At 72.7% G+C, this 57,671-nt stretch carries 49 protein-coding genes (1 of these 49 cut by a window edge); 25 read left to right on the top strand and 24 right to left on the bottom strand.

Going from position 1 to position 57,671, the window contains the following annotated elements; genetic code table 11:
• The 3 genes from IE118_RS02875 to IE118_RS02885 all read left to right on the top strand — a co-directional run.
• Positions 1-170, top strand: the end of a protein-coding gene (locus IE118_RS02875; RefSeq protein ID WP_189555618.1) for an HSP90 family protein. The gene continues 1,666 nt to the left of window position 1, outside the view; the window shows 170 of its 1,836 coding nt (coding positions 1,667-1,836); its start codon lies off the left edge, out of view; its stop codon occupies positions 168-170.
• Positions 171-172: 2 nt separating this feature from the next.
• Positions 173-3,148 (top strand): hypothetical protein, encoded by a 2,976-nt coding sequence (locus IE118_RS02880; RefSeq protein ID WP_189555619.1) that lies wholly within the window; start codon positions 173-175, stop codon positions 3,146-3,148.
• 432 nt (positions 3,149-3,580) lie between these two features.
• Entirely contained in the window at positions 3,581-5,155 is a 1,575-nt protein-coding gene (locus IE118_RS02885; RefSeq protein WP_189555620.1) for a S8 family peptidase, read from the top strand.
• A gap of 75 nt (positions 5,156-5,230) precedes the next feature.
• Here IE118_RS02885 and IE118_RS02890 read toward each other — a convergent pair whose 3' ends face one another.
• Positions 5,231-5,890 carry a pirin family protein gene (locus IE118_RS02890; protein WP_189556060.1) on the bottom strand — a complete coding sequence of 220 codons (660 nt, stop codon included), beginning with the start codon at positions 5,888-5,890 and terminating at the stop codon, positions 5,231-5,233.
• Positions 5,891-6,138: 248 nt separating this feature from the next.
• On the opposite strand from IE118_RS02890, the gene fasR reads away from it, so the two are divergent.
• From fasR to fabF, 5 genes are all read left to right on the top strand, one after another.
• A complete protein-coding gene (gene fasR / locus IE118_RS02895) occupies positions 6,139-7,344 on the top strand; it encodes a fatty acid biosynthesis transcriptional regulator FasR (RefSeq protein ID WP_189555621.1) in 1,206 nt (401 codons plus the stop codon).
• Positions 7,345-7,433: 89 nt separating this feature from the next.
• Positions 7,434-8,348 carry an ACP S-malonyltransferase gene (locus tag IE118_RS02900; protein ID WP_189555622.1) on the top strand — a complete coding sequence of 305 codons (915 nt, stop codon included), beginning with the start codon at positions 7,434-7,436 and terminating at the stop codon, positions 8,346-8,348.
• 22 nt (positions 8,349-8,370) lie between these two features.
• Positions 8,371-9,402, top strand: coding sequence for a ketoacyl-ACP synthase III (locus IE118_RS02905; protein ID WP_189555623.1), 1,032 nt, complete (start codon positions 8,371-8,373; stop codon positions 9,400-9,402).
• Between the two features lie 79 nt (positions 9,403-9,481).
• Complete coding sequence (locus IE118_RS02910; RefSeq protein WP_004931691.1) at positions 9,482-9,730, top strand: acyl carrier protein; 249 nt, start codon at positions 9,482-9,484, stop codon at positions 9,728-9,730.
• A 113-nt stretch (positions 9,731-9,843) separates the two neighbouring features.
• Positions 9,844-11,115: a beta-ketoacyl-ACP synthase II gene (gene fabF, locus IE118_RS02915; RefSeq protein ID WP_189555624.1), complete on the top strand. Its 1,272-nt coding sequence runs from the start codon at positions 9,844-9,846 to the stop codon at positions 11,113-11,115.
• Between the two features lie 180 nt (positions 11,116-11,295).
• Here fabF and IE118_RS02920 read toward each other — a convergent pair whose 3' ends face one another.
• Positions 11,296-11,790 carry a DUF3145 domain-containing protein gene (locus IE118_RS02920; protein ID WP_189555625.1) on the bottom strand — a complete coding sequence of 165 codons (495 nt, stop codon included), beginning with the start codon at positions 11,788-11,790 and terminating at the stop codon, positions 11,296-11,298.
• A 269-nt stretch (positions 11,791-12,059) separates the two neighbouring features.
• Between IE118_RS02920 and IE118_RS02925 the strand changes: the two genes are divergently transcribed.
• The 3 genes from IE118_RS02925 (at position 12,060) to IE118_RS02935 (ending at position 15,525) form a co-directional block, all read left to right on the top strand.
• Positions 12,060-12,968, top strand: a complete 909-nt coding sequence (locus IE118_RS02925) for an SGNH/GDSL hydrolase family protein (RefSeq protein ID WP_189555626.1) — start codon at positions 12,060-12,062, stop codon at positions 12,966-12,968.
• 15 nt (positions 12,969-12,983) lie between these two features.
• Positions 12,984-13,955 carry an aldose epimerase family protein gene (locus IE118_RS02930; protein WP_189555627.1) on the top strand — a complete coding sequence of 324 codons (972 nt, stop codon included), beginning with the start codon at positions 12,984-12,986 and terminating at the stop codon, positions 13,953-13,955.
• A gap of 319 nt (positions 13,956-14,274) precedes the next feature.
• A complete protein-coding gene (locus IE118_RS02935; protein WP_189555628.1) occupies positions 14,275-15,525 on the top strand; it encodes a pyroglutamyl-peptidase I in 1,251 nt (416 codons plus the stop codon).
• On the opposite strand, the gene IE118_RS02940 is transcribed toward IE118_RS02935, so the two are convergent.
• The 3 genes from IE118_RS02940 to IE118_RS02950 are packed head-to-tail and all read right to left on the bottom strand — an operon-like array spanning position 15,497 to position 17,976.
• Complete coding sequence (locus IE118_RS02940; RefSeq protein ID WP_189555629.1) at positions 15,497-16,111, bottom strand: LysE family translocator; 615 nt, start codon at positions 16,109-16,111, stop codon at positions 15,497-15,499. The genes IE118_RS02935 and IE118_RS02940 overlap by 29 nt on opposite strands.
• Positions 16,108-16,905: an EI24 domain-containing protein gene (locus IE118_RS02945; protein WP_189555630.1), complete on the bottom strand. Its 798-nt coding sequence runs from the start codon at positions 16,903-16,905 to the stop codon at positions 16,108-16,110. Before IE118_RS02945 ends, IE118_RS02940 begins: the two co-directional genes overlap by 4 nt.
• A gap of 48 nt (positions 16,906-16,953) precedes the next feature.
• Positions 16,954-17,976, bottom strand: a complete 1,023-nt coding sequence (locus tag IE118_RS02950; RefSeq protein WP_189555631.1) for an NADP-dependent oxidoreductase — start codon at positions 17,974-17,976, stop codon at positions 16,954-16,956.
• A 92-nt stretch (positions 17,977-18,068) separates the two neighbouring features.
• Here IE118_RS02950 and IE118_RS02955 point away from each other — a divergent pair, with 92 nt between their 5' ends.
• Positions 18,069-18,512 carry a MarR family winged helix-turn-helix transcriptional regulator gene (locus IE118_RS02955; protein WP_189555632.1) on the top strand — a complete coding sequence of 148 codons (444 nt, stop codon included), beginning with the start codon at positions 18,069-18,071 and terminating at the stop codon, positions 18,510-18,512.
• Positions 18,513-18,633: 121 nt separating this feature from the next.
• Here the strand turns inward: IE118_RS02955 and IE118_RS02960 are convergent, their stop codons facing one another.
• Positions 18,634-19,488: an SCO2400 family protein gene (locus IE118_RS02960; RefSeq protein ID WP_189555633.1), complete on the bottom strand. Its 855-nt coding sequence runs from the start codon at positions 19,486-19,488 to the stop codon at positions 18,634-18,636.
• A 240-nt stretch (positions 19,489-19,728) separates the two neighbouring features.
• On the opposite strand from IE118_RS02960, the gene IE118_RS02965 reads away from it, so the two are divergent.
• The 8 genes from IE118_RS02965 to IE118_RS03000 all read left to right on the top strand — a co-directional run bounded on the left by IE118_RS02965 (position 19,729) and on the right by IE118_RS03000 (position 30,186).
• The gene (locus IE118_RS02965) at positions 19,729-20,892 is read left to right on the top strand and encodes a mandelate racemase/muconate lactonizing enzyme family protein (RefSeq protein WP_189555634.1); all 1,164 of its coding nucleotides are present in this window, start codon (positions 19,729-19,731) and stop codon (positions 20,890-20,892) included.
• Entirely contained in the window at positions 20,889-21,893 is a 1,005-nt protein-coding gene (locus IE118_RS02970; protein ID WP_189555635.1) for a zinc-dependent alcohol dehydrogenase, read from the top strand. Before IE118_RS02965 ends, IE118_RS02970 begins: the two co-directional genes overlap by 4 nt.
• Before the next feature lie 140 nt (positions 21,894-22,033).
• Positions 22,034-23,002, top strand: a complete 969-nt coding sequence (locus IE118_RS02975; RefSeq protein WP_189555636.1) for a hypothetical protein — start codon at positions 22,034-22,036, stop codon at positions 23,000-23,002.
• A 135-nt stretch (positions 23,003-23,137) separates the two neighbouring features.
• Positions 23,138-24,250 (top strand): multiple monosaccharide ABC transporter substrate-binding protein, encoded by a 1,113-nt coding sequence (gene chvE, locus IE118_RS02980; protein WP_189555637.1) that lies wholly within the window; start codon positions 23,138-23,140, stop codon positions 24,248-24,250.
• 32 nt (positions 24,251-24,282) lie between these two features.
• Positions 24,283-25,833: a multiple monosaccharide ABC transporter ATP-binding protein gene (gene mmsA / locus IE118_RS02985; RefSeq protein ID WP_189555638.1), complete on the top strand. Its 1,551-nt coding sequence runs from the start codon at positions 24,283-24,285 to the stop codon at positions 25,831-25,833.
• On the top strand, positions 25,830-27,065 hold the full coding sequence (gene mmsB / locus IE118_RS02990; protein WP_189555639.1) for a multiple monosaccharide ABC transporter permease: 1,236 nt from the start codon (positions 25,830-25,832) through the stop codon (positions 27,063-27,065). The genes mmsA and mmsB overlap by 4 nt, the downstream gene beginning before the upstream one ends.
• Positions 27,066-27,119: 54 nt before the next feature.
• Entirely contained in the window at positions 27,120-28,280 is a 1,161-nt protein-coding gene (locus IE118_RS02995) for an aldose epimerase family protein (RefSeq protein ID WP_189555640.1), read from the top strand.
• 157 nt (positions 28,281-28,437) lie between these two features.
• Positions 28,438-30,186 carry a pyridoxal phosphate-dependent aminotransferase gene (locus IE118_RS03000; protein ID WP_189555641.1) on the top strand — a complete coding sequence of 583 codons (1,749 nt, stop codon included), beginning with the start codon at positions 28,438-28,440 and terminating at the stop codon, positions 30,184-30,186.
• A gap of 24 nt (positions 30,187-30,210) precedes the next feature.
• Here the strand turns inward: IE118_RS03000 and IE118_RS03005 are convergent, their stop codons facing one another.
• From IE118_RS03005 to IE118_RS03080, 16 genes are all read right to left on the bottom strand, one after another.
• Positions 30,211-31,644, bottom strand: coding sequence for a family 43 glycosylhydrolase (locus IE118_RS03005; protein WP_189555642.1), 1,434 nt, complete (start codon positions 31,642-31,644; stop codon positions 30,211-30,213).
• A complete protein-coding gene (locus IE118_RS03010) occupies positions 31,626-32,603 on the bottom strand; it encodes an arabinan endo-1,5-alpha-L-arabinosidase (RefSeq protein ID WP_189555643.1) in 978 nt (325 codons plus the stop codon). Before IE118_RS03010 ends, IE118_RS03005 begins: the two co-directional genes overlap by 19 nt.
• A gap of 173 nt (positions 32,604-32,776) precedes the next feature.
• Positions 32,777-34,042: a lytic transglycosylase domain-containing protein gene (locus IE118_RS03015; protein WP_189555644.1), complete on the bottom strand. Its 1,266-nt coding sequence runs from the start codon at positions 34,040-34,042 to the stop codon at positions 32,777-32,779.
• A gap of 112 nt (positions 34,043-34,154) precedes the next feature.
• Positions 34,155-34,919, bottom strand: coding sequence for a hypothetical protein (locus IE118_RS03020; protein WP_189555645.1), 765 nt, complete (start codon positions 34,917-34,919; stop codon positions 34,155-34,157).
• A gap of 44 nt (positions 34,920-34,963) precedes the next feature.
• A complete protein-coding gene (locus tag IE118_RS03025; RefSeq protein ID WP_189555646.1) occupies positions 34,964-35,512 on the bottom strand; it encodes an Rv1363c family protein in 549 nt (182 codons plus the stop codon).
• A gap of 25 nt (positions 35,513-35,537) precedes the next feature.
• Positions 35,538-36,215 (bottom strand): nuclear transport factor 2 family protein, encoded by a 678-nt coding sequence (locus IE118_RS03030; protein ID WP_229846670.1) that lies wholly within the window; start codon positions 36,213-36,215, stop codon positions 35,538-35,540.
• Between the two features lie 386 nt (positions 36,216-36,601).
• On the bottom strand, positions 36,602-37,117 hold the full coding sequence (locus IE118_RS03035; RefSeq protein WP_189555647.1) for a hypothetical protein: 516 nt from the start codon (positions 37,115-37,117) through the stop codon (positions 36,602-36,604).
• Positions 37,114-38,391: an MCE family protein gene (locus IE118_RS03040; RefSeq protein WP_189555648.1), complete on the bottom strand. Its 1,278-nt coding sequence runs from the start codon at positions 38,389-38,391 to the stop codon at positions 37,114-37,116. The genes IE118_RS03035 and IE118_RS03040 overlap by 4 nt, the downstream gene beginning before the upstream one ends.
• A complete protein-coding gene (locus IE118_RS03045) occupies positions 38,388-39,716 on the bottom strand; it encodes an MCE family protein (protein WP_189555649.1) in 1,329 nt (442 codons plus the stop codon). Before IE118_RS03045 ends, IE118_RS03040 begins: the two co-directional genes overlap by 4 nt.
• Positions 39,713-40,750, bottom strand: coding sequence for an MCE family protein (locus tag IE118_RS03050; RefSeq protein WP_189555650.1), 1,038 nt, complete (start codon positions 40,748-40,750; stop codon positions 39,713-39,715). The genes IE118_RS03045 and IE118_RS03050 overlap by 4 nt, the downstream gene beginning before the upstream one ends.
• Positions 40,747-41,799 (bottom strand): MCE family protein, encoded by a 1,053-nt coding sequence (locus IE118_RS03055; protein ID WP_189555651.1) that lies wholly within the window; start codon positions 41,797-41,799, stop codon positions 40,747-40,749. Before IE118_RS03055 ends, IE118_RS03050 begins: the two co-directional genes overlap by 4 nt.
• Positions 41,796-42,854, bottom strand: a complete 1,059-nt coding sequence (locus IE118_RS03060) for an MCE family protein (protein ID WP_189555652.1) — start codon at positions 42,852-42,854, stop codon at positions 41,796-41,798. Before IE118_RS03060 ends, IE118_RS03055 begins: the two co-directional genes overlap by 4 nt.
• Positions 42,851-44,104 carry an MCE family protein gene (locus tag IE118_RS03065; RefSeq protein WP_189555653.1) on the bottom strand — a complete coding sequence of 418 codons (1,254 nt, stop codon included), beginning with the start codon at positions 44,102-44,104 and terminating at the stop codon, positions 42,851-42,853. Before IE118_RS03065 ends, IE118_RS03060 begins: the two co-directional genes overlap by 4 nt.
• A gap of 1 nt (position 44,105) precedes the next feature.
• Positions 44,106-44,912: an MlaE family ABC transporter permease gene (locus IE118_RS03070; protein ID WP_189555654.1), complete on the bottom strand. Its 807-nt coding sequence runs from the start codon at positions 44,910-44,912 to the stop codon at positions 44,106-44,108.
• Between the two features lie 5 nt (positions 44,913-44,917).
• Positions 44,918-45,682 (bottom strand): MlaE family ABC transporter permease, encoded by a 765-nt coding sequence (locus IE118_RS03075; protein ID WP_189555655.1) that lies wholly within the window; start codon positions 45,680-45,682, stop codon positions 44,918-44,920.
• A complete protein-coding gene (locus IE118_RS03080) occupies positions 45,679-46,686 on the bottom strand; it encodes an ABC transporter ATP-binding protein (protein WP_189555656.1) in 1,008 nt (335 codons plus the stop codon). The genes IE118_RS03075 and IE118_RS03080 overlap by 4 nt, the downstream gene beginning before the upstream one ends.
• Positions 46,687-47,401: 715 nt before the next feature.
• On the opposite strand from IE118_RS03080, the gene IE118_RS03085 reads away from it, so the two are divergent.
• The 4 genes from IE118_RS03085 (at position 47,402) to IE118_RS03100 (ending at position 52,118) form a co-directional block, all read left to right on the top strand.
• Complete coding sequence (locus tag IE118_RS03085; RefSeq protein ID WP_189555657.1) at positions 47,402-48,037, top strand: hypothetical protein; 636 nt, start codon at positions 47,402-47,404, stop codon at positions 48,035-48,037.
• A gap of 105 nt (positions 48,038-48,142) precedes the next feature.
• Positions 48,143-49,717: a DUF6801 domain-containing protein gene (locus tag IE118_RS03090; protein WP_189555658.1), complete on the top strand. Its 1,575-nt coding sequence runs from the start codon at positions 48,143-48,145 to the stop codon at positions 49,715-49,717.
• Between the two features lie 38 nt (positions 49,718-49,755).
• Positions 49,756-50,697 carry a hypothetical protein gene (locus IE118_RS03095; protein ID WP_189555659.1) on the top strand — a complete coding sequence of 314 codons (942 nt, stop codon included), beginning with the start codon at positions 49,756-49,758 and terminating at the stop codon, positions 50,695-50,697.
• 209 nt (positions 50,698-50,906) lie between these two features.
• A complete protein-coding gene (locus IE118_RS03100) occupies positions 50,907-52,118 on the top strand; it encodes a PucR family transcriptional regulator (protein WP_189555660.1) in 1,212 nt (403 codons plus the stop codon).
• Positions 52,119-52,176: 58 nt separating this feature from the next.
• Here the strand turns inward: IE118_RS03100 and IE118_RS03105 are convergent, their stop codons facing one another.
• Entirely contained in the window at positions 52,177-52,827 is a 651-nt protein-coding gene (locus tag IE118_RS03105; RefSeq protein WP_189555661.1) for a DUF4360 domain-containing protein, read from the bottom strand.
• Positions 52,828-53,131: 304 nt separating this feature from the next.
• Here IE118_RS03105 and IE118_RS03110 point away from each other — a divergent pair, with 304 nt between their 5' ends.
• Positions 53,132-55,906 carry a beta-galactosidase gene (locus tag IE118_RS03110; RefSeq protein WP_189555662.1) on the top strand — a complete coding sequence of 925 codons (2,775 nt, stop codon included), beginning with the start codon at positions 53,132-53,134 and terminating at the stop codon, positions 55,904-55,906.
• 30 nt (positions 55,907-55,936) lie between these two features.
• On the opposite strand, the gene arfA is transcribed toward IE118_RS03110, so the two are convergent.
• Complete coding sequence (gene arfA / locus IE118_RS03115; RefSeq protein ID WP_189555663.1) at positions 55,937-57,442, bottom strand: arabinosylfuranosidase ArfA; 1,506 nt, start codon at positions 57,440-57,442, stop codon at positions 55,937-55,939.
• Between the last annotated feature and the right edge of the window lie 229 nt (positions 57,443-57,671).

Genomic DNA, 57,671 nt, shown 5'->3' on the forward strand with positions numbered 1-57,671 from the left:
TGCGCACCGCCGTCGCCATCGACGAGCCCGAGCTGGCCCGCACCAGCGCCGAGGCGCTCTACGGGCAGGCCGCGCTGCTGTCCCGGCGTCCGCTCCGGCCCGCCGAGTCGAGCCTGATCAACCGCTCCTTCCTCGACCTTCTCGCCCACGCCCTCCGCAAGGACAGCTGACGATGCCGACGACCGCACCCCAGACGACCGACGAGCTGTACCAGGCACTCCAGGCGAACGACGAGCGCCCCTACGGCCGCACCCGCACCGTCACCGCCGAGGAACTCGTCGAAGCGGCTGAGCAGTTCGGCGAGCCGGTGCCGCTCATCCACGCCCTCCTCGAACTCCAGGAGGCCTACACCTACGGCTCGGAACCGCGGAAGTCGCCGGTCGTCTTCGCCCGGCTGCTCACCCTGTTCGACGAGCAGCCCGACGCCTTCGACGCACGGCTGCGGCACATGCTGTTCTGGCGGTTCAAGTGGGTCGCCAACGCCCTGCGCGCGCTGCCCGAGATACCGCTGGCCGGCCTGCACCAGTGGCTGACGGAGATGCGCGACCGGTACGAGAAGGCGGGCCTGGAACTCCAGCCCTACTACGGGCAGGCCTACCAGCTCGCCGCCCACGTGGGCGAGGACACCGCCCTGGCCTACGAGTTGTGGGCGGGCCGCACGCGCACCCGGCTCAGCGACTGCGAGGCCTGCGAGATCTGCGAGCGTGCCCTGTACCACCTGGCGGCGGGCGACGACGAACGCGCGCTGCGCGCCTGGGAGCCGGTGCTGGCGGGGAAGGAGTCCTGCCAGGAGGAGCCGGCCCGCTCGATCTCGTACGCGCTGCTGCCGGTACTGCGGGCGGGGCGGACCGACGAGGCGCGGGCGCTGCACCTCGCCGGGTACCGCGCGTGCCGCCGCAACCCCTCGATGGCCGGGGAGGTCGGACGGCACCTGGAGTTCTGCGCGCTGACCGGCAACGAGGCGCGCGGTCTGGAACTGCTCGCCGAGAACCGGACCCTGTTCGACGAGGTCGAGTCGCCGCGCGAACTGCTGGACTTCCTCACCGGTACCGAGGTCCTGCTGGGGCGGGTGGAGGGGCTCGGTCACGGTGAGCTGCCCGCCGCCGGCTTCTCGGGCCGCGCCTGGACGGTGGCCGCGCTGCGCGCCGAGGTGCGGGAGCGCGCCGACGACCTCGCCGCCCGCTTCGACGCCCGCAACGGCACCACCGCGCACGCCCGCCGCCGGCGAGCCCGCCTGGACCGTGCCCCGCTGCTGGACGCCCTGGAGCTGACCCTGCGCGCCCGCGGCCTGGACGACGTGGTCCCGGCCGCGGCGGGCTCCGTGCCCGCGCCGGCGGCCACCGCCGTCCTGCCCGAGTCGCTGCCCGAACTCGTCGCGCGCGCACGGGAGCTGGACGAGCAGGGCCACCCGGGTGCGCGGGCCTGCTGGGCGCGGCTGCGCACGCTCGTCGCCGCCCGCGGCTACGTCCACCCCGACGACCCGGCCGTGGGCCCGGTCGTACGGCTGCGCGCGGACCTGCTGGAGGAGGAGGCGAGCCGGGCGGGCGAGCGGGAGGAGTACGCCGACGCCGTGTCCCTGCACGAGGAGGCCGCGGGCCTGTACGACGACGCCGGTCTCCCGGGCCACGCGGCCCTGGCCCGCGCCGGTGCCCTGCTGGCCGCCGCCGGGCTGCCCGGGGAGGCGCCCGGGGACGGGGCGCAGGACGGCCCCGTGGCGGATGCCGGCCGGGACGGCGGGGCGAGGGTGGCGGCGCTGACCGCCGCTCACGCCGCCCTGGTCCGGTTGCAGGAGGAGACGTCCGGGCTCGCCCCGTACCAGGAGGCGCGCCTGCTGCGGGCGCGGGCGACCGCGCTCGGGCTGCGTCTGCAGGAGTCGCGCAGCGAGGAACACGTCGCCGCCGTCTTCGCCGAGGTGGACCTGCTGGACGCCTTCGCCACCCGGCACGGCGTCGCCGGGCAGGCGGCCGGAGCCCGGCTGCTGCGGGCCACCACCCACGCCCTGGCCGGCGACCTGCCCGCCGCGCTCGCCGGTACCGGCGAGCTCCTGGAGCGGCTGAAGACGCACGGACCGGCCTGGCACCTGCCCCGCGTCCTCGCCCTGCGCGGGCGGATCCAGCTCGGTCTCGGGGACGCCCAGGCGGCGTACGCGGAGCTGAGCGAGGGCCTGCGGGTGGCCGCCGAGTGGCCGGACGACCCCTTCGACGCCGACCGCCTGCACTCCGACCTGGCGGAGGCGTGCATGCACCTGGGCCGCCCCGAGGAGGCGCTGCGGCACCTGACGCGCGCGGCGGAGCTGCAACTGCGCGACGGCGACCGGATCGACGCGTACTGCACCTACGACAGCGCCGCCCGGCTCAGCCTCGACCTGGGCCGCGTCGAGGACTGCATCGCCCTGCTGGACTCCCTGCTCGCCGAGCCGGACGTCACCGCAGGGGAGGTGGACGACCGGCTCGTCGCCCAGCTCCGCCTGACCCGCGCCCGCGCGCTGCGTGCCGGGGAGGACGTGAAGGCCGCCACGGCGGAGCTCATCGCCCTCGCGGCCGAGTCGGCCGGCTGGGACGACGACCCGGGCAGCCATGCCATGATCGCCGCCGAGACGGCCGTGCTGCTCGGTGAGTCCGGTGAGTTCGACCGGGCCCGCGCGGCCGTGGACCAGGCCCTCGCCGCGCACGCCCGCGATCCGCGCTTCGAGCACCTGAGCAACGCGCTGCGCGAACTGGCCCGTCTCCAGGCCCAGCAGCAGGGGCCCGAGGGCCTGTCCGCGGCCCGCGCCTTCCTCGACGACGCCGGCCGGATCGCCGACGAGGCCCGCACCGCCGGGTACGAGGCGCACGGCCGCCCGCTGGACGCCGCCCTGGCCTACGAGCACGGCAGGGTCAATGCGTACGGCGGGGCGTACGAGGAGGCGCTGGCCGCGCTGGAGAAGGCCCTCGGTCTGCTCGGCGACCCGGGCGCGGACCCGGACCTGGCCGGGGAGTGGGCCGAGTCCGTACGGCTCGCGGGCGTGGTGGAGGGCATCTACCTGGAACGCACCGCCCCCGCGCTCACCCGCCTCGACGCGGCGGTGACCCGTCTGACCGGGCTCGGCCGCACCGAGGAGGCGGAGTCGCTGACCGCCCTGGCGGACCGGCTCCGCGAGGAGGACTGAAGCGGTGTCCGGTGCCGGGGTGAGGACCCCGGCACCGGACACTCCGCGTGACGGGACGGTCGCCGGTGCCGCAGATGGGGCCACGCGCCACGGACCGGTGCGAAGGGGACGTGACGTGCGCCGACGCGGTTCGCCGCGACGACTGTGACGGTGATCTCGTTTACCCAGCGTATCTGTACCGGTTGATGACCTTGTGTCATTTCGCCCGTGTGGCACGGACGTTACGGCCCCTCCGAACCCCTTGTGCAATCCGCGTAGACCGTTCAATCTTTCGGCTGGCGACAGGGAAACGCGATCACGGCCACAGCGTCCGTGTTTGGCATGTACCTGACTAACGCCTGTGCCGGTGACCCGGTACGGGCGTTCGCTCCGTGCGCCTCCCCAAGGGCGCGCATCCCCCACACTCCCCACCTGTCGAGGAGGAACCCTCAGATGGCAGTGAAGCGAAACGCCAAGCGCAGATCGATCGTCGGCGTCGGCTCCGTCGCCGCGGCCGCTCTCACCGGCGGTCTGCTCAGCGCCCTGCCCGCGCACGCCGCCGAGCCCGCGGTCGGGGCGATCGCCCACGCGGACGCGCCGAACGCGGTCCAGGACAGCTACATCGTCACCCTGAAGTCCGGCACCGACGCCGCCTCCACCCAGGGCAAGGGCGTCGCCAGGAAGCACGGCGCCGAGGTCGAGCACACCTTCCGCGAGGCCCTCAACGGCTACACCGTCGAGGCCAGCGAGGCCGAGGCCGCCCGGCTGGCCGCCGACCCGTCGGTCGCCCTGGTCGAGCAGAACCGCACCTTCACCACGCAGGCGACGCAGACCAACCCGCCGTCCTGGGGCCTGGACCGCATCGACCAGACCGCGCTGCCGCTCAGCGGCTCGTACACGTACGACGACACGGCCGGTCAGGGCGTCACCGCGTACATCATCGACACCGGTGTGCGCATCTCCCACAGCGACTTCGGCGGCCGCGCCCGCAACGGCTACGACGCCGTAGACGGCGACAACGTCTCCCAGGACGGCAACGGCCACGGCACCCACGTCGCCGGCACGGTGGCGGGCAGCGCCCACGGCGTCGCCAAGAAGGCGTCCATCGTCGGCGTCCGCGTCCTCGACAACAACGGCTCAGGCACCACCGCCGGCGTCATCGAGGGCGTCGACTGGGTCGCCGACAACGCGGTCCTCCCCGCCGTAGCCAACATGTCGCTCGGCGGCGGCGCCAGCACCAGCCTGGACACCGCGGTGCGCAACGCCATCGCCGCCGGCGTCACCTTCGCCGTCGCCGCGGGCAACGAGTCCACCACGGCCACCGGTTCGCCGGCCCGCGTGTCCGAGGCGATCACCGTCGGTGCCACCACCAGCACCGACGCCCGCGCCAGTTACTCGAACTACGGCTCGAACCTGGACATCTTCGCCCCGGGCTCGTCCATCACCTCCGCCTGGCACACCGGCGACAGCGCCACCAACACCATCTCCGGCACCTCGATGGCCACCCCGCACGTGGCGGGCGCCGCCGCGCTGTACCTGGCGGACAACCGGTCGGCCACCCCCGCCCAGGTCGCCTCCGCGCTGATCAACAGCTCCGTCCCCGGCGCCGTCACCGGCCCGGGCACCGGCTCCCCCAACCGCCTGCTGTACACCGGCGGCAACGGCGGCACCACCCCGCCGCCCGGCAAGACCTTCACCAACTCCACGGACCACACGATCAGCGACCGGACGACCGTCGAGTCCCCCATCACGGTCACCGGCGTCTCCGGCAACGCCCCGTCGGCCCTCCAGGTCCCGGTGAACATCGTCCACACCTACATAGGTGACCTGACGGTCCAGCTGGTCGCCCCCGACGGCTCGCTCTACACCCTCAAGGCGTCCGGCACCGGCGGCTCCGCGGACAACATCAACACCACCTACACCGTGAACGCCTCCTCGGAGGTGGCCAACGGCACGTGGAAGCTCCGCGTCACCGACGGCTACGCCGGCGACACCGGCTACATCAACAGCTGGGGACTGACCTTCTGACGCCCCGGTCGCCCTCCGCACGCCCCCGCCCCGGCACGGTCCACCGCGCCGGGGCGGACGGCCGCCGGGCGCGGCTCACGCTCCCCGCATCTCCCACAGCAGCAGTTCCGCCGGCGCGTCCGCGGCGACCGCTGCGACGTCCTCGGTGCCCGTGAGGCGGGCCGCGTCGCCCGGGCCCAGGTCCTCGCCGTCCAGGGTCACCACGCCGCGCACCACGTGGACGTACACGTACGCGGCGTCCGGCACCGCCGTCCGCTCCCCCGCCGCCAGCCGGCGCACGTGCAGCATGGCACCCGCCTCCGGGAGGGCGTACGGGGTGGAGTCGGCGATGCCCCGCACGACCTGGTAGGACGGTTCGCCGCCCGGTTCGAGGGGGGCCAGCCACATCTGGAGGAAGACGAGGGGGACGGAGCCGTCGTTGCGCTCCACGTGGCGGACGCCGGACGCGGCGCTCAGGCGCTGGACGTCCCCGGGGCGGACCACCGTCTCCCGGCCCGTGGAGTCGCGGTGGGTCAGCTCGCCCTCCACCACCCAGGTCACGATCTCGGTGTGGCTGTGCGGATGCTCGCCGAAGCCGGCGCCGGGCGCGAGGCGCTCCTCGTTGCAGGCGATCACCGCGCCGAAGCGCAGGTTGTCCGGGTCGTAGTGCGACCCGAAGGAGAAGGCATGGCGGGTCTCGATCCCGGCCGCCGGATCGCCGCCCCGATAGCGCTCGCCGGAGCGCCGTACGTCCATCACGGAGTCCACCGTAGGCCCTGCCCGGCGGGTCAGGCCGCAGTGAGGCGACAGCAACGGATCGACGCCGGTGAGCGGGGTCCGGTGCGTGCAGCCGCAAGGCGGAGGAAGGCGTCGATGCGGAGCATCGACAACTGACGACAACGCCGCGGATGCGCGTGCCGGACCCCGCGTCTGCGGCGTGACCCGGCGGGCAGGGCCTGACCCTGCGACACGCGCGGCCGTCCCGATAAGGCAGTCTTGTCCCCGTGCCCGAACCCGAAACCAGTACCCACCGGCCCGCCGCACGTCCCGCCCACCCGCATGCCGCGACGCTGAAGCGGCTGGAGAAGTCGTCCGGGAGTCTCGCCGCGCAGGCGATCGCGCGGATGGACGAGACGCTGTCCTGGTACCGGGCCATGCCCCCGGAGAACCGTTCCTGGATCGGTCTGGTCGCACAGGCGGGCATCGCCGCGTTCACCGAATGGTTCCGGCGTCCCGACGCCCCCCAGGCCATCTCCACCGACGTGTTCGGCACCGCGCCGCGCGAGCTGACCCGGGCGATCACGCTGCGCCAGACCGTGGAGATGGTGCGCACCACCATCGAGGTCATGGAGTCCGCCATCGACGAGGTGGCGGCTCCCGGCGACGAGAACGTGCTGCGCGAGGCGCTCCTGGTGTACGCCCGGGAGATCGCCTTCGCCACCGCCCAGGTGTACGCGCAGGCCGCCGAGGCACGCGGTGCCTGGGACGCGCGCCTGGAGTCGCTGGTGGTGAACGCCGTGCTCAGCGGCGAGGCCGACGAGGGCGCCGTGTCGCGGGCCGCCGCGCTGGGCTGGAACTCGCCCGACCACGTGTGCGTACTGCTGGGCACCGCGCCCGACGGCGACTCCGAACTGACCGTGGAGGCCATCCGGCGGGCGGCCCGGCACGCCAAGCTGCAGGTGCTGACCGGGGTGCTCGGGGACCGGCTCGTGGTGATCGCCGGCGGCAGCGACAACCCGCTGGCCGTCGCGAAGTCGCTGATCGGACCGTACGCGGCCGGCCCGGTGGTCGCGGGCCCGGTGGTGCCGGACCTGCTGGCCGCGACCCGGTCCGCGCAGGCCGCCGCGGCGGGCCTCAAGGCCTGTTCCGCCTGGCAGGACGCCCCCCGCCCGGTACTGGCCGACGACCTGCTCCCGGAGCGGGCGATCGCCGGAGACCCTTCCGCGCGCGAGCAGTTGGTGGAGGAGATCTACAGACCGCTGGAGGAGGCCGGGGCCGCGCTCCTGGAGACGCTCAGCGTGTATCTCGAACAGGCCAGCAGCCTCGAAGGGGCGGCGCGCATGCTGTTCGTGCACCCCAACACCGTGCGTTACCGGCTCCGACGTGTGACAGACGTCACCGGATGGTCACCCTCCGATGTACGCTCGGCGTTCACGCTGCGGATCGCGCTCATCCTGGGGCGCCTGGTCGATGGCGATCTTCAGCCCTAGCCTTTTGTGGGGGCTCCACAAAACCCCCTGCTGTTCTTCGTCCTTGTCCTCACGGGCGGCCGTGGCCGTCCCCAAGAGAGAGTGTGAGAGTGCTCGTACTCGTCGCTCCCGGCCAGGGCGCCCAGACGCCCGGCTTCCTGACTGAATGGCTCGAACTCCCCGGTGCCGCCGACCGCGTCGCCGCGTGGTCGGACGCCATCGGACTCGACCTCGTCCACTACGGCACCAAGGCGGACGCGGACGAGATCCGTGACACGGCCGTCGCCCAGCCGCTGCTGGTCGCGGCCGGGCTGCTGTCCGCCTCCGCGCTCGGGGAGGTGGCACCGGGTGCCGTCGCCGGTCACAGCGTCGGTGAGATCACGGCCGCCGCTCTCGCGGGCGTGCTCGACGAGACCGCCGCGCTGTCCCTGGTCCGCAAGCGGGGTCTGGCCATGGCCGACGCCGCCGCGGTCACCGAGACGGGCATGGCAGCGCTGCTCGGCGGCGACCCCGAGGCGACCGTCGCGCACCTGGAGAAGCTGGGCCTGACCCCGGCGAACATCAACGGCGCGGGCCAGATCGTCGCGGCCGGCACCAAGGAGCAGCTCGCCGCACTGGAGGGGGACAAGCCCGAGGGCGTGCGCCGGGTCGTGATGCTCCAGGTCGCCGGTGCCTTCCACACCCACCACATGGGCCCCGCGGTGGACACCCTGGCGCGGGCGGCCGAGGCGCTGACGCCGGGCGACCCCCAGCTCACCTACGTGTCGAACAGGGACGGCGGGACGGTCGCCTCCGGTGCCGAGGTGCTGGAGCGGCTGGTCGGCCAGGTCGCCAACCCGGTCCGCTGGGACCTGTGCATGGAGACCTTCAAGGAGCTCGGTGTCACCGCCCTGCTGGAGGTCTGCCCCGGCGGCACCCTGACCGGTCTCGCCAAGCGCGCGCTGCCCGGCGTGCGGACGCTCGCCCTGAAGACCCCCGCCGACCTCGACGCGGCCCGCGAGCTCGTCGCCGAGCACACCGCCTGACCGCCCTAAGGAGCCGACCCGCATGGCGAAGATCAAGCCCAGCAAGGGCGCCCCGTACGCGCGCATCCTCGGCGTGGGCGGCTACCGTCCCACCAGGGTCGTGCCCAACGAGGTGATCCTGGAGACGATCGACTCGTCCGACGAGTGGATCCGGTCCCGCTCCGGCATCGAGACCCGGCACTGGGCCTCCCCCGAGGAGACCGTGGCGGCGATGTCGATCGAGGCCTCCGGCAAGGCCATCGCGGACGCCGGCATCGACGCCTCGCAGATCGGCGCCGTCGTCGTGTCGACGGTGTCGCACTTCAGCCAGACCCCGGCCGTCGCCACCGAGATCGCCGACAAGCTGGGCACGGACAAGGCCGCGGCCTTCGACATCTCGGCGGGCTGCGCGGGCTTCGGCTACGGGCTGACCCTGGCCAAGGGCATGGTGGTGGAGGGGTCGGCGGAGTACGTCCTCGTCATCGGCGTGGAGCGGCTCTCCGACCTGACCGACCTGGAGGACCGGGCCACGGCGTTCCTCTTCGGCGACGGCGCGGGCGCGGTCGTGGTCGGCCCGTCCCAGGAGCCGGCGATCGGCCCGACCGTGTGGGGCTCCGAGGGCGACAAGTCCGAGACGATCAAGCAGACGGTCCCGTGGGACCGCTTCAGGAGCGGTGACGTCTCCGAGCTGCCCCTCGACAGCGAGGGCAACGTCAAGTTCCCCGCGATCACGCAGGAGGGCCAGGCGGTGTTCCGCTGGGCCGTGTTCGAGATGGCGAAGGTCGCCCAGCAGGCGCTGGACGCGGCCGGGATCAGCCCGGACGACCTGGACGTCTTCATCCCGCACCAGGCCAACGTGCGGATCATCGACTCGATGGTGAAGACCCTGAAACTGCCGGAGCACGTCATGGTCGCCCGTGACATCCGCACCACCGGCAACACCTCGGCCGCCTCGATCCCGCTCGCGATGGAGCGGCTCCTGGCGACCGGCGAGGCGAAGAGCGGCGACACCGCGCTCGTCATCGGCTTCGGGGCGGGTCTCGTCTACGCCGCTACGGTCGTTACCCTCCCCTAGGCACTCCGTGCCGGATCATCGGTCCGGTACGCGATGCACCACCGTCACATCCCTGGAATCACAACGAAGGAGCGCCATCATGGCCGCCACTCAGGAAGAGATCGTCGCCGGTCTCGCGGAGATCGTGAACGAGATCGCCGGCATCCCGGTTGAGGACGTCCAGCTGGACAAGTCCTTCACCGACGACCTGGACGTCGACTCGCTGTCCATGGTCGAGGTCGTCGTCGCCGCCGAAGAGCGCTTCGACGTCAAGATCCCGGACGACGACGTCAAGAACCTCAAGACGGTCGGCGACGCGACCGACTACATCCTCAAGCACCAGGCCTGAGCCCTGCCGGGCCTTCCGTCCGTACGGGAGGCCCGGGGGCCGGGTGCCCCGGCCCCGCCACCCGGCGGTGGCGCCGTACGAATCCTCGTAGATCCGTTGGAGAGAGAATTCCGATGAGCCCGACCAATCGCACCGTGGTCGTCACCGGTATCGGCGCAACCACACCGCTGGGTGGCGACGCAGCCTCGACCTGGGAGGGCCTGATCGCCGGACGTTCCGGCGTCAAGCTCCTGGAGCAGGAGTGGGCCGCCGACCAGGCGGTCCGTATCGCGGCCCCGGTGGCCGTGGAGCCCACCGAGGTCATCCCCCGGCCGCAGGCCCGCCGGCTGGACCGCTCGGCGCAGTTCGCGCTGATCGCGGCCAAGGAGGCCTGGGCGGACGCCGGTTTCGAGGCGAAGGCCGGCGAGGACCCGAGCGTCGACCCGGACCGCCTCGGCGCGGTCATCGCCTCCGGCATCGGCGGTGTGACGACGCTGCTGGACCAGTACGACGTGCTGAAGGAGAAGGGCGTACGCCGGGTCTCCCCGCACACCGTCCCCATGCTGATGCCGAACGGCCCGTCCGCGAACGTGGGTCTCGCGGTGGGCGCCCGCGCGGGTGTGCACACCCCGGTCTCCGCGTGCGCGTCGGGCGCCGAGGCCATCGGCTACGCCATCGAGATGATCCGCACCGGGCGCGCCGACGTGGTCGTCGCGGGCGGTACGGAGGCGGCGATCCACCCGCTGCCGATCGCCGCGTTCGGCAACATGATGGCGATGTCGAAGAACAACGACGACCCCGCGGGCGCCTCGCGCCCCTACGACACCGGCCGTGACGGCTTCGTCATGGGCGAGGGCGCGGGTGTCGTCGTGCTGGAGTCCGCCGAGCACGCCGCCGCGCGCGGCGCCCGCGTGTACGCGGAGGCGGTCGGTCAGGGCATCTCGGCCGACGCCCACGACATCGTGCAGCCGGAGCCGGAGGGGCGGGGCATCTCGCACGCCCTGCAGAACCTGCTGGAGCGCACGGACCTGGATCCTGCGGAGATCGTGCACGTCAACGCGCACGCCACGTCGACGCCGGCGGGGGACATCGCCGAGCTGAAGGCGCTGCGGAAGGTGTTCGGGGACGACGCGGACCACATGGCGGTGTCCGCGACCAAGTCGATGACGGGGCATCTGCTCGGTGGCGCGGGCGGTGTGGAGTCGGTGGCCACCGTGCTGGCGCTGTACCACCGGGTGGCCCCGCCGACGATCAACGTCGAGAACCTCGACCCCGAGGCCGAGGCGAACGCGGACGTGGTGCGGGGCGAGGCGCGGAAGCTGCCCGTGGACGGGCGGATCGCCGCGCTGAACGACTCGTTCGGGTTCGGTGGACACAACGTGGTGCTGGCGTTCCGGTCCGTGTGACCTGCGCGTCGGCGGGCTGAAGGGCCTTCACCTCTTCGGGGGTGGGGGCCCTTTGCCGTTCGGGGCGCTGCGGGGGGTTCTGCGGGGGCGCTGCGGGGTGGGGGGCGGTGCGGGTGTGTCGTGGTGGCGCGCGCGGTTTCCCGCGGCCCTCCGGGGCGCGGGGAACCACGGGGGTTGCGTTCAGACGACCTGGTGGAGCCAGCGGACCGGGGCGCCCTCGCCTGCGTGGCGGAAGGGTTCCAGCTCGTCGTCCCAGGGCTTGCCGAGGAGCTTGGCGATCTCCACCTCCAGGTCGGTCTCACCGGTCCGGGAGCGGACCAGGGCGGCGCGCAGGCGGTCCTCGGGGATGAGGATGTCGCCGTGGACGCCGGTGACGGCGTGGAAGATGCCGAGGTCGGGCGTGCAGCTGTAGCGCTCGCCCTCGGTGGTGGCGAAGGGCTCGGCGGTGACCTCGAAGCGCAGCATCTGCCAGCCGCGCAGCGCGGAGGCGAGTTTCGAGGCGATGGCGGGCTGGCCCTGCCAGGAGAACTCCGAGCGCCAGGTGCCGGGGGCCGCGGGCTGGCGGATCCAGTCCAGGCTGACGCGCGTGCCGAGCACCCCGGCGACGGCCCACTCGACGTGCGGGCACAGCGCGCGGGGCGCGGAGTGCACGTACAGAACTCCACGAGTCGTCACCGGAACCTCCGGGCTGAGCGGGTCGTCTTCGATCGGGCGGAACGGCCGCGGCCCGCGCGGGCCGCGTTGATGGCGAGGCTACCGTGCGACGGCGCAAGGAGTGTGACGTACCGTCCGTCCCGGTGCCGGGAAACGCTCGCCTTTCACCCGGCAGGACGCCTGTACGGGTGGGGGACGTTGCTTTCGCACGGGCGCCGCGGACGGGCGGGAACTCCCGTGCGTTGTTAAGGGTTGGGGACGGAGAACGGTACGGCGCGGGGAGGCGACGGATGGAGCAGGCGACGCGGAGGGTGGCCCGGGCGCGGGCCGTGGCGGCCGTGGTGGCGGCCGCCACGCTCGGCGTGGCGGGCTGCGACGCGGTCGGGGGCGGCTCCCCCGCGCCCTCCGGCACGGCGGCGAAGGAGGGGCGGCCGTCCCCGAAGCCGACGCCCGTGTGGGACACCGGCCCGGACTCGGTCGCGGCCGTGGGCGACTCGATCACCACGGGGTTCGACGCCTGCGCGGTGCTGACGGACTGTCCGGAGGTGTCGTGGGCGACGGGCGGCAGTGAGCAGGTCGACAGTCTCGCGGTACGGCTGCTGGGCCGGACGCAGGCGGCCGCGCGGAGCTGGAACTACGCGGTGACCGGGGCCCGGATGGCGGATCTGCCGGGACAGATGGCGCGGGCGGTGCGGCGCTCGCCGGAGCTGGTCACGGTGATGGCGGGGGCGAACGACGCCTGTCGGGAGACCACCGCGGCGATGACGCCGGTGGCGGACTTCCGTGCCGACTTCCGGGAGACGATGCGCACGCTGCGCGAGGCACTGCCGAAGGCGCAGGTGTACGTGGCGAGCGTGCCGGACCTGAAGCGGCTGTGGTCCGAGGGCCGGACCAACGCGCTGGGCAAGCAGGTGTGGAAGCTGGGCATCTGCCCGTCGATGCTGGCCGACGCGGACGCCATGGACGCGGCGGCGACGCAGCGGCGCGAGACGGTGCACCAGCGGGTGCGGGAGTACAACGAGGTGCTGGAGGAGGTCTGCGCCGAGGACCGCCGGTGCCGCTCCGACGGCGGTGCGGTGCACGACTACCGTTTCGGCACCGGGCAGTTGAGCCGCTGGGACTGGTTCCATCCCAGCATCGACGGGCAGTCCGAGCTGGCCGGGATCGCCCACCGGACGGTCACGGCCCAGGAGCCGTGACCTATCGTTCCGCACATGAACGAACTCATCGGCACACTTTCCGACGGCGCGGCGGTGCACCGCTGGACCCTGCGGCGGGCGGGCGTGCGGGTACGGATCCTGACGTACGGCGGGATCGTGCAGGACGTCGAGGTGCCGGACCGGGACGGGCGTGCCGGCAACGTGGTGCTGGGGTTCTCCGGCCTGGACGGCTACCTCCGGCACCCGGAGCCCTTCCTGGGCGCCCTGATCGGCCGGTACGCCAACCGCATCGCGGGCGCGCGCTTCGCCCTGGACGGGCGCACCTACGCGCTGGAACCGAACAACGGGCCGAACTCGCTGCACGGGGGCGCCCGGGGCTTCGACAAGCGGGTGTGGGACGCGGAGCCGGTCGAGCACGGTGTGCGCCTCACCCTGGTCGCCGGACACGGCGAGGAGGGCTTCCCGGGCCGCCTGGAGGTGGCGGTGACGTACGCGCTGGACGAGCGGGGGGCGCTGCGGATCGCGTACGAGGCGGCGACGGGCGCGCCGACGCACGTCAACCTGACCAACCACACGTACTGGAACCTGTCCGGCTCCGGCAGCGCGGCCGGGCACGAGCTGCGGCTGGCGGCGTCCCGCTACACCCCGTCCGACGCGGACCTGATCCCCACCGGTGAGCTCGCCGACGTCTCCGGCACCCGCTTCGACTTCCGCGAGGCCCGCAGGACCGGGACGGGGTACGACGACAACTTCGTGCTCGACAAGGGGGTCACCCGGACCCCGGTGGAGGTGGCCGAGCTGTACGACCCGGCGTCCGGGCGGGTGCTGACGGTGGCGACCACCGAGCCCGGGATGCAGCTCTACACCGCGGACCACATCGGGGAGCCGTTCCTGCCCGGGGCCGGCGTCGCGCTGGAGACCCAGCACTTCCCCGACTCGCCGAACCGTCCGGAGTTCCCGAGCACGGTACTCCGGCCGGGCGAGGTGTACCGCTCGGAGACGGTGTACGGCTTCTCGGTGCGGTGACCGCCTCCCCGCACGCATGAGCCCCGGTCCGGGGTCAGGGTCCCGGGCCGGGGCTGCTCATGCGGGCACTTCCCGGATCCGACGGTAATCCCTGCCGGGGTCCGGCGGCCCTCGAAGAGACTGCCCGCTTCAATCCCGTACGAACCTTTCACATCTTTTCCCTGGGTGCCCCCACCCGGCCACGACCTCCGTCCCGGTCCCCGGAGGCGGGCCGGAACGGGCACGCTCGCGCCCCATGGCGTGGTCCGCTCCGGGCGGGTGATACTGCGGCCTCCAGCATCCAACCCGTACCCCACGACGACGGAAGGCCCCGACTCCCTTGATATCCCTCCGTGTTCGCACCGGCGCCATCGGCCTGGCCCTGTTGACGGGTCTCACCTCGCCCACGACCACCGCGACCGCCGCCGAGGCGCCGCCGGGTCCCACCGTCGAGGAGCTCCGGCTGGACGGGGCCGTCCCGCAGGAGATCCTCCGCCGTTCCGGGTTCGACACCGTGGCGGCGGACTTCGCCCGCGCTCTCGATCGCGCGCACTCCTACGAGCGGGCCCGGCGCACGGTCTCACGCGCGGGGGCGGAGCTCTGGCGCCGGGCCGTCGACCGGGCGCAGGGGCGGGGCCCGGCGGCAGGTGACCTGAGCCGGGACGACGACCGGCCGCTGTACTGGGCGCGGCTCGGCATGACGCGTGCCCTGCGCGCCTGGGACCCGGGCTTCCGGCTGGACGAGGAGCAGCGGGCGCGGCTGCTGGACGAGCTGGAGCGCGGCTCGCGCGGGCAGGACGACACCGGGTTCCCGCGCGGCAAGGGGATGAAGCGGGTGCTGGTGACCGGGTTCGACCCGTTCACCCTGGACCGGGACATCCGCATCTCCAACCCGTCGGGCGCCGTCGCGCTCGCCCTGGACGGCACGGTGATCCACACCCCGGACGGTCCGGCACGGATCGAGACGGCCGTGTTCCCGGTGCGCTGGCGGGACTTCACCGCGCAGGCGGTGGAGCGGGCGCTGCGGCACCGGCTGCCGCAGGCCGACCTGTTCACGACGGTGAGCCAGGGCCGGGTGGGCCGGTTCGACATCGAGCGCACCAACGGGGCCTGGCGGGGCGGCTTCGGGGACAACGAGAACACCGGCCGCCCCGAGACGGTCCCGGTGACCGACCCGGCCTCGCAGCCGCAGTGGACGTCGACCACGCTGCCGTACGCGGAGATCGTCGCCGCGGACACCGGACGGTTCCCCGTGTACGACAACACGAGCGTGACGGAGATCCCGGCGGGCGGCACCGAGCCGGTGGTCCGGCCCCAGGGCCCCACCCCCGGGTCGACCGCACGCGCCGGGGGCGGCGGGGACTACCTGTCCAACGAGATCGCCTACCGGGCGACGCTGCTGCGTGACCGGCTGGGCCTGCGCGAGGAGCTGCCGGGCGGGCACGTGCACACGCCCGTCCTGCAGTTCGGGGCCGGGAACACCACCGCGATCACCGATCCCGAGTTCGTACGGAACCGGCTGGACATCATCTCCCAGGTGCGGTCGATCGTGACGGTGGCGGTCAGTGCGACGGAGCGAACGCGAGGCTGACGCCGAGACCGGCCAGGACGGACCCGATCACCTTGTTGAGGACCTTCTGGCCGCGCAGCATCAGGGTGCGCATCCGGTCGTGCGAGAAGAACACCGCGACGACGCCGAACCACAGCAGGTGGGTCAATGACATGAACAGGCCGTAGCCCACCTGCTGGAGGGCGGGGGTGGCGGGGCTGACGACCTGGGCGAAGGTGGAGACGACGAAGAGGGTCGTCTTCGGGTTGAGCACGTTGGTGAGGAAGCCGGTGCGCAGGGCGGCGAGGGGCGTCAGTCCGTTCCCCTCGTCCAGGTCGACGGTGACCTCGGTGCGGGTGCGGAAGGTGCGGACACCGATGTACACGAGGTAGGCGGCGCCCGCGAGCTTGACGACGGTGAACAGGAAGGCGGAGGAGGCGATCAGCAGCCCCACGCCGAGCATGGTGTAGGTGACGTGCACCAGGACGCCGGCGGCGACGCCGGCGGCGGCGAGGAGTCCGGTGCGGCGGCCGTGGAGGTAGCTGCCGCGCACCACCATGGCGAAGTCGGCGCCCGGGGCGACGACCGCGAGGACGGTGATGACCGCCACGGCGAGGACTTCCGTCACGGGGTGACGCCCAGCTCCTCGGGCCCGGCCGGCGCGGCGGGGCCGGCCGTCTCCTCACCGAGCAGGTCGCGCGCCATGAGGGTGGCCCCGGCGACGGCGCCCGGCATCAGGAACACGGCGACGAAGGGGACGACGAACGCGACGGCCAGGGGCGTGCCGAAGCCCCAGACGAGGGTCTTGCGGGACCGCAGCAGCCCGAGCCGCTCGCGCAGTTCGATCCGCCGGCGCTGGAGTGCGACGGCGGTGAGTTCCTCGGTGAGGAAGAACCCGGTGACGAAGAAGCCGATCACCGGGACGACGGTCTGGCCGGCCACCGGGACGAACCCGAGGGCGAACAGCAGCACGGCCCAGACGAGGGCGCGGGCGACGATGCGGAGGCTGTCCCGGCCCGAGATCCACAGTTCGCGCAGCAGGGGCAGGCCGGACTCGGGGGCGGTGCCGTCGGGCGAGACGTCCCGGTCGACCTTCTCCGAGAGGCTCTCGTAGAACGGCTGGCCGACGAGCAGGGTCATCGCGGTGAAGGTGATCACCGACAGCAGGAGGCCGAGGGCGAACAGCACGGCGGTGAGGAAGCCGCGGAACAGGCCGTCCCAGGGGCTCGGCCAGTCGTCGGCGAAGGGGGTGGCCCAGGTGACGAAGTCCGCGCCCCAGAGGGCGAGGGCGATCAGCGCCGCCGCGTAGAGGACCAGGGTGACCAGGCCAGGGAGCAGGCCGAAGCCGTACTGTTTGCCGTGCCGGGCCACCCACTTCTGGCCCTTCAGCAAGTACCGGAAACCCACCCCTAGATCGCGCATGGGAGCACTGTATCGAGGGGTGGGCGGGGTGGTTCGGGCAGCCGTCCGTCAGAGCTTGACGATCATCTTTCCGGTGTTGTCTCCGCGCAGGACCCCGAGGAAGGCCTCCAGGTTGTTCTCGATGCCCTCGACGACCGTCTCGCGGTACTTCAGCTCGCCCGAGCGGACCCAGGGCCCGACCTCCTGGACGAACTGCGGCTGGAGGTCGTAGTGGTCGCCGACGAGGAAGCCCTCGATGCGGCCCCGGGTCTGGATCAGCCGGGCGAGGTTCTTCGGGCCGGGCGCCGGCTCGGTGTTGTTGTAGACGGAGATCGCTCCGCAGACCGCGATGCGGCCGTCCCGGTTGAGCGACCCGATGGCCGCCTCCAGGTGGTCGCCGCCCACGTTGTCGAAGTACACGTCGACCCCGTCCGGGGCGGCGGCGCGCAGCTGCTCGCTCACGGGGCCGTTCTTGTAGTTGAACGCGGCGTCGAAGCCGTACTCCTCGACGAGGAGCTTGACCTTCTCGTCGGAGCCGGCGGAGCCGATCACCCGCGAGGCGCCCTTGAGCCTGGCGATCTGCCCGACCTGGCTGCCGACGGCGCCCGCGGCACCGGAGACGAAGACGGAGTCGCCCTCCTTGAAGGAGGCGGTGCGCAGCAGGCCGGCGTAGGCGGTGAGCCCGGTCATGCCCAGCACGCCCAGGTACGTCGAGAGCGGCGCGGCGTCCGGGTCCACCGTGACGGCGTTCTTCGCGTCCACGACGGCGTACTCGCGCCAGCCGAAGAAGTGCAGGACGTGGTCGCCGACGGCGATCCCCTCGGCGTTCGAGGCGACGACCTCGCCGACGGCACCGCCCTGCATGGCCTTGCCGAGCTCGTACGGGGCGACGTAGGACTTGGCGGCACTCATCCGGCCGCGCATGTACGGGTCGACGGAGAGGTACTCGTTCCGCACCAGTACCTGCCCCTCACCGGGGGTGGGCACCTCCGCCTCGACGAGGGCGAAGTCCTCGGGCTTCGGCCAGCCGACGGGACGGCTCAGCAGGTGCCACTCGCGGCCGGTGGCGGGGGGCGTGGGGGCGTCGGACATGGGCTGGCACCTTCCTGGAAATGCTTCATTACCTGAAACAACCATGCGGCTGAATATTTCAGGATGTCAAGCAAGTGGGTACCCTGGAGAGCATGGCCACACCCCGCGACACGCCCAGCCGCCCCGACGCCCTCACCCTGGAGGTCGTCGAACTCATCGGCGCGGTGGTGGCCCGCTACCACGAGGAGTACGAGGAGGCCGCCGCCGGGCACGCCCTGACCGGCGCGCAGGCGCGGCTGCTGAGCCTGCTGTCCCTGGAGCCGCTGCCCATGCGCAAGCTGGCGCAGCGGCTGAAGTGCGAGCCGTCGAACGTCACCGGCATCGTCGACCGCCTGGAGTCACGGGGTCTGGCGGAGCGCCGCCCGGACCCGGCGGACCGGCGGGTGAAGCTGGCGGCGGCGACCGACGAGGGGCGGCGGGTGGCGCGCGGCCTCCAGGAGTCCCTGCGGTTCGCCCGCGCACCGCTCGCCGGGCTGTCGGAGCCGGAGCGGGTGGCCTTGCGGGACGCCCTGCGCCGCATGCTGAGCCCGGGCTGACCGCCGCGCGCGGCGCCGGGGGCCGGCGCGGCCTCCCGGCTCGCGCGGGCCCGGAGCACGCCGGGGGCGGCACGCCCCCCGGCTCACGCGGGCCCGGAGCACTCCGGGAGCGCCGGACGGCTCACGTGCACCACCACAGGAAGCGGTCGCAGGTCTCGGACGGCTCGGGCTCCGGTGCGGGCTCCTCGGTGGTCGGGGCCGGGTCCGGCGTCTCCGGTCCGGACGGCGGCTGCGCCGGCGGAGCCGTCGTCGGGTCGGCCGGCGGCGCTTCCGCGGGCGCGGACGAGGTGTCCTCCTCCTCGGGTTCCTCCTCCTCCGCCTCCCCGGACTCCTCGTCCCGCGGTGACGCGGAGGCCGAGGGTGACCCGGACGCCGAGGGGCCGGGCGAGTCCTGTGGCGCCCGCACGTCCACGGCTCCACTCGGCGACTCCTCCGGCTCCACCTCGGCGGAGCCGCCGTCGGGCGACTCCTCCCCGGCCACCGCGGGCTCCGGCTTCGATCCGGGTATCTCCAGGCCGAGTTCGGCGAGGCTCAGCGCACCGGCCGCCAGGACGAAGCCCGCCGCGATCAGCAGCGTGCGGTTGCGCCTGCGGCGGTGCGCGGCGGCCTTGCGGTCCCGGCGGCTCTGCCCCTCCGAGGGGTCCTCGTCCGCGGATCCGCGCCCGCGCCCCTGCCGCCGGGCCGCCCGCCGCCCCGGCGGCGTCCCGTCGCCGTACTCCCCGCCGGACGCTTCGGCGCGTTCCCCGGCGGGCTCCTGGGCACGCGTCCCGACGGGTTCTTCGGGCGGCGTTCCGACGGGCTCCTCGGCCGGCGCCGTTCCCGTGTCCCCGGCGGTCCCGGCCCCGCCCTCCCCGTAGCCCGGGGGCACGGCGGGCTCCGGTGGCTGCTGGAGGCGGAGCGTCTCCACGGGCGTGCCGCAACCGGGGCAGGCCAGGGCGCCGTTGAGGTGCCGTCGGCACGGGTGGCAAAAGTCCATGACGCGGGAAGGTTAGGTTCCGGTCCGGTCCGGTTCCTAGGCCTTGCTGTGAAGGTTTGGTGCGGACCAATGCCCATAGGTTTCGAAACTGTCGAAACCGTTGTGCGCGCGACCCATTGACACCCCCACCACGCCGTCCTTACTGTCACGCCAGCATTTCGAACGTGTGACGAAATATCGAACACGTCGAACCGCAGGCACCGAAGACAGGTCCACAACCGCAGCGAGGGGCGAACTGCCGTGCGCATCACCGGAATCAGCACACACGTGGTCGGGACGCCGTGGCGCAACCTGACGTACGTCCAGGTGCACACCGACGAGGGAATCACCGGAGTCGGCGAGACCAGGATGCTGGGGCACACCGACGCCCTCCTGGGTTACCTGAAGGAAGCCGAGGTCAACCACATTCTCGGCTCGGATCCGTTCGCTGTCGAGGACCTTGTCCGCCGGATGAAGTACGGCGACTACGGCCGCGCGGGCGAGATCGTGATGTCCGGCATCGCCGTCGTCGAGATGGCCTGCTGGGACATCAAGGGCAAGGCCCTCGGCGTGCCCGTGTGGCAGCTGCTCGGCGGCAAGGTCACCGACAAGGTCAAGGCGTACGCCAACGGCTGGTACACCACCGAGCGCACCCCGGAGGCGTACCACAAGGCGGCGCGGGCGGTGATGGAGCGCGGCTACCGGGCGTTGAAGATCGACCCGTTCGGCATCGGCCACTTCGAACTCGACCACCGGCAGACCCTGTACGCGGTCTCCCTGATCGAGGCGGTGCGCGACGCCATCGGCCCCGACGCCGAACTCATGCTGGAGATGCACGGCCGCTTCTCCCCCGCCACCGCCGTCCGCCTCGCGCACGAGCTGGCACCGTTCAAGCCGGCCTGGCTGGAGGAGCCGGTGCCGCCGGAGAACCTCAAGGCGCTGGAGAAGGTGGCCGCGAAGGTCGACATGCCCCTCGCCACCGGCGAGCGCATCCACGACCGCATCGAGTTCCGCGAACTCTTCGAGAGCCAGGCGGTCGACATCCTCCAGCCGGACGTCGGCCACATCGGCGGCATCTGGGAGACCCGCAAGCTCGCGGCGACCGCCGAGACCCACTACATGCTGGTCGCCCCGCACAACGTCGGCGGCCCGGTGCTCACCGCCGCGTCCCTCCAGGTCGGCTTCACCTCCCCGAACTTCAAGATCCTGGAGCACTTCAACGACTTCGCGGACGCGGAGATCAAGAAGGTCGTCAAGGGCGCCCCCCAGGTGGACCCGGAGGACGGCTGCTTCCACCTCTCCGACGCCCCCGGGCTCGGCGTGGAGCTGGACGTCGACGCGGCGGCCGAGTTCCCGCAGCAGCAGGCCCGGTTCGACCTGTGGGCCGAGGGCTGGGAGCAGCGCAAGCCCAAGGGGACGAAGTGAGCACCGCCGTCGTCGTCGAGGCACCGGGCGAGCACCGCCTGGTCCCGCACGAGCCCCGCGACCCCGCGCCCGGCGAGGCGCTCGTCCGGGTGCACGCGGCCGGCATCTGCGGCAGCGACCGGGAGGTCTACCAGGGCAACCGGCCCGAGGGGTACGTGCGTTACCCGCTGACGCCGGGACACGAGTGGTCCGGCACCGTCGAGCGGGTGGGCGCGGGGGTGCCGCAGTCGCTCACCGGCCGCAGGGTCGTCGGTGAGGGCTTCCGCAACTGCCAGGTCTGCGACCGCTGCCACGCCGGTGAGACGACGCTGTGCGCGGCCGGCTACGAGGAGACCGGGTTCACCCAGCCGGGCGCCATGGCCGCCACGCTGACCCTGCCGGCCCGGCTGCTGCACGTCCTCCCGGACGACGCCGACCTGAGCGCCGCCGCGCTGCTGGAGCCGGCCGCCTGCGTCGCGGCCGCCGCGCTGAAGGCGAACGCCGTGCCCGGTGAGCGGGTCGCGGTGGTCGGCACCGGCACCCTGGGCATGTTCGCGGTGCAGTTCCTGCGGGCGGCCTCTCCCGCCGAACTGCTGGTGGTCGGCACCCGGGGCGACCGCGAGGCGCTGTCGCGGCGGTTCGGGGCGACCGGCTTCCGCACCAAGGACGGGCCCCTCCCGGGCGATTTCGACGTGGTGATCGAGACCGCCGGGTCCGCGGACGCGGCCCGTACCGCGGCCTCGCTGCTGCGCCGGGGCGGGCGGCTGGTCCTGACCGGCATCCCGGCGCCGGGCGCCGACGGGCTCGACCCGACCGACCTGGTCGTGCGGCAGCTGGAGGTGCACACCGTCTTCGGCGCGCCGCCGGACGCCTGGGCGCACACCGTGCGGGTGTTCGCCGCCGGGCTGCTCGACCCGCTGCCGCTGGTGACCCACGAACTGCCGCTCGCCCGGTTCCCCGAGGCCATCGAGCTGGTGGGCTCGGGCGATCCGGAGGTGGGCAAGGTCCTGCTGCGCCCCTGACCGTACGCCGGTACGAGGGCGACCCGACGGCCCCCGTACCGGCGTACCCCCTCCGCCGCTCCCCTCTTCGCCCCGGACCCGCCCGGCCCGTATCCCGGGTCGCGAACCTCGTCCGACATATCGAACACGAAGGACACCCCGTGACCGACGCTTCCGCCAAGGCGCCCCGCCGGCCCGGCGAGCGGGCGCTCGCCGCGCTCGGCCTGGACGCACCCGCCCTCGACCCCGCCGACGCCTCACCGCACGCCTTCCCCGGTGGTGGCCGCTGGCGCACCGAGATCCCCTCGTGCGAGGGGCCCGAGGCGCTGGCGGTGGTGCTGAAGGAGGCCTCCCGCCTCGACGTGCCGATCCACCGGATCAGCCAGGGCAGCGGCGTCTGGATGCTGACCGACACCGAGATCACCGAGATGGTGGAGTCCACCGCGGAGCGGGACATCGAGCTCTGCCTGTTCACCGGCCCCCGCGGCACCTGGGACATCGGCGGCTCCACCCGGACCGACTCGAACGGCGCGGGGCTGCGCGCCCGGGGACACGACGCGGTCGCCGGCTGCGTCGAGGACGCGGTGCGGGCCACGGAGCTGGGCGTGAAGTGCCTGCTCGTCGCGGACGAGGGCGTGCTGTGGACGCTGCACCGGGCGCGGACGGCCGGGCTGCTGCCCGCCGACACCACGCTGAAGGTCTCGGCGCTCGTCGGACCGGTCAACCCGGCCTCGTACGCGGTCTACGAGCGGCTCGGCGCGGACTCCGTCAACGTGCCCAGCGACCTGACGCTGGCCCATCTCACCGAGATCCGGCGGGTGTCGGCCGCCCCGATGGACATGTACATCGAGGCCCCGGACGACCTGGGCGGCTACGTGCGGATGTACGAGGTCGCCGAGCTGATCCGGCGGGGAGCCCCGCTGTACCTGAAGTTCGGCCTGGCGAAGGCGCCCGGGATCTATCCGTACGGGCACCACATGCGGGAGCTGACCCTGGCGACCGCGAAGGAGCGCGTGCGGCGCGGCCGGCTGGCCCTGGACCTGCTCGCCCGCCACGGCGCGGACGGCGACATGGCACCGCTCGGCTCCCGGCTCCCCGGCGACCTGCACCGTTTCGAAACTCCGTCATAACGTTCCGGAAAAGCGACTTCACAGAAGCAGACACAGCCGCGCACAATCCCACACACCTGATCTCGGCCCTCCGGCTCCACCTCCCCCCGCAGACGCCTCGACCGACCCCGCCCACAGACATCAAGGATGATGATCATGCGTAATCGCAGAGCCGCACTCGCCGCCGCGGCCACGGCCGCCTCCCTCGCCCTCACCCTCACCGCCTGCGGGCAGAACAGCGAGGGCGGCAGCGAGGACGACAAGGGAGGCTCCGAGGGAGCCACCATCGGCGTCGCGATGCCGACCAAGTCCTCCGAGCGCTGGATCGCCGACGGCAACAACGTCGTCGAGAACCTCAAGTCCAAGGGCTACAAGACCAAGCTGGTCTACGGCGAGGACGACCCCGACCAGCAGGTCTCGCAGATCGAGAACCTGATCACGCAGGGCGTGGACGCGCTGATCGTCGCCGCCATCGACAACAAGTCCATGAACAACGTGCTGCAGCAGGCCAAGGACGCCGACATCCCGGTGATCTCCTACGACCGCCTGATCCTCGGCACGGAGAACGTGGGCTACTACGCCTCCTTCGACAACGAGAAGGTCGGCGAGCTCCAGGGCACCTACATCGTCGAGAAGCTCGGCCTGAAGGACGGCAGCAAGAAGGGCCCCTTCAACATCGAGCTGTTCGCCGGCTCCAACGACGACAACAACACCCGCTACTTCTTCCAGGGCGCCATGAACGTCCTGAAGCCCTACATCGACAAGAAGCAGCTCGTCGTGAAGTCCCGGCAGACCGAGCTGAACCAGGTCACCACCCTGCGCTGGGACGGCGGCACCGCCCAGAAGCGCATGGACGACATCCTGACCTCGGCCTACCGCAGCGACCGGGTGGACGCGGTGCTCTCGCCGTACGACGGCATCTCCATCGGCATCCTGTCGTCCCTGAAGTCGGACGGCTACGGCTCGGCGAGCAAGCCGCTGCCGGTCGTCACCGGCCAGGACGCCGAGGTCGCCTCGGTGAAGTCCATCATCGCCGACGAGCAGTCGATGACCGTCTACAAGGACACCCGCGAACTCGCCCGGGTCGCCTCCGACATGGTCGACGCGCTGCTCAACGACAAGAAGCCCGAGACCAACGACACCGAGACCTACGACAACGGTGCCAAGGTCGTCCCGGCCTTCCTCCTGGAGCCGGTCGCGGTCGACAAGGAGAACTACCAGAAGGTCGTCGTCGACTCCGGCTACATCAAGCAGAGCGACCTCAACTGACCCCCGCCCACCCCTGACTGGAAGGCACGACCATGGCGGGACCCGTCCTGGAAATGCGCTCGATCGTCAAGACCTTTCCCGGCGTCAAGGCGCTGTCGGACGTCACCCTGACCGTCCGGCAGGGCGAGGTCCACGCCATCTGCGGCGAGAACGGCGCCGGCAAGTCGACCCTGATGAAGGTCCTCTCCGGCGTCCACCCGCACGGCACCTACGAGGGGGAGGTCCTCTTCGAGGAGGAGGTCTGCCGGTTCAAGGACATCCGGGCCAGCGAGCAGCACGGCATCGTGATCATCCACCAGGAGCTGGCCCTGGTGCCCTATCTGTCCATCGCCGAGAACATCTTCCTCGGCAACGAGCACGCCACCCGCGGTTTCATCAACTGGAACGAGACCCTCAGGCACGCGGCCGAACTGCTGCGCCGGGTGGGGCTCGACGAGCACCCCGAGACCCGCGTCGCCGACATCGGTGTGGGCAAGCAGCAGCTGGTGGAGATCGCCAAGGCGCTGTCGAAGAAGGTGAAACTGCTCATCCTCGACGAGCCGACCGCGGCGCTCAACGACGAGGACAGCGGCAAGCTCCTCGACCTGATCCTCCAGCTGAAGGAACAGGGCATCACCTCCATCATCATCTCCCACAAGCTGAACGAGATCCGCCGGGTCGCCGACTCGGTGACGATCCTGCGCGACGGGCGGACCATCGAGACGCTCGACGTGAAGGCCGCCGCCACCAGCGAGGACCGGATCATCAGCGGCATGGTCGGCCGGGACCTGGAGCACCGCTTCCCGGAGCGGACCCCGCACCACCCGGAGGAGGGCACCGCCCCCGCCCTGGAGGTCCGCAACTGGACCGTGCACCACCCCATCGACCAGCAGCGCAAGGTCGTCGACGACGTGTCGCTGACGGTCCGGCGCGGCGAGATCGTCGGCATCGCCGGCCTGATGGGCGCCGGCCGCACCGAGCTCGCCATGAGCATCTTCGGCCGCACCTACGGCCGGTACGCGGGCGGCACGGTCCTCAAGGACGGCCGGGAGATCCGGACGAGGACCGTCCCGGACGCGGTCGGGCACGGCATCGCGTACGTCACCGAGGACCGCAAGCACTACGGCCTGAACCTCATCGACACCATCAACCGCAACATCTCGCTCAGCGCCCTCGGGAAGGTCGCCCGCCGGGGTGTGGTGGACGAGCACGAGGAGCGGCAGGTCGCCGAGGGCTTCCGGAAGTCGATGAACATCAAGGCGCCGACGGTGTTCGAGCCGGTGGGCAAGCTGTCCGGCGGCAACCAGCAGAAGGTCGTGCTCAGCAAGTGGATCTTCGCGGGTCCCGACGTGCTGATCCTCGACGAGCCGACCCGCGGCATCGACGTCGGCGCCAAGTACGAGATCTACACGGTCATCGACCAGTTGGCCGCCCAGGGCAAGGCGGTCGTCTTCATCTCCTCCGAGCTGCCCGAGCTGCTCGGCATGTGCGACCGCATCTACACGATGGCCGCAGGACGGCTGACCGGTGAGTTCTCGCGGGCCGAGGCCTCCCAGGAATCGCTGATGCGTCAGATGACGAAGGACAAAGAGGTATCCCGATGAGCACAGTCACCGACAAGACCCCGGCCGCCGCGCCGCCGGGCCGGAACGGATCGGGTGACGGCCTGCTCCAGCTGATGCTGGACGGTATGCGCCGCAACATGCGGCAGTACGGCATGCTGATCGCGCTCGGCCTGATCGTGGCGCTGTTCGCGGTGTGGACCGACGGCGACCTGCTGCTGCCGCGCAACGTCTCCAACCTGGTGCTCCAGAACAGCTACATCCTGATCCTCGCGATCGGCATGATGCTGGTCATCATCGCGGGCCACATCGACCTGTCGGTCGGCTCGCTGACCGCGTTCGTCGGCTCCATGGCCGCGGTGTTCATGGTCAGGAACGACATACCGTGGCCGCTCGCGGTGGTGCTGTGCCTGCTGGTGGGCGCCATCGCGGGAGCGATCCAGGGCTGGTTCATCGCCTACGGCGGCATACCGTCGTTCATCGTGACCCTCGCGGGCATGCTCACCTTCCGCGGTCTCACCGAGATCTTCCTTGAGGGGCAGACCCTCGGCCCCTTCCCCAAGGGCCTGCAGAAGGTCGCCAACGGCTTCATGCCCGAGGTCGGTCCCGAGACGAACTACCACAACCTCACCCTGCTCCTCGGTCTCGCCCTGATCGGGCTCGTCGTCCTCCAGGAGGTCCGCGACCGCCGGCGCCAGAAGGAGTTCGCCCTCGACGTCCTGCCGGCCAAGCTGTTCCTGCTCAAGCTCGTCGCGCTCGCCTCCGCCGTTCTCGTGGTGACGATGCTGCTGGCCAGCTACAAGGGCGCCCCGATCGTGCTGCTGATCCTCGGCGCGCTGCTCGTCGGCTTCGGCTACGTGATGCGCAACGCCGTCATCGGCCGCCACATCTACGCCATCGGCGGCAACCTGCCCGCGGCCAAGCTGTCGGGCGTGCGGGACAAGAAGGTCACCTTCCTGGTGTTCCTGAACATGGGCATGCTCGCGGCCCTGGCGGGTCTGGTCTTCGCCGCCCGCTTCAACGCGGCCTCTCCCAAGGCCGGACTCAACTTCGAGCTGGAGGCCATCGCGGCCGCCTTCATCGGCGGCGCGTCGATGGCCGGCGGTGTCGGCACGGTCCTCGGCGCGATCATCGGCGGCCTGGTCCTGGGCGTGCTGAACAACGGTATGAACCTCGTCGGCATCGGCACCGACTGGCAGCAGGTCATCAAGGGCCTGGTCCTGCTGGCGGCGGTCGGCTTCGACGTGTGGAACAAGCGCAAGGTCGGTTCGTAAGTCAGCCCCGGGCCCCGCCGGACGGCGGGGCCCCTTCCCTTCCGGGAGCGGCACATGGAACTGAACAGACGCACGGTCATCGCGGGAGCCGGAGCGGCGGCGGCCGGTGTGGCCGCCGGCTCCGCCTTCGGCGGGACGGCCCACGCCTCACCGGGCCGGGGGAAGCCGGCGCGCAGCCTCTTCGGCCGGCTCGCCGACGGCACCAAGGTCCACAGCTGGTCACTGGAGAACGGCGGGACCCGCATGCGGGTCCTCTCCTACGGCGGCATCGTCCAGTCCCTGGAGATCCCCGACCGCCGCGGCCGGCACGCCAACGTCTCCCTCGGCTTCGACACCCTCGAGGAGTACGTCGCCTCCAGCCCGTACTTCGGCGCCCTGATCGGCCGCTACGGCAACCGCATCGGCCGGGGCCGCTTCACCCTCGACGGCAAGGAGTACCAGCTCTCCGTCAACGACGGCGAGAACAGCCTGCACGGCGGCGCACAGGGCTTCGACAAGCGGGTCTGGGACGTCGAGCCCTTCACCCGCGGCTCGGACGTCGGCCTCCACCTGTACTACACCGCCGTCGACGGGGAGATGGGCTACCCGGGCACCCTGCGCACCAAGGTCACCTACACCCTCACCCGCGGCGGCGACTGGCGTGTCGACTACGAGGCCACCACCGACAAGCCCACCGTCGTCAACCTCACCAGCCACGTCTACTGGAACCTCGCCGGTGAGGGCAGCGGCTCGGTGTACGACCACGAGCTGTCCATCGCCGCCTCCCGCTACACGCCGGTCGACTCCGGACTGATCCCCACCGGCGAACTGGCGCGGGTCGCGGGCACCCCCTTCGACTTCCGCCGTGCCAAGCCGGTCGGCCGGGACATCCGCACCGCGCACCAGCAGGTGCTGTACGGGCAGGGCTTCGACCACAACTGGGTGCTGGACAAGGGCATCACCACGCGTCCCGAGCACGCCGCCACCCTGCGCGACCCGGCCTCCGGCCGCACCCTGCGCATCGCCACCGGCGAGCCGGGGCTCCAGTTCTACTCCGGCAACTTCCTCGACGGCACCCTCGTCGGCAGCGGCGGCCGGGTGTACCGGCAGGGCGACGGACTGTGCCTGGAGACCCAGCACTTCCCCGACGCGCCGAACCGGCCGTCGTTCCCGTCGACCGTGCTGCGGCCGGGAGAGACCTACCGGACGACGACGGTCCACTCGTTCCGGGCGTGAGCCCCCGTCACGCGCCGCCGTCACATTCTCCTCACATGAGCTGAACGGCGGCGCGCGCCGCTCCGTACTCCTGGGTGGCCCGTGCTCCCCCGCGCGGGCCACCCAGGCATGACGGTCCCGACACGTCCCCGGCGGGCCCGCCGTACACGGAGGTTCCATGGCCGACAACGTCGCCTCGTTGTTCCGCAGCACCGCGGCGCACAGTCCGTCGATGGCGGCGCTGGCACGGGAGAGCGACGGGGCCGGGCCGGTGGACTTCTGCATCCCCTGCAATCCGTACTTCCCCACCCCCGCCATGTTCGAGGACATGGCGGCGCGGCTGCGCGACATCATCACGTACTACCCGAGCGGCGCCGACACCATCACCGCCGAGCTGTGCAGCCTGCTGCAGCTCCCGCCGCAGTGCGTGGCGATGGGCAACGGTTCGACGGAGCTGATCACCTGGATCGACCACCTCCTGGTCCGGGAGTCCCTCGCCGTGCCCGTCCCGACCTTCGGCCGCTGGACCGACCAGCCCATGGAGACGGGCAAGCGGGTCGACATGTTCCCGCTCCAGGAGTCCGGCGGCTTCGCCCTCGACCTGGCGCAGTACGCGGAGTTCATCCGGGCCCGGGGGACCCGGGTGGCGGTGATCTGCAACCCGAACAACCCCGACGGCGGCTTCCTGCACAAGCACGCGGTGGTGCAGTTCATGGACGCGATGGCCGACCTGGACCTGGTGGTGATCGACGAGTCGTTCCTGGAGTTCGCCGACGCCGAGGTGGAACCGTCGGTGGTGCAGGAGGCGATGCTGCGGCCCAACGTCATCGTGCTGCGCAGCCTGGGGAAGAACTTCGGCCTGCACGGCATCCGCTTCGGCTACCTGGTCGCCAACCCGGCGCTCGCGGGCAGGATCCGCTCCATGCTCCCCAAGTGGAACCTCAACTCCTTCGCCGAGCACGTGGTGTTCATGCTGAAGGAGCACGGCGCCGAGTACGCGCAGAGCCTGCACCAGGTGCGCCGCGACCGGATGGACATGTCCGGCCAGCTCTCCTCGCTGCCCGGGCTGACGGTCTACCCGTCCCAGGGCAACTTCCTCTTCGTGCGCCTGCCCGTGGGCGCCGAGGGAACCGTGGTCCGGGACCGGATGCTCACCGAGCACCGGATCCTGGTCCGCGAGTGCGGCAACAAGATCGGCTCGTCCAGCCGCTTCCTGCGTCTCGTGGTGCGCCCCCAGGTGGACGTACGCCGCCTGGTGTCCGGCCTGGAACAGGTGCTCTACGGGACGTCCAGGAGGGGAGCCGCCGTGCCCGAGCAGGCCGGCGGGACCGGCTACAGCTCGGGTACGGCGGCGGTGGACCGCCTGGTGAGCGAGACCAACGGCGCCGGCATGCGGGGACTCGCCGCGCAGGCCGCCGCTCCGGGGCTCGCCGCCGCTCCGGGCGCCGGCACCGGCATGCCGCTCCCCGCCGCCGCGTCCACCGTCACGGCGGACCCGGCCGGCGGGATGCCGGTGCCGGCCGCGGCGTCGGCGGGGGCGCCGGGTCTTCCGCAGCCGGCGACCCAGCCCGTCGACCGGCCGGTACCGCAGGCGGTGCCGCAGCCGGCGTCGCAGGTCGTACCGCAGCCGGTACCGCAGGTGGTGCCGCAGCCCGCGCCCCAGCAGTTCCCGGAGCCGCTTCCGCAGCCCGTGCCGATGCCCGCCCAGCCGCTCGCCCCGCCCGCCCAGCCACTCGCCCCGGCCGCCTCGGCACCGATGCCCGCTGCGGCGTACCCGGCACCGACCCCGCCCGGCGTCCCCGCCCGCGGCGGCCTGACAGCCGCCCAGGTCAGGGGCACCGACGGCCTCTCCATGGCCCCGGCGACGGGCTGGCCGGGCCCCCAGACCGCCTGGCCCAACGCCGCCGGGATGGGCCAGGCACTCTGAGCCCCACCGGGGCAGCCTCTCGGGCTACGCCGGGCTGAGTCTCCACTGTTGGCAGCCGTTGTTCAGCCAGGTCCACTGGCGTACGTCGGCGCCGTCCGCGGCGGAGCAGTCGGCGACGTCGGCGACCTTGCCGGTCGCCTGGTTGACGATCCGGACGTGACCGCCGTCGGTGGCCACGAACCGGAAGCGCTGACAGGTGTTGTTCAGCCACGACCACTGACGCAGGTCGGCGCCGTCCGCGGCGGAGCAGTTCTCGGTGTCCAGCACCTTGCCGGTGGCGGCGCTCACCAGCCGGTGGGTGTCGTCGCCGAGGTCCTCCAGCCGCCAGCGCTGGTGGGCGCCGCCGTCGCAGGCGTACTGCCGCACATCGGCACCGTCCGCGGTGGAACCGCCTGCCAGACCAAGGCACTTGCCGCTGTTGCGGTTGGTGAGGGTGTAGGTGGTGGAGGCGGTGGACGGCTCGCCGGAGGGCCCGGCCTGGCTCGCCCCGAGACGGACGGGCGTGCCGAGGTTCGGGGAGCCGTCCGCGTTCCAGGTGAACTTCTGCGCCCGCGCCGTACGCCCGTTGTCGCAGCCGTCGGAGGCGGAGTCGTTGGCGTGGTAGACGATCCAGTTCTCCGTCCCGTCCGGTGAGGTGAAGAACCCGTTGTGGCCAGGCCCGTAGACACCGTTGCCGTCGCTGCGCCGGAAGACGGGCGTGGACTTCTTGGTCCAGGACGAGGCGGACGTGGGGTCCGGCCCGGAGAGGGTGAGCTGCCCGAGTGCGTAGTCGGGCGTCCAGCAGCCGCTGGCGGAGTACACGAGGAAGGTACGCCCGCCCCGCTGGAGGATCTCCGGTCCCTCGTTGACGGTGCCGCCCTGCCGTTCCCAGTCGTAGGTGGGCGTGGAGACGGTGGAGAAGGACGAACTCACCGTGTAGGGGTTCGACATGCGCGCGGCGACGACGTTCTGCGTCCCGTTGTGCGTGCTGCCGAAGAGGTACAGCTGCCCGTTGATGGTCGCGACCGTCGGGTCCAGCATCCAGGAGGAGTTGAGCTGCCCCTTGTAGCCGTAGGGCCCCATGGGATCGGCCCCGGTGCTCTCCAGTACGTGACTGCGCTGGGTGGGGTTGTAGTCGGCGACGTTCTGCCCGGCGACGTAGTACAGGTACCAGCGCCCGTTGAGGTAGTGCAGTTCCGGCGCCCAGATGTTGCAGCACCGGGAGGCCGCGTCGCCCTGCCACACCTGCACGCTGGGAGCGGTGGCGAGACCGGCCAGGGTGGGCGACTTGCGCAGGGTGATGACGTCGGTCCAGGACGTGCTGACCAGGTAGTAGTGGCCGTCGTGGTGGACGATCCAGGGGTCGGCGCCCTTCTGGGCCTTGACGGGATTGCTGAACGAGGCCGCCTGCGCGGACGACTGCCCGAAGGAGAGGGCGAGCAGCAACGCGGCCAGCAGGATCAGTAGGCGACGGGCCATCCGCTGCTCCAGTTCAGGAGGTTGATGCCGAGCTTGGGGGTGCCGTTGTCGTTGCCGTCGTAGTAGTGGTAGACGATCAGGTCCCCGTCGACGTCGCTCATGATCGACTGGCCGCCGGGGCCGATGACGCTGCCGTGCGACTCGAGGACGGGCGTGCCGCCGTTGTTCATCAGCGAGACGCCGTTCCTGTCGCGGTAGGGCCCGGTGACGCCGGTGGCGCGGCCGACCTTGACCTTGTAGGTGGAGGAGGTGCCGGCGCAGCAGGTGTCGTACGAGGCGAAGAGGTAGTAGTAACCGCCCCGCTTGACGATGAACGGCGCCTCGACGGCCTTGGTCCCGGACGGGCGGGAGGCGAGCGAGTAGCGGGTGGTGTTGGAGGAGAGCCGCTTCCCGGTGGCGGGGTCGATCTGGATCATCTTGATGCCGGTCCACCAACTGCCGAAGGACAGCCACCACGTGCCGTCGCCGTCGACGAAGAGGTTGGGGTCGATGGCGTTGAAGTCGCTGGAGGAGTTCGACGTGAGGACCGTGCCGTAGTCGGTCCAGCTGCCCGGCTGTCCGGTGGTGGAGACGGCGAGCCCGATGGCGGAGGTGTTCGACCCGAACTTCGAGACGGAGTAGTACATCAGGTACTTGCCGCCGTGGTACGAGATGTCCGGTGCCCACGCCTCCGGCACGGAGGAGTAGGTGCGCCACCAGCCCGGCCGGGACGGGAACGCGTCGGCGCCGGCGGAGAAGGCGGTGCGGTCGGCGGAGGCCTTGCTGCTGATACCGCCGCCGGTGGCGTAGAGCAGGTACTGGCCGGACGGGGTGCGGATCATCGACGGGTCGTGCGTGACGACGGACCCGGTGACCCGCCCCGGGCCGGGGTACGCCGTGGCGGTCGTCGGCACGAGGGCGAGCAGCGCGGCGGTGGGGAGCGCGAGGAGCACGGCGCGCTTGCGGAGGGTGCGGCTCATACGGAGTTCTCCTTGCGGTGGGGGTCAGCACGTTCGTGATACCGAACAGCGATCGCAAGTTCGAACAAGACCGTAGAATCGAACCGTGTGCACGTCAATGGTCCGCGCGGACCCGGCCGGCGTCCGCCCAGCGCGGCCGGCCCTCCAGCGGCCGGCCGCACGGTAGACCCGGCTCAGCCGGAAAGCGAGCCCGAAGGGTTCGGGTCCGGGTCCGGGCAGGGTGACGCGACCGGGGAGGCGGTGGGGGCGGACGTCGGTGGAGCGGACTCGGTGGGGCAGTCGTCCGGGGAGGTGGGCGAGGGGCTCGGACCGGTCGGGTCGGGTGAGGGCGACGGCGTCCCCGTGGGGGACTCGGAGGGCTCCTGGCCGGTCGGAGTCGGGGTCGGGGTCGGGGTCGGGGGGGCGCTGGGGCCGGGCGGGGAGGAGGGAGCCGGTTCCGTGGCGGGCGGCGAGGGCTTCGGAGACGGGGCAGGGGCGCCGGAGGCGCTCGGCTCCGGTCCGATGACAATGCCGCCGCCCCCTCCTCCCCTGCCGCCGCTCCCGCCTGAGCCGACGGGGCCGGTCGCCGGTGTGTCGCCGCCCGCGCCGGGGCTCCTGGGGACGATGCCCCTGCCGTCAGCGACGGCGTGGACCCCGCTCAGGTAGAACTCCAGCCACTGTCTGACCAGCCGCAGGTAGGCCCCTGAGCGGTTGTAGCTGAGGACCGCCCGGTCCAGGTCCGCGGCACGGGCCAGGTTCCGGTCGCCCGCGCACAGGTAGTGTCCGGCCGCCAGGGCCGCGTCGAAGATGTTGTTCGGGTCCGCGCGGCCGTCGCCGTTGCCGTCCGTTCCCCAGCGGGCCCAGGTGGACGGCAGGAACTGCATGGGGCCCACCGCGCGGTCGTAGACCGTGTCGCCGTCGTGAGCGCCTCCGTCGGTGTCCCGGATCAGGGCGAACCCGCGGCCGTCGAGCGGCGGTCCGGTGATGCGGCCCAGGGTCGTGCCGGCGCGGTCGACCGCGCCGCCGCGCGCCTGCCCGGACTCCACCTTGCCGATCGCCGCGAGCAGTTGCCAGGGCAGCCGGCAGCCGGGGTCCGTCCGGGCGACGGAGGTCTCGGCCGCGCGGTAGGCGCGCAGCACGGTGGCCGGGATGCCGGACCGGGCGCGCAGGGCCCGGACGACCGGCGGGGCGGCCGACGCGCTGTCCGCGGTGTCCAGGGGCGGCAGTTCGACGTGGAAGGAGTCGTCGCCCGGCGGTGCGGGCTCGATGTACGGGCCGTCCGGTGCCGTCCCGCGGGCGTCGTCGGCGGGAGGGACGGCACGGGCGACCGCCGGCCCGCCGAGGAGGCCGGGCGCCTGCGAGGCGGTGAGGGCCGCCATGGCCGCCACGGTGACGGCGGTCGTCCTCAGTCCTCGGCGGGTCCGGCCGGTGCGCGGACCACGTGCGCGGCGTACGGGCATGGCTGTCACTCCTGTCGGATGAGGGGGCGCGGCGCCCCGGCCGGTCCGTGCCCGGCGGGGGTGCCCGTGGATGGGTGCGCCCGTGGGGGGTGGGGTGTCGGCGGCGTGGGCCTCAGCGGCCGAAGGTGTCGATGCCGGAGACGAGCCACCGTCCGTCGCGGTGCACCACGTCGACGGCGAGCAGGGCGCCCGCGTACACGCCCGCGTCCTGCCCGGCGGCCTTGCCCCCGGCGGTCCTGGCCCCGGCGGTGGTCACGCTGCTCTGGTCGGCGTAGACGAGGACGCGGGCGCGCGCCCCGTCGATCCGCTCGACGGCGCTCTCGGTGACCGCCGTGGTGATCACCGCCTTCTGTGCGTCGGCCCGCTCCCGCACGTCGGCGAGCAGGGTGCGGTGCTGTTCCACGGCCTTGCCCGTCAGGAGGTCCCGCGCGGCCTTGTCGAGGGCGCCGGGGTCGGTGTGGTCGTAGGAGAAGAGCCGGTCGACGGCTTCGGCCGTCCGTCCCTTGATCTCGCTGGTGCGGGCGAGGTCGGTCAGCGCGGTGTTGCGCCGCGCCGGCTCGTCACGGAGCGCCTCCGCCTCCGCGTGCGCCCAGCCGGCGAACCCGCCGAGGAACACGGTCAGTGCGCAGAGCGCCACGAGGACCACCGGCCGGCGGGTCCGGGCGCCGCGGGCGGCGGCCGGCTCGCGGAGGGTGCGGGAAGCGGCCGGCTTCCGGTCCCGCGTCCCGTTCCCGGCCGGTGGATCGGGAGGAGCCGGGACGGCCGCGGCGCCCGCGCGGAGCCGCCCGCCGGCGCTCTCCGGGCCCGCGGTGGCGGGCCGCGTCCCACGGGCCTGGCGGCGCCGCTGGCGGTTGATGAGGTGACGGGTCGTCGACATCGTGCTGTCCTCTCGGTGCGGCGGCTCGGCGGTACGGGACCGGGTCAGCCGGTCGGTGCGCCGCCCACGGGCGCCTGTCCCAGGGCGCTCAGCTTCCAGCGGCCCCCGGTGCGGGTGAGTTCGCCGAGCATGCGGCTGTCCTTGTCCGTGCCGGCGCCGTCGGCCGCCTTGACGGTGACGCGCAGGGCGACCAGGACCCGGGCCCGGCCCGCCCGGTCGTCGAGCTCGGTGACGGCGCCCGACAGCACCCGTGCCGTGGTGACCGTCTTCGCCTCCCTCACCTGGTCGGCGAACTCGTCGCGCCCTGCGGAGAGTTGCTCGTGCAGCTCGCCGGTGGTCGACGACTCCCACAGGTCGAGGCCCTGGTCGACGTCCCGGTGGTCGAGCGTGTTGAGGTTCAGTACGGCCTGCTCCCCGGCGGCCAGTGCCCTGTCCCGCTGCTCGGCGTAGGCGGCCGTGCCGTCGTGGGCCGCGGCGTACCAGTCCTGGCCCGCCCAGGCCGCGAGGCCGCCCGCGGTGAGGCCGAGGGCGACGAGCAGGGAGGAGAGCGCACGGGGACGGCGGGCGGTGAGGGCGCGGACCGCGCGTTTCATGGGGTGCTCCAGTCTCCCGCACGCTTCAGCGGGCCTTGAGGTCGACGATCCGCCAGCGGTCGTTCTCCAGCCGGGCGGTGACGGTGAGCTGGGCGGCCGCGGTGGTGGCCCCGCCGTCGCCGCGGCGGGAGGTCTGGTCGAGGAAGACCAGCAGGCGCGCCCGGTCGCCGTCGAGTTCGATCACCCCGGTCCGGACGGCACGGGTGCTCAGGGTGACGCGCTGCTCGGCCAGGTCGTCCCGTACCTGGTCGAAGAGGTCCCGGTACTGACGGGCGGCACGGCCGTCGAGCACGGCGCGCGCGGAGCGTTCGGCGGCCGCCGTGCCGTCCGGCGTGTACGAGAAGACGCGCGCGAGCGCGTTGCCGACCTCACCCGCGACCCGGTCGGTGGCCGCGGCGTCCGTGAGCGCCCGGTTCCGGGCGGACCCGGCCGACTCGAGCCGGTGGGCGCCGTGGAGGAACGCACAGCCGCCGAGGACGAGCAGGGCGGCGAGCCCGCCGAGTGCGACCCGCCGCAGTCGGTGCGCCGGGCGCTTCCCGGCCGGACGGCCGTCCCGGGACCGCCCGGTGCCGGCCGGGTCCCCGGCGGACGCCCCGGCCGTACACGGATCGCCCCCGGGCTCCGCGTCCCCGGCCCGCGCGGCGTCCTTACCCGGGGCGGGATCCTTGCCCGGGGCGGCGTCCTCCCCCAGCACGGGGCCCATCGCCGGAGCGGGCCCCTCCCCCAGGACGGGATCCGTCGCCGGAGCGGCGTCCCGTCCCAGCGGGGGGCCCGTCGCCGGAGCGGGGTCCTCTCCCTGGACGGGGCCCGCCACCGGCACGGGATCCTCCCCCGGCACGGGGCCCGCCACCGGCACGGGATCCTCCCCCGGCACGGGGCCCGCCACCGGCACGGGATCCTCCCCCGGCACGGGATCCGCCGCCGGGACGGGGCCCGCCGCCGGGACGGGGTCCTCTCCCAGGACGGGGTCCGTTCCCGGGGCGGGGTCCGTCGCCTGCGCCCCGTCCGCGCCGGAGTCCTCGTCCGCACCCGCGGGCGTGTCGTGCTCGGGGTCGTGCGGGCCGCCGCCGCGCAGCAGACGCGACAAGGTCATCGGTCCCCCTCCTCCCGCCCGCCCGAGAGCGGCACCGCGCTCAGGGCCTTCACCTTCCACTCCCCCTCGCCCGTCCGGGCCAGGACCGCCTCCAGGCGTTTGCGGTCGGTGGTCGCCCTCTTCGTCCCGGCGGGGGTGACCTCCACCCGGACGGTGACGATCAGCTTGGCCGTTCCGGCCCGCGTGTCGAGTGCGGTCACCGCCGCCTCGGTGACCGTGCCGCGCGCCGACGCGCCCGTCTCGGCCCCGGTGCCGTCCAGTTCCTCGCGCAGCGGCCCGGTGGAGGCGTCCCGCCAGGCCCGTATGCCGGTCGCCGCCCGCTGCCGGGTCGACGCGTCGAGGGTGGTGAGCACGGCGACGCGCTCCCGCCCGTCGGCGAGCACCCGGTCGCGCTCCCGGCCGTGGGCGAGGGCGTCGTCGGCGCGGGCCTGCGCGTACGTCCACGCGCCGGTGCCGCAGAAGGCCACGGCCACGGCGAGCCCCACGCCGCCCAGGACCCGGGCCGCCCTCATCGGGCGCTCCGTACGCCGGGGGCGAGGAGGTCCGTCATGTTCCCCGGGGCCTCCCCCGCCTGCCCCGGCAGGGCGAGGGCACCGGGCAGCGCGGCCGGTCCGCCCGTCCGCGCTCCGCCGCTGCCGGAGGGCAGCGAGCCGGGGCGGGCCGGCTCGGGGACCGGGCCTCCTCTTGGAGCGTTCGCGGCGCCGCGCACGTTGTACCCGTCGGCGGCGGAGGACGTGCAGGCGGCGCCGGTGTTGAGGGCGGGCGTGGTGCCGAGGTCGAGCCCGTTCCGGTACCGCGTGGCACCGTAGCCGGCGGTGCAGGGCAGGGGCTTGAAGAAGGTGACGGCCATGCCGAAGTTCAGCTTCCCTCCGTCGACGGCGGTGGCCCCGGCGGCGACGGCCGCCGGGAACTTCACGAGGAGTTCCTCCGTGCCGCGCTGCCGGGTGACGGCGATCTCGGACGTGGTGAGGAGATTGGCGAGTACGACGCCGAGGCTCGGGTCGAGGTCCCGCAGGACGCCGCTGACCTGGGCGGCCGCATCGGGAGTGACGGCGAGCAGGCGGCGCAGGTCGGCGTCGGAGCCCTTGAGCGCGCGGGCCAGTTCCTCCGCCCCGACGGCGAAGTCGCGGATGGCACGCTTCTCCTCCGCCTGGGTGCGCAGGACGGTCTCGCCGTCGGTGATGAGCCGGGTGGTGGACGGCAGGGCGCGGTCGGCGGCCTCCACGAAGGCGCTGCCGCTGTCGAGCAGGACCTGGAGGTCGTCGCCGTGCCCCTCGAAGGCCGCACCGAGTTCGTCCACCACGGTGCGCAGATCGTCGAGGGGGACGGAGCGGGCGAGGTCGTCCACGCTCGCGAGGACGTCGGTGACGGGCCGGGGCACCTGGGTGTCGGCCCGCTCGATCCGGGCGCCGTCGGCCAGGTAGGGGGCGCCGCCGCTCTCCGGCCGCAGGTCGATGTACTGCTCGCCCACGGCGGAGAGCCCGGCGACCACCGCACGGGTGTCGGCGGGGATGCGCGGGGCGGACTTCTTGATGCGCAGTTCGGCCACGACGCCGTCGGCGGTCAGGCCGATCGGTCCGACACGGCCGACGGAGACGCCCCGGTAGGTGACGTCGGAGTGGGTGAACAGTCCGCCGGTGTGCGGGAGTCGCACGTCGACCGTGTAGTAGTCGGCGACGCCGACGTACCGTCCGAGGTCGGCGTAGCGGATGCCCAGGAAGGAGAGGGCGAGGACGGCGACGAGGAGGAAGGCGAGGTTCTTCAGCCGTACGGCGAGGGTGATCATCCCGCCTCACCTCCCGGTGCGGCCTGCGGGTCCGTCGCCGTCCCGGTGGCGGGGACGGACGGCAGGGGCAGGGGGGAGGACGGCGGCGGTGAGGAGGGCCGGCCCGGTGACGGGGCCGGGGACGAGGCGGGTGCCCCGCTGTCCCTCCCCGCGGGCTTCTCCGCGCGCCGCTGCTTCCCGGACGCCCCCGGCCCGTCGCCCGCCGGGGCGGAGGGCGGGGGTGTGTCCGGGGGCACCAGCGGCGGGATCAGCCGGGTCCCGGGCACGGCGACCATGTCCAGGTACACGTTGAGGTAGTCGCCCTTCACCCCCCGCAGCACCTCGTCGGTGAACGGGTAGGTCAGCAGCACCTCGAGCGAGTCGGGCAGGTCCGCGCCCGCGTCCGCGAGGGCCTTCAGGGTCGGGGCGAGGGCCTTGAGGTCGGCGATCATGTCGTCCTTGCTCGCGTCGACGGTGGAGACGGCGACGCCGGACAGGGTGTCGAGGGAGCGCAGCATGGTCAGCAGGGAGCCGCGCTGCCTCTCCAGCGTCTTCAGTCCGGGCGAGAGGTCGGTGAGGACGGTGCCGACGTCCTCCTTGCGGCTGGCGAGGGTCGTGGAGAGCCGGTTGACGGCGTCGAGGGCGTCGGTGATGTCGCCCCGGTGGTCGTCGAGGTCGGTCACAAGGGCGTCGACCCGCTTCAGCATGGAGCGGACCGCCGGTTCGCGGCCGCCGAGCGCCGAGTTGAGTTCCCGGGTGATGGTCTTCAGCTGGTTGACGCCGCCGCCGTTGAGGAGCAGGGACAGCGCGCCGAACACCTCTTCCACCTCGGTGTCGCGGCCGGTGCGGGAGACCGGGATGACGCCGCCGTCCTCCAGCCGCCCGGCCCCGGTGTCCTTCCCGGGGGCGACGAGCTGGACGTACTTCTCGCCCAGCAGGCTGGACTGTTCGACCCGGGCGGCGGCGTCGGCCGGCAGCCGCACCTCACCGTTGATCTCCATGGTGACGCGGGCCGTCCAGTCGTCCCGGCCCAGGTCGACGGCGGTGACCCGGCCGACGGCGACGTCGTTGACCTTCACCGCGGAGTGCGGGACCAGGCTGAGTACGTCCTGGAGTTCCGCGGTGACGGTGTAGGGGCGGTCACCGAGGTCGGCGCCACCGGGCAGCGGCAGGTCCTCCAGACCGCCGAAGCGCGGAAGGTCGACGGTGACCGCGCCCAGGGCCAGGGTGAAGCCGAGCCCCAGGGCGATCAGGCCGCCCGCGGTGAGACCGGCGGCGCCGCCCGCGGTCAGCAGGCCGCGCTTCACCGCCGTTCCCGGGCCGGAGCGCCGTGTGCCGCGCCTCATCGCTCCCCCTTCCCGGGGCCCGTGCCGCCGCCCGCGGAGGAGCCGCCCGCGGCGGGCAGCGGCAGCAGGGGGCCGCCCATGCTGATCTCGTTGAGGTTGGCCCGGCCGTCGAGGGTGCGGGAGTCGGGGTTGTAGGCGTTGACCAGGTTGCCCGCGGCCAGCGGTGCGGTGTCGAGCGCCTCGGCCAGCGAGGCACGCTGCTGGACGAGGGTCCGGGTGAGGGGCAGGAGCCGGTCGACGTTGCCCTTCAGCTCGCCCCGGTTGTCCTCGACGAAGGTCTTGACCCGGCCGAGGGCGGACCCCAGTTCCTCGAGCGCGCCGGTGAGGTCGTCCTTGTTGTCGGCGAAGAAGCCGACGACCTCGTCCAGGCGTTCCTGCGCGGTGCGCACGTCGGAGTCCTTCTCCTTCAGCATGGTGGTGAAGGTCTGGAGCCTGCGCAGCGTGCCGAACAGGTCGCCGCTGCTGCCGTCGAGCGTCCTGGCCGCCTTGCCGAACTCCTCGATGCCGTCGCCGATCGCCTCGCCGTTGCCTTCGAGGTTGGCGGCGCCGGTGCGCAGCAGGTCGGACAGGGCGCCCTCCGCGTTGGCGCCGTCCGGGCCGAGCGCCTCGCCGAGCTCGGTGACCGAGTCGTAGAGCTGGTCGATCTCGACGGGGGTGCGGTTGCGGGCGGCGGGCAGGACGGCGCCCTCGGCCAGCGCGGGTCCCGCGCTGTAGGCGGGGGTGAGCTGCACGTAGCGGTCGGCGACGACGCTCGGCGCGACGACCACGGCCCGGGCGTCCGCGGGGACCTTCACCCCCTCGTCCAGGCGCAGTCCGACGCGCACCGTGGTGCCCTGCGGGCGGACCGACTCCACCTCGCCGACCCGCACACCGAGGATGCGCAGGTCGGATCCGGGGTGGACGCCGACGACCCGGTCGAAGTAGGCGGTCAGCCGGGTGCCGCCGGAGTCGAGGACGCGGACGGCGGCCAGGGCGCCGGCGACGAGCACCGCGAGGGCGAGCACGCCGGTGAGGAGTCTGCTGCGCGGGGTCATCGCTCCCCCTTCCCCCGGGCCGCCGCCTGCTTCGGGGGCAGGCAGCCGGACTCGGGCAGGGACGTCTCGGGCAGGTAGTCGCGGGGGATGACGCCGCACAGGTAGCTGTCGAACCACCGTCCGTTGCCCAGGGTGTTGCCCACGAGGCGGTAGTACGGGCCGACCAGCGCGAGGGTCTTGCCGAGCTCGGTGTTGTTCCTCTCCAGTACGCCGGTGACCCGGCTCAGCGCCTTGAGGGTGGGGCCGAGCTGCTTCTCGTTGTCGTCGACGAGGCCGCCGAGCTCCTTGCCGAGTTTCCTGCTGCCCTTGAGCAGGGCACGGATGGCGTCCCGGCGGTCGTGGAGTTCGCCGAGCAGGGAGCCGCCGTCCTCCAGGAGGGTCTCGAAGCTGGACTGCCTGTTCTGCAGCGTCTTGGTGAACCGCGCGCTGCCCTTGAGGAGTTCGGCGAGCTTCGCGTCGCGTGAGGAGACGGATCTGGAGAGCGCGGACAGGCCGTCCGCGGCCTTGCGCACATGCGGCGGGGAGTCGGCGAAGGTGTCGGAGAGGGCCGCGAAGCTCTCCGCGAGCCGCCGGGTGTCGATGTCCCCGACGGTGGAGCCGAGGTCCTGGAAGGCCTGCGTCACGTCGTAGGGGGAGGTGGTGCGGGACAGCGGGATGCGGCTGTCCGGGTCCTGCCGGCCGGTGCCGAGCGGGTCGAGCGCCAGGTACTTGTCGCCGAGGAGGGTCTTGATGGCGATGGCGGCGGTGGTCCGGTCGCCGATCCACACGTCCTCGACCTCGAAGGTGACCTTGACCTTGGGGCCGTCGAGGGCGACCCCGGTGACCTCGCCCGCCTTGACGCCGGCGATGCGCACCTCGTCCCCCTCGGCGAGGCCGGCGGCTTCGGAGAAGTCCGCGCTGTAGCGCGTGCCGCCGGTGAACGGCAGCCGGTCCACGGTGAGGACGAGGGTGGCGAGCAGGGCGAGGGCGACCAGTCCCACGACGGCGACGGCGACCGGCTCGCGCTCCTTGACGGGCCGGAGGCGGGGGCGCCCGGTGAAGCGCCTCATCCGCGGCACCTCGATTCGGTGATCGCGATGCCGGTCGGCGGCCGGGAGCCGTCGGAGGTGGTCACTCCGCTCACGCGTGCCTCGCAGAGGTAGAGGTTGAACCACGACCCGTAGGAGGACAGCCGGGCCAGGGCGGTCATCTTGGCGGGGCTCCGTTCGAGGAAGTCCTCGATCTGCGGCAGGTGACCGCCGAGGCCGGTGGAGAGCCGGCCCAGTTCGCGGATGTCCCGCTTCAGGGGCGCGCGCCCGTCCTCGAGGAGTCCTGCGGTGACCGTGGTCAGGTCGCCCATGGCCGCGACCGCCCTGCCGAGGGGCTTGCGGTCGCCGTCGAAGCCGGTGACGAGGTCCTGGAGGGTGACGACGAGGTCGTCGAAGCCGGCCTCGCGGTCGTTGAGGGTGTCCAGGACGGTGCTCAGGTTGTCGACGACCTGGCCGATCACCTTGTCCTTGGCGGCGACGGTCGTGCTGAGCGAGCCGATGTGGCGGATCAGGCTGTCCACCGTGGCGCCCTCGCCCTGGAGCACCTGCACGATCGATCCGGCGAGTTCGTTGACGTCCTTCGGGGACAGTCCCTCGAACAAGGGCTTGAACCCGTTGAAGAGCAGCGTCAGGTCGAGGGCCGGTGTGGTGCGGTCGAGCGGGATGGTGTCGCCCGGTTCGAGCGTGCCGGTGAGGTCGCCGCTGCCGCGGCCGAGGGCGACGTAGCGCTGGCCGACCATGTTGAGGTACTTCACGGCGGCGGTGGCGGACCCGGGCAGCCGCCGGTCGTCGCGGACGGTGAAGGTGACCTGCGCGGTGCGCCGTTGCACGACGCGGACGTCGGTCACCTCACCGACCTTCACCCCGGAGATACGCACGCTGTCGCCCTCGACGAGTCCCGTGACGTCGGTGAACAGGGCCCGGTAGGTGCGGGTCGCGGTGTCGATTCCGGTACTGGCGACGCCGATGCCGAGCACGGTCGTGGCGATGCCCGTGACCACGAGGAAGACCAGGGACTTGAGCAGCGGCCCGGTGAGCGGGCGGCGGCGGGTGTGGGCGTTGTCCGCGCGGGTCATCCGAGCGTCACCTCCGTTCCGCGGTAGGCCGGCCCGACGAGCAGGCTGCTCCAGTCGGGCAGATCACCGGGCGTCCGGCCCGCCGCGGGTGCGAGCAGTTCGTTGACCAGGTCGTTCTCCTGCGGCGAGTTGGCGGGCCCGAGGTCCTGCTCGACGGCTGCGGACGCCTGTGCGGCGGGCCGGGCCAACGTGCCGAGGTAGGGGACGGAGGGACAGCGGGGGCCGCCCCCGGAGTCGTACACGGGGGTGTCGCGGCCGGGCAGGTAGGCACCGCGCGGGGGGACGGCGGTGACGTCGACGTGGATGCCGGGCCGGTCGGTGCCCTTGCCGAGCACCTTGTCCATGGCGGGGACGAAGCCGGCGAGGGTGCGCAGGGTGCAGGGGAAGGACGGGGAGTACTCGGCGAGCAGTTCCAGGGTGGGCCTGCCGGCCGCGCTGAGCCGGATGACGGTGTCCTTGTTCTCGCGCAGGAAGGCCGTCACGTCCTCGGCCGTGCGGGTGGTGGCCCCGAGGGTGCGGGCGTAGGCCGCCTCCTGTTCGGCGAGGGTGCCGCTGGTGGTGGTGAAGTCGGTGAGCGCCGTGATGATGTCGGGCGCGGCGTCCGCGTAGACGTGTCCCACCTCCACCAGGTGCCTGAGGTCCCGGTTGAGGGCGGGCAGGTGGGGATTGAACTCCTCGAGATGGGCGTCCAGTCGCACGAGCGTGTCGCCGAGCCGGCCACCGCGCCCCTCCAGGGCCTGCGAGACGGCCGACAGGGTCGCGGACAGCTTCTGCGGCTGGACCGCGGTGAGCATCGGCAGGACGTCGTCGAGGACCTGCTGGAGTTCGACGGCGTTCTCGGAGCGGTCCTGGGGGATGACGGCCCCGGCGGTCAGCGGCCGGTCCGAGGGCGACGCCGGCGGCACCAGGGCCACGAACCGTTCGCCGAACAGGGTGGTGGGCAGCATCTGCGCCCGCACGTCGGAGGGGACGTGGTCGAGGGCGCCGGGTTCCATGGCGAGGGTGAGCCGGGCGCCTCCCTCGGTGGCGTCGATGGCGCGGACCTCCCCGACGACGACCCCGCGCAGTTTGACCTCGGCGCCCGGGTGCATCTCGTTGCCGACGCTGCCGGTCTCGACGACCACCGGGTCGGACGCGGTGAACCGCTTGTCGTAGACGGCGACGGCCAGCCAGATCAGCAGGACCGGCACCAGCAGGAACACCACCCCGCTCGACCGCAGGCGCAGTGTGCGGCCTCGTGCTCCGCTCATCTCACCCCGCCACCTTCACGGTCGTGGTCGCGCCCCACAGGGCGAGCGACAGGAAGAAGTCGGTGACACTGATCAGCACGATGGCGTTGCGCACCGACCGGCCGACGGCCACGCCGACGCCGGCGGGGCCTCCGGTGGCGCGGTAGCCGTAGTAGCAGTGGGCGAGGATCACCATGACGCTGAAGATCAGCACTTTCAGCACCGACAGCAGGACGTCCGTCGGGGAGAGGAAGAGGTTGAAGTAGTGGTCGTAGGTGCCCCGGGACTGGCCGTTGAACAGGACGGTCACGGAGCGGGACGCGAGGTAGGAGGAGAGCAGCCCGATCGCGTACAGCGGGACGATGGCGACGACCCCGGCGATGATGCGCGTGGTGACCAGGTAGGGCATGGAGCGGATGCCCATGCCTTCGAGGGCGTCGACCTCCTCGTTGATGCGCATGGCGCCGAGCTGGGCGGTGAAACCGGCGCCGACGGTCGCCGAGAGGGCGAGCCCGGCGACGAGCGGGGCGATCTCGCGGGTGTTGAAGTAGGCGGAGACGAATCCGGTGAACGCGGCCGTGCCGATCTGGTCGAGGGCCGCGTAGCCCTGGAGTCCGACGACGGTGCCGGTGAAGAGCGTCATCGCGATCATCACGCCGATGGTGCCGCCGATGACGCCGAGGCCGCCGGAGCCGAACGCGACCTCGGCGAGGAGGCGTTGCACCTCCCTGAGGTAGCGGTGCAGGGTCCGCGGGACCCACAGCAGCGCCCGGGCGTAGAAGAGCAGGTGGTCGCCGGACCGGTCGAGCAGGGCGAGCGGGGAGGCCATCGGCCTCAGCCTCCCTTCGGCGGGACGATCTGGAGGTAGACGGCCGTCATCACCATGTTCACGAAGAAGAGCAGCAGGAAGGTGATGACGACGGACTGGTTGACGGCGTCGCCGACGCCCTTGGGGCCGCCGCGCGGGTTGAGTCCCCGGTGGGCGGCGACGATGCCCGCGATGAAGCCGAAGACGAGTGCCTTGAGTTCGCTGACGTAGAGGTCGGCCGGCTGGGCGAGGGCGGAGAAGCTGGACAGGTAGGCGCCGGGGGTGCCGCCCTGCAGGATGACGTTGAAGAAGTAGCCGCCGAGGGTGCCGACGACGGAGACCAGGCCGTTGAGCAGGACGGCCACGGCCATGGTGGCCAGGACCCGGGGGACGACCAGGCGCTGCACGGGCGAGACGCCCATGACCTCCATGGCGTCGAGCTCTTCGCGGATGGTGCGGGAGCCGAGGTCGGCGCAGATGGCGGAGCCCGCGGCGCCGGCGATCAGCAGGGCGACGATGAGCGGGCTGGCCTGCTGGACGACGGCGAGGACGCTGGCGCCCCCGGTGAACGACTGGGCGCCCAGCTGCTGGGTGAGGGAGCCGACCTGGAGCGCGATGACGGCGCCGAAGGGGATCGAGACGAGGGCGGCGGGGAGGATGGTGACGCTCGCGACGAACCAGAACTGCTCGACGAACTCGCGGAACTGGAACGGTCTGCGGAAGACGGCACGGCTGACTTCGGCGGCGAGCGCGAAGAGCCGGCCGGTCTGCCGGAGCGCGCCGATGATCATGTGCCGCTCCCGGCGGAGGGCGCCGTCAGGGTGGGGGCGGCGGCGTCCGCGGCGTAGGTCTCGCGGATGGCGGAGCGCGCGGCGGGCGGCAACTGGTCCACCATCGCCATGACACGCCGGCGTCGTCGCGCGACGGCCGCGCGCGGCGGCAGACCGGGGGACGGTTCCAGCTGGGGCACGATCCGGCGGGGCGGGGCCGGGGCGGCACCGGCGCCCGCCTCGGCGGCGAGGGTGGCCGCGTCCTTCTCCTCGGACATCCCGATGGGACCCTCGCGCCGGCCGTCGAGGAACTGGGCGACGACGGGCTCCTCGCTGGTGAGCAGTACCTCGCGCGGCCCGAAGGTGACCAGCTCGCGCCGGAAGAGCATCCCCATGTTGTCGGGCACCGTGGCGGCGATGTCGAGGTTGTGGGTGACGATCAGCATCGTCGCGTCGATCTGCGCGTTCAGGTCGATCAGCAGCTGCGAGAGATAGGCGGTGCGGACCGGGTCGAGCCCCGAGTCCGGCTCGTCGCAGAGGATGATCTGCGGGTCCAGGACGAGCGCGCGGGCCAGACCGGCCCGTTTCCGCATGCCGCCGCTGATCTCGCCCGGCAGTTTGCCCTCCGCGCCCAGCAGCCCGACGACCTCGATCCGCTCCATGACGATGCGGCGGATCTCGGACTCCTTCTTGCGGGTGTGCTCGCGCAGCGGAAAGGCGATGTTGTCGAACAGGGACATGGACCCGAAGAGGGCTCCGTCCTGGAACATGAGCCCGAACAATTTCCGGGTCTCGTATATCTCCCTTTCGGGACTGTTCACCATGTCCACCCCGTTGATGAGGACACGGCCCTTCTCGGGTTTGAGCAGCCCTATGAGGGATTTCAGAAAGACGGTCTTTCCGGTGCCGGACGGACCGAGCATCACACTCACTTCTCCGGCAGGAAGGGTGAGGGTCACATCCCGCCAGACGCTCTGCCTGCCGAAGGACTTGGTCAGTCCTTCCACCACCACTTCGATTCCCATATCACCTCCACCGGACGCGTGTCGGATGCGGACCGCGGGCGCAGTCAAGTCGGCGCGGGACGCCGTGACAACGGGTACGACGCCGGCTTCCCGCACCCCCTCCGCTCTTTGTCACCCCGCAGACAACATGCCGCCCCCGGGCTTGTCTCCACGGAGACAGGCAGGGTTCCGCGGCCCCGGGAGGGGTGGGACCCCGGAACCCCGCCGACGGGGTCCGGCCACGAGGACGGCGCCGCGGCGGACCACCCGTCGCGGCGACGGGCCGGCAGGGGGGCGCCGACCTGGAACCGTGCACCGCACCGGCACGTTACGGCCGAGTAACCTCGGCGGGCAATACGGGAAGGGGAGTTTCCCGGGAGATCCTCCGCAGCCCTCCCGAACGTGTCATCCGGCAGACAAGAAAAGGCCGCGGAATTGTCACTCGGTGAGCCCTGCGGCCCCGGGCGGGCCGACGGACCGGCCGTCCCGGGCACCTCCCGGAACGCACCTCCACATTGACAGCCGGTGACTAAGTCGAACGGCCGTCCACTCACCCAGGGAACAGATGGTTGCGCTTTTCAAAGAATCATGAACGGCGCCATTGTCCGGCCGAGTTACCCGCCCGTAACGTCAGGGACCGCGGACAGGGACCACCGAGCCGCGGGCCGCACGGCCCTCCCCTCGAACGACCCGGCCACGGCCCATCTCTGGCCAACCCCGAAGGAGTCCTGAAGCCATGAAGAAGAACTCGAGAAGATCGGTCGTCGTGGCGGGTGCGGCCGCGGCCGCCTTCGGCCTCACCATGGCACCCGCTTCGGCGGTGCCCTCCACGGTGTGGACCGTCACCCCCACGGGCAGCTACACGGCGACCAACAGCAGCAACATCGTGCTCACCGCCACCATCCCGATGACCTGCACGACCTCGGGCGCCTCGGGCAGCATGGCGAGCGCCACCGGCAACCCCGCCACCGTCGCCACCATCAGCGCCATCAACTTCGGCACCGCCGGCTCCCCCTGCACCAGCGTCCTGGGCAACGTCACCACGGTGGCGGTCACCCCCTGGACGGTCGTCGCGCAGGACTACACCGCCGCCACCGGTGTCACCAAGGGCTACGTCGGCAACGTCAAGGCCAACGTCACCGCCGGCGCCTGCAAGTTCACGGTGACCGGCAAGGCCTCGGCCACCTACACCAACTCCACCGGCGTCCTGTCGGTCAGCAGCGTCGCGGGCGAACTGGCCGTCAGCGCCAGCCCCGCCCCCGTCAACTGCGGTTCGGTGGTCACGACCGCCACCAAGCCCACCTTCAAGGGCAACTACACCATCAAGGCGTCGAACGGCACCGTCCCGAAGATCGTCGGCACCAACCCGTAGGGCACCGCCCGTTCGCGTCCGCCCGGCCGGCACTCCGGCCGGGCGGACGCGGGCCTGCCCGGTCCGTCTTCGCACGCCGGTCCCGAACGAGTCGAGTGGAGCTGTATGGAAGGCCACCGTGCCGCCGCGCCGCTGTCGTCCCGCGCCCGCGCCAGGGGCGCCGTCATCGGCGCGTTCGTCGTCGTCGCCGCCCTCGTCCCGGCCACCGCCACCGCCGCGGGCACCCAGGAGGTCGACGCCGCGTTCCCCTACCTCTGCGCGCTGCCCTCAGGGCAGCAGCCCGCACAGGTGAGGATCTCGGCGGTGTTCCCGGAGCGGGCCGGGACCGGCGAACCGGTCGAGCCTGCCGGTGTCACCACCACCGTGGAACTCCCGGCGGAAGCCGTCGCGGACCTCGCCGCGCTCGGGGCCGCCACCGCCCGGCCCGCCACCCGGCTCACCGTCGGCGTGGCCCAGGACGGGGCCACGGCCGAGGCGACCTGGCGGGGCTCCGCGGAGCCGGTACCCCTGCCCGGCTCCGGGCGGCTGGCCCTCACCACGACGGGCGACGTGGCCTCGGTGACCGGACACGGCAGCGGCGACCTGACGTTCTCCGCCGGGTCCCTCGCCGTCGACCTGGCGCTCGCCACCGCGGACGGTACGGCCGCCGGCACCGGCGCGCTGACCGTCGACTGCTCCCCCGCCGCCGCGGGGGAGCAGGAGCCGCTGGCCACCGTGCCGGTCGGTGCGGGCACGCCGGAGCCGGACGGCACGCCGGAGCCGGGCGGCACGTCCGCCTCCCCGGGGGCGTCCGGTTCGCCGTCCGCGCGGCCGGACGGGCCCGGGGACCGGCAGGGAGACCGCGCCCCGGAGGTGGCCGAGGCCCCGCCCGGCGGCACCGCCGCGGACCGCGAGGCCCCGCCGTGCCGGTACGACGACGCCCACCCGTCCACGTCGGCCTCCCTGAACGCCTATGTCACCGGCTACTCGAACGTGGCCAAGCTGAAGGGGGCCTCGCTCCTCCCCCTCTCCTGCGTGCTGATCGAACAGGGGCCCACCGACATCGAGTTCTTCCCGGACTTCACCGGCGGCCACCTGACCCAGCACTCGGAGGGCACGCTCCGCCACCGGGGCCGTGCGCAGACCCCTCCGTTCGAGGCCACCTTCCTGACCTTCGGCTTCACCCCCACGAAGGCCACCATGGTGCTGGAACAGACCGGCCCCATGACCATGGACGCGCACGGCGAGACCTCGTTCGTCACCCTGTACACGGAGCTGGAGACCCGGGTACGGATCCCGCTCGTGCTGCGGGTGACCGCGCTCGAGGTCAACGGCGTCCCCCTGGAGGTCGGGGCCCGCTGCCGGACGAAGGGGCCGCTGCGCTCCCCCGAGCCCGAGCCCGCGCGGTTCCCCGGTGACCACCTGCTGCTGACCGGCAGCAGCACCCACCAGCCCCCCGACCAGCCCGTCGGCTACCTGCTCAGCTCGGGCGGCCAGCTGACCGGGGAGATGACCATCCCGGCCTTCACCGGCTGCGGCAGCGGCGGCGAGAACCTCGACCGTCTCCTCACCGCCTCCGTCTCCGGTCCCGGCAACTACGTCAAGCAGACACAGGGCCAGACGTGCGCGGTGCAGGTCTTCAACCCGGACGAGTGCACCGAGGACCTGCAGCCCCTGGAGATCCCCGTCCCCGAGCGCTGAGCCCCACCTCCCCTCCCCCCTTCACGGAAGGCCACCCCATGTCGACACCGCGCACCCGCACCCGACTCGCCACCGTCTCCGCCCTGACCGCGCTGGGCGCCCTCGCCTCCCTGGGCACCGCGACCGCCGCCGAGCCCCGGCTGAACGGCGAATGGGGCCCCTTCACCCGCTGCCCCGTGGACGCCCCGGCGATGCTGGCCGCCGACGGCCTGGCCAAGACCCCGCAGTGCGTGGTCTCGACCTCCGCGAGCGGCTCCATCAAGCTCGGCAAGACCACCGTGGTCACCGGGCGGACGAACCTGCAGATGGGCATCGTGCAGAACGCGGACGGCACCAGCAGCGTCGTCGCCCCGCCCTCCGGCGCCCTGATCGCCGACTCCGCCACCGTGCCCGGCGGCCTGCTCGGCCTGATGTGTCCGAGCAACGTGCCGGTGATCACGGCGATCTGCAAGTCGCTCGACAACTCCACGCTCAACCGGATCACCGCGACCGTGGAGTCGGTCGGCGCGCCCTACGCCTTCGACCAGACGGCGGGCATCCTGACGGACCTGCCCATCGTCGCCCTGCCGGTCCGGATCCACCTGGAGAACCCCCTCCTGGGCGGCAAGTGCTACATCGGCACGGCCGCCAATCCCATCCTGCTGCGCCCGGAGAACCGCAACTACCCGGAGTTCGGGATGAGTTTCTTCTCCGGCGACGGCACACCCGACGAGGCCGGGGAGATGAGCCGGATCAACCTCACCGGCGCCACCCAGAACGACAGCGTCTTCTCGGTGCCCGCCGCCACCGGATGCGGCCTGGACGTCGGACTGATCAACGCCGCGGTCAACGCCAAGACCGGACTGCCCTCCGCCTCCGGGAACAACAGCCTCACCCTCAACGACACCCGGACCCACCTCAGCGGCCTCAACGCGCCCGGCACGGTCGCCCCCGACGCGGGCAAGGTGCTCGCCGAGAACTGGCACTCCGCCGTCGGGTAACGGCCACGCAGCGGCGGTTCCCGGCCGTCCCGGCGGCCGGGTCGTCCACCGGTGAAGTTTTTTCCGATGACAACGGTGTACAAAGCAACGGAGTTGATTTAGCTTCAGCGTCCCAGACCGGCGCGCCCCGGCGGGTTCGGGGGCCGTCCGCCCGGCGGACGGCCCCGCCCGGCCGCCCGCCGGACACGTCGGAGAGCAAGGGGTGGCTGATGCCCACGATCGCACGGTCCCCGGAGGCCGGTGAACCGCTCGAGCCGTTACCCAGGAGGTTCGCGACCTTCATCCGGCCGGAGCTGCCGGGGCTGCTGAACGAGATACGGACCGAGGTCACCCGGGCCTATCCGGTGTACGGCCGGCTGCTCAACGGCCCGAACGGGGACGCGATCCGCCAGGGCGTGGAACAGGCGCTGGTCGCGTTCGTGGACCGGGTGGCCGACCCGGGCCGCAGTTCGGAACTGCGGGACGAACTGCTGCGCAGGTTCGGCCGGGTGGAGGCCTACGAGGGCCGTGACCTGGAGACCCTGCAGAGCGCCTACCGGCTCGGCGCCCGCATCGCGCTGCGCCGGGCCAGGACGGTGGGCCGGCAGTACAACCTCTCCCCCGCCCTCATCCTCGCCTTCGCCGACGCCCTCTTCGCCTACGTCGAGGAACTGGAGGCGGTCACCCGCGAGGGGTACACCGAGGTGCGGGAGCGGGCCACGTCGGAGATGACCGCGTTACGAAGACGGCTGCTCCACCTCATCCTCGCCTCGTCCCCGCTGCCCCGCTCGACCGTCTCGGAGCTGTGCGAGGCCGCCGCCTGGGAACTCCCCGCGACGTGCACCCTCGTCGCCCTCCGGCCCCCGGTGCCGGACCACATCCAGGCCGCCCTCGACGGTGACGTCCTCGCCGATCTCGACATCCCGCAGCCGCACCTGCTCGTCCCCGGGGACCTCACCCCGCACCGCCTCTCGATGCTCGGCACGGCGCTGGCCGGCACGCGTGCCGCCATGGGCCTGACCGTACCGGTCGCGCAGGCCGCCGATTCCGTCCGCTGGGCGCGCCGCGTGCTGCAGTTCGTCGACGACGGCGTGCTGCCCGACGCTCCGCTGATCCGGTGCGAGGACCACCTGACCACGCTGTGGCTGCTGGCCGACCCCGCCCTCGTCGGTCACCTCGCCTCCCGGGAGCTGGCACCGCTGCGCGGGCTGCCGCCCAGCCGGCGCGACCGGCTCGTCGAGACGCTACGGGTGCACATCTCCACCCGGGCCCCGGCGGAGCAGGTGGGCGAGATGCTGGGCGTGCACGCCCAGACCGTGCGCTACCGCCTGCGCAACCTGGACACCTATCTGGGCGACCGTCTGAGCGACCCCGACCGCCGCTTCGCCATCGAGGTGGCCCTGCGCTCCCTGCATCTGCGGAACGACCACGACGGGCGGTGATCACCCGCCCGCCGCCGGGCGGCCGGACGGGAGCGCACGCCCCCGCCCGGCCCGCCGGTCAGTCGTCCGGGCACTCCTTCCACGCGAGGTGGTAGACCGTGCTGATGTCCCCGTCGGTGGAGTCCATCGTCATGAAGCTGACCTCGTCGGCCGAGGAGGTCCCGGCGCTCACGCGCAGCTCCGTGTTGATGTTGAAGTTGCGCTGGACCCCGCAGGGGGCGTAGACGAGCTGTGCCCAGTCGGTCTCGTCCGTGGCCTGCCAGTTGTCGTCGTAGGGGCCCGCGAAGGGGTGGGTGCGGTACTCCGTGTTCGGGGAGCCCTGGAAGTAGTACGACGCCCGCTGCGTCCCCCTCGCGCCGGGCTGGAGCGAGGCGAAGCCCCGGTAGTCCGCGCTGGCGATGGCGTAGGTGAAGCCCTGGGGGACGTGGACCAGCAGACTGAGCTGGCAGTTCTTGCGGGAGGCCGTGGGTTCGGAGTTCCCGCCGGCCTGGGCTAGGTAGTCGCTGTACGTCACGGTGAACGCGGTGTTGTCGGCCGAGACGGCGACGGCCGCCGTGCCCTGGGGGCATCCCGAGCCGTTCACCGTGGCGACCTTGATGACGATCTTGTCCGGCGGCGGGTCCTCGAACCCGGTCGACGGGTTGTGCGCGGGCAACGCGGCGGTGAGGAGCGCGGCCGCCGCCGCACCCATGAGCAGGCCACCAGCCATGGTTCTCCGTCCTTCGGTGGGGGGTGTCGTTGAAGCGTCATGCACATGCCAAACATGTCGCCGGATGTGCGCCGGCGCTCCCGGCCTCGTGGAGGAGGCGTGAAGGTGGCGTGAAGGCCGGGAGCGCTCGCATCGTATGGAGCCCCGCGACGGCCGGACAGGGCGAACTCCGGCCATTCACTTCCACCACCACGGAAGCGGACGGAAGCGGCGTACCGGGACGGGCGTGTGAACGGCGGGTCGCCGTTCGTAGACAATGACCCACCAGGCACCGCTCGTGACACCAGGACCAGGAGGCGCTCCCTTGGAGCTCAGCAGGCGCACCTTCACCGCGCTGGCCGGCACGGCCGCGCTCGGTCTCGCCCTGGCCGGCAGCGGCGGGGCGGCGCCCGGCGCGGGCGGCCCGCGCGTGGTGCCGACCGGTCCGCCGCCCCCCGTGCCGCGCGCCGACGGCAGGCGCCACCGGGTCGGCTTCGACCGGTACTCCCTGCTGGTCGACGGCCGGCGCCTGGTGCTGTGGTCCGCCGGCCTGCCCTTCCACCGGCTGCCCGGCCCGTCCCTGTGGCGGGACGTGCTGCAGAAGCTGCGCGCCCACGGACACAACGCGGTGAGCGTCCCCGTGCCGTGGAACCACCACTCCCCCGCACCGGGCACCTACGACTTCACCGGGGTGCGGGACCTGAACCGGTTCCTGGACACGGCCGCCGAGGAGGGGCTGTACGTCGTCCTGCGCCCCGGCCCCTACCTCGGCCCCGACGTGGACGCCGGGGGGCTGCCCGGATGGCTGACCGCCGTCGCCGGGACCGCGCGGACCGACGACCCGGAGTACCTGCGGCACGCCGACGAGTGGCTGGGCGCCGTCAACGCCATCGCCGTGCGGCACCTGTACACCGCGGGCGGCGGCACGGTGCTGCTGTACCGGATCGGGGACGGGAGCACGGCCCCCGCCACCGATCCGGCGGGGCGCGCCCACCTCGCCCACCTGTACGCGAAGGCGCGCGCCGACCGCATCGACGTACCGGTCCTCCGCGCGGGCGTGCTGTCCGACGGCCGGGAGGGCGGCCCGCGGGCGCCCGGCGTCCGCCTCGGCGCCGGGCACGACCGGACCGGTCATCTGAGCGACCTCGCCCGCGGCATCACCGCGCACGACGTCCCCACGGTGTTCGGCGGGACCGCGTGGGGGTGGCTGCCCGGGACGGGCGGCCCCGGCCCGCAGGGCTCCTCCGCACCGCTCGACGAGGCCCGCCGGCCCACACCGGAACTGGCCCCGCTCCAGCAGTTCGGGCACCTGGTGCGGACGGTGCCCGACCTCGCCCGGCTGGACCGGGCGGACCGGGTGCGGGCGGCGGACCGACGGCTGACCGTGGAGCACCTGGCCAACCCCGACACCGGCACCCAGGTGTACGTCGTGCGCAACGACTCCGGCGAGCGGGTCCGCTCGATGCTGCCGGGCACCGGTGTCGAGGTGCCGGTCACGGTGGCACCGCACGACGTCAAGCTGCTGTTCACCGGGCTGGCGCTGGGCCGGCGCAAGCTGGCGTACACCACGGCGCAGCCCCTGCTGAGCATGACCGCCGGACGCCAGGACGTCGCCGTGTTCGTCGGACGCGCCGGCGAGACCGCACAGGTCGTGCTGGACTGCGAGACCCAGCCGGAGGTCTTCCGCGCGGACGTCGAACCGGCGTGGACCTACGACCGGGGCAGGCTGAACGTCGTCGCGCCGCTCGGTGAGGGCGGACTGGGCCGGGTGTTCGTCGACAAGGGCGACTCCGACGTCCCCCTGGTGCTGCTGTTCGCCGACGACGCCACCGCGCTGCGCCTGTGGCCGTACGAGACGCCCTCCGGGTCCCTGCTGGTCTACGGGCCGGCGATGCTGCGCTCGGCGACACTGCGCGGCTCCACCGTCCACCTCGTCGGCGACGTCGTCGGCGAGACCGGGGTGGAGGTGTGGGGCCCGCGCGGGATCACCGACGTGACCTGGAACGGCCACCCGGTGCGCACCTACGTCGGCCGGGCCGGGAGCCTGGTGATGGAGGGGATGGTGCCGGACGCGCCGGACGTGCCGCTGCCGGAGCTGGGCGGCTGGCGGCGCCGGTCCGGGAACCCGGAGTCCCGGCCCGACTTCGACGACTCGGCGTGGACGGTCGCCGACCGCACGGCGTCCCGCAGCAGCACGCCCGTGCCCGGCGACGGGCCCGTCCTCTTCGCGGACGACTACGGCTTCCACTACGGCGACGTCTGGTACCGGGGCCGGCTGACGGACACCCGCGGCATCACCTCGGTGTCGCTGTCGTACAGCACCGGGCCGCACGGCCTGCTGATGGCCTGGCTGGACGGACGGCCGCTCGGCACCCACCGCATGCCGGCGCCGGACGGGGACACCGCGGACCGGGGCACCTGGACGGCCACCGCCACGTTCACCGTGCCCGCGGAGCTGCGCGAGCCGGGACGGCACGTGCTGTCGGTGCTCGTCCGGCCGATGCAGCACGACGGGGACGAGCGGACCCGGGACGCGTACAAGGCAGCGCGCGGGCTGACCGCCGCCGCGTTCGGGGGCGGCGCCCCGGACGTGGAGTGGCGGATCCAGGGGGCCGCCGCGCCGGACCGGGCGCGCGGGCCCCTCAACAACGGCGGGCTGCACGGGGAGCGCGAGGGCTGGCACCTGCCGGGACACGACGACCGGGACTGGCGCCCGGTGGACCTTCCGCACGGGGAACGGCGCCAGGGCGTGGCCTGGTACCGCACCGGCTTCCGCCTCGACGTCGACCCGGAGCTGGACGCCTCCGTCGGACTCGTCCTGGAGGACGACCCGGAACGCGCCTACCGCGTCCAGGTCTTCCTCAACGGCTGGAACATGGGCCAGTACCTCAACGACGCGGGCACCGGCCGCACCTTCGTCCTGCCGAACGGGATCCTGCGCACACGGGGGGCCAACACCCTGGCCCTCGCGGTGCTGTCCGACGGCACCACCCCCGCCGGGCCGGGCACGGTGCGGCTGAAGCTGCTGGGCGCGGCCCGCGGCGGGGTGCCGGTGGAACCGGTGGAGACGCGGGACGCGGTGGACCCGGCCGGGAGCTGAGCCCACCGCGCCTGAGCCGCCGGGTGCGGCTCACGCCAGCCGGATCACGTTCCAGGACAGCGGCTCCAGCACGGCCGAGAGGCGGCCGTCCCGAAGGGTCGTGCCGCCGGCCGCGTGCGGGGCGACCCGCTCCGGCTCGGCGAGGGTGTTGCGGGCGTCGGGGTCGGCGTCGGACAGGACGCTGTGCTCGACGACCGAGGTGAGGCCCAGACCGCCGAGCGCCACCTCCAGCGGCAGCGGCTCGGTGCGGCCCCGGTTGACGGCGAAGACGGTGACACCGCCGTCCCCGGCGCGTACGGCGGTGGCGTGCAGCAGGTCGGCCTCGCCGTACTTCCTCGTCTCGTACGTCGGGGAGTCCACGCGCACGTCCAGCACCTCGCCGCGGCCGTACGCCGAGGCCTGGGCGAACGGGAAGAACGTGGTCTGCCGCCACGCCGGTCCGCCGGGCTCGGTCATGATCGGGGCGATCACGTTGACGAGCTGGGCGAGGCAGGCCACGGTCACGCGGTCGGCGTGCCGGAGCAGCGCGATGAGCAGCGACCCGAAGACGACGGCGTCGGTGACGCTGTAGCTGTCCTCCAGGAGGCGGGGCGCCTCGGGCCAGTCGAGGGCGGCGACCTCGGCCTGGGACCGCGACATGTACCAGACGTTCCACTCGTCGAAGGAGAGGTTGATCCTCTTCTTCGACTTGAGGAGGGCGCCGACGTGGTCGCAGGTGGCGACCACGTTCTCGATGAAGGACTCCATGTCGACGGCGGAGGCGAGGAAGGAGTCGATGTCGCCGTCGTGCGGCTCGTAGTAGGCGTGCAGGGAGATGTGGTCGACGAGGTCGTACGTCTCCTTCAGGACCGTCGCCTCCCACTCGGCGAAGGTCTCCATCGACTGGCCGGAGGAACCGCAGGCGACGAGTTCGACGCCGGGGTCGATCTGCCGCATGGCGCGGGCGGTCTCGGCGGCGAGGCGGCCGTACTCCTCGGCGGTCTTGTGGCCGGTCTGCCAGGGGCCGTCCATCTCGTTGCCCAGGCACCACAGCCGGATGCCGAAGGGGTCCTTGTCGCCGTGTTCGGCGCGCAGGTCCGACAGCGCGGTGCCGGAGGGGTGGTTGGCGTACTCCTGGAGCTCCAGGGCCTCGGCGACACCCCGGGTGCCGAGGTTGACGGCCATCATGGGCTCGGCCCGGGGGCCGATCCTCCTGAGGAACGCGATGTACTCGGAGAGCCCGAAGCGGTTGGTCTCGGTCGAGCGCCAGGCGAGGTCGAGGCGGCGCGGGCGGTCCTCGACGGGGCCGACCGAGTCCTCCCACCTGTAGCCGGAGACGAAGTTGCCGCCGGGGTAGCGGACGGCGGTGACGCCGAGTTCCCTGACGAGGTCCAGGACGTCCTGGCGGAGGCCGTCCGCGTCCGCGGTGGGGTGGCCGGGTTCGAAGATGCCGGTGTACACGCAGCGGCCGAGGTGCTCCACGAACGAGCCGAAGAGGCGGGGGTTGACTTCACCCACGGTGAAGGCGGGGTCCAGGGTGAAACGGGCAGTGCGCAAGGTCGTCCTTTCGGGTGTTCGGTTTCGTCCACGGCCGCGCCGGGGCGCGCCGCGCCGCTGACGCACGACGGGCCGGCCGTTCTTCTTCCAGCTCGGACGGTTGAGTGTGGGGTCGTGGAGGGTCTGCTGCCCGGTGAGGGGCTGGGGGCCGGGGTGAGCGGCGTCGGCGCGGGCGGTCGTGGGGCGGCAGCGCGGCCACGACGGCCGCGGTCAGCGGGGTGACGATCGC

The organism is Streptomyces pilosus, from assembly GCF_014649835.1.
Lineage (GTDB): Bacteria > Actinomycetota > Actinomycetes > Streptomycetales > Streptomycetaceae > Streptomyces > Streptomyces pilosus.

Coding starts and splice junctions, on each gene's coding strand:
- IE118_RS02880 (WP_189555619.1), top strand. CDS start 173: ATGCCGACGACCGCACCCCAGACGACCGACGAGCTGTACCAGGCACTC.
- IE118_RS02885 (WP_189555620.1), top strand. CDS start 3,581: ATGGCAGTGAAGCGAAACGCCAAGCGCAGATCGATCGTCGGCGTCGGC.
- IE118_RS02890 (WP_189556060.1), bottom strand. CDS start 5,890: ATGGACGTACGGCGCTCCGGCGAGCGCTATCGGGGCGGCGATCCGGCG.
- IE118_RS02905 (WP_189555623.1), top strand. CDS start 8,371: ATGGCGAAGATCAAGCCCAGCAAGGGCGCCCCGTACGCGCGCATCCTC.
- IE118_RS02910 (WP_004931691.1), top strand. CDS start 9,482: ATGGCCGCCACTCAGGAAGAGATCGTCGCCGGTCTCGCGGAGATCGTG.
- fabF (WP_189555624.1), top strand. CDS start 9,844: ATGAGCCCGACCAATCGCACCGTGGTCGTCACCGGTATCGGCGCAACC.
- IE118_RS02925 (WP_189555626.1), top strand. CDS start 12,060: ATGGAGCAGGCGACGCGGAGGGTGGCCCGGGCGCGGGCCGTGGCGGCC.
- IE118_RS02930 (WP_189555627.1), top strand. CDS start 12,984: ATGAACGAACTCATCGGCACACTTTCCGACGGCGCGGCGGTGCACCGC.
- IE118_RS02945 (WP_189555630.1), bottom strand. CDS start 16,905: ATGCGCGATCTAGGGGTGGGTTTCCGGTACTTGCTGAAGGGCCAGAAG.
- IE118_RS02950 (WP_189555631.1), bottom strand. CDS start 17,976: ATGTCCGACGCCCCCACGCCCCCCGCCACCGGCCGCGAGTGGCACCTG.
- IE118_RS02955 (WP_189555632.1), top strand. CDS start 18,069: ATGGCCACACCCCGCGACACGCCCAGCCGCCCCGACGCCCTCACCCTG.
- IE118_RS02960 (WP_189555633.1), bottom strand. CDS start 19,488: ATGGACTTTTGCCACCCGTGCCGACGGCACCTCAACGGCGCCCTGGCC.
- chvE (WP_189555637.1), top strand. CDS start 23,138: ATGCGTAATCGCAGAGCCGCACTCGCCGCCGCGGCCACGGCCGCCTCC.
- mmsA (WP_189555638.1), top strand. CDS start 24,283: ATGGCGGGACCCGTCCTGGAAATGCGCTCGATCGTCAAGACCTTTCCC.
- mmsB (WP_189555639.1), top strand. CDS start 25,830: ATGAGCACAGTCACCGACAAGACCCCGGCCGCCGCGCCGCCGGGCCGG.
- IE118_RS02995 (WP_189555640.1), top strand. CDS start 27,120: ATGGAACTGAACAGACGCACGGTCATCGCGGGAGCCGGAGCGGCGGCG.
- IE118_RS03000 (WP_189555641.1), top strand. CDS start 28,438: ATGGCCGACAACGTCGCCTCGTTGTTCCGCAGCACCGCGGCGCACAGT.
- IE118_RS03005 (WP_189555642.1), bottom strand. CDS start 31,644: ATGGCCCGTCGCCTACTGATCCTGCTGGCCGCGTTGCTGCTCGCCCTC.
- IE118_RS03010 (WP_189555643.1), bottom strand. CDS start 32,603: ATGAGCCGCACCCTCCGCAAGCGCGCCGTGCTCCTCGCGCTCCCCACC.
- IE118_RS03015 (WP_189555644.1), bottom strand. CDS start 34,042: ATGCCCGTACGCCGCGCACGTGGTCCGCGCACCGGCCGGACCCGCCGA.
- IE118_RS03020 (WP_189555645.1), bottom strand. CDS start 34,919: ATGTCGACGACCCGTCACCTCATCAACCGCCAGCGGCGCCGCCAGGCC.
- IE118_RS03025 (WP_189555646.1), bottom strand. CDS start 35,512: ATGAAACGCGCGGTCCGCGCCCTCACCGCCCGCCGTCCCCGTGCGCTC.
- IE118_RS03030 (WP_229846670.1), bottom strand. CDS start 36,215: ATGGGCCCCGTGCTGGGGGAGGACGCCGCCCCGGGCAAGGATCCCGCC.
- IE118_RS03035 (WP_189555647.1), bottom strand. CDS start 37,117: ATGAGGGCGGCCCGGGTCCTGGGCGGCGTGGGGCTCGCCGTGGCCGTG.
- IE118_RS03040 (WP_189555648.1), bottom strand. CDS start 38,391: ATGATCACCCTCGCCGTACGGCTGAAGAACCTCGCCTTCCTCCTCGTC.
- IE118_RS03045 (WP_189555649.1), bottom strand. CDS start 39,716: ATGAGGCGCGGCACACGGCGCTCCGGCCCGGGAACGGCGGTGAAGCGC.
- IE118_RS03050 (WP_189555650.1), bottom strand. CDS start 40,750: ATGACCCCGCGCAGCAGACTCCTCACCGGCGTGCTCGCCCTCGCGGTG.
- IE118_RS03055 (WP_189555651.1), bottom strand. CDS start 41,799: ATGAGGCGCTTCACCGGGCGCCCCCGCCTCCGGCCCGTCAAGGAGCGC.
- IE118_RS03060 (WP_189555652.1), bottom strand. CDS start 42,854: ATGACCCGCGCGGACAACGCCCACACCCGCCGCCGCCCGCTCACCGGG.
- IE118_RS03065 (WP_189555653.1), bottom strand. CDS start 44,104: ATGAGCGGAGCACGAGGCCGCACACTGCGCCTGCGGTCGAGCGGGGTG.
- IE118_RS03070 (WP_189555654.1), bottom strand. CDS start 44,912: ATGGCCTCCCCGCTCGCCCTGCTCGACCGGTCCGGCGACCACCTGCTC.
- IE118_RS03075 (WP_189555655.1), bottom strand. CDS start 45,682: ATGATCATCGGCGCGCTCCGGCAGACCGGCCGGCTCTTCGCGCTCGCC.
- IE118_RS03080 (WP_189555656.1), bottom strand. CDS start 46,686: ATGGGAATCGAAGTGGTGGTGGAAGGACTGACCAAGTCCTTCGGCAGG.
- IE118_RS03085 (WP_189555657.1), top strand. CDS start 47,402: ATGAAGAAGAACTCGAGAAGATCGGTCGTCGTGGCGGGTGCGGCCGCG.
- IE118_RS03090 (WP_189555658.1), top strand. CDS start 48,143: ATGGAAGGCCACCGTGCCGCCGCGCCGCTGTCGTCCCGCGCCCGCGCC.
- IE118_RS03095 (WP_189555659.1), top strand. CDS start 49,756: ATGTCGACACCGCGCACCCGCACCCGACTCGCCACCGTCTCCGCCCTG.
- IE118_RS03100 (WP_189555660.1), top strand. CDS start 50,907: ATGCCCACGATCGCACGGTCCCCGGAGGCCGGTGAACCGCTCGAGCCG.
- IE118_RS03105 (WP_189555661.1), bottom strand. CDS start 52,827: ATGGCTGGTGGCCTGCTCATGGGTGCGGCGGCGGCCGCGCTCCTCACC.